Origin of the sequence: Halorubrum saccharovorum DSM 1137 (assembly GCF_000337915.1) — an archaeon.
Taxonomy (GTDB): Archaea; Halobacteriota; Halobacteria; order Halobacteriales; family Haloferacaceae; genus Halorubrum; species Halorubrum saccharovorum.
Window position 1 is genome coordinate 1 of sequence record NZ_AOJE01000026.1, and the last position, 53,967, is coordinate 53,967.

Consider the following 53,967-nt stretch of genomic DNA (forward strand, 5'->3'; position numbering starts at 1 on the left):
TCAGGTTGCTATCGCTCGTGGTTCGTGACGAGTATTGTCGGATTCCTCCCACGGCTGAAGCCGTGGGCTTCCTCCTTGTTCCTCTGTGACGGAGCGCCGGAGAAACGAAGAAGTGCGAGGGGGACGACATCGGCGGCGAGGAGTAACGCGTTACTCCCGGTCGTCCGGGTCGAACGCGTCGATCGCGGCGTGAACGCCCTCGACCCACTCGTCTAGGGCGTCGTGGAGACGCTCTTTCGCCTCCGGGACCGGGATCGCGGTGTACTGGTAGACGTACCCGCCCGAATCGAGCAGCCGACGGCGCCGCTCGACGAGCCCCTTCTCTCGCAGCGTCGACAGCGATCGATTCACGTTCGATCGGTCCCGGTCGAGGGTCTCGGCGAGTTCGGCGACGGTGCTCCCCGGATGATCGAGCAGCGTCAGGTACGTGCGGCTCTCGTGGTCCCGGACGCCGAACACGCAGGAGAGCACGTGATCGAAGGAGGGAGACACGTCGCCGACGAGGTCCTCGATCTCGGGATCGCTCATAGGTGCCGTTCGGCGGCGCTCGGGTTAAAAGTCGCCATCCGCCCCGCGTGACGGCGGTGTCGAGGTGTCGAGGTGTCGGTCACCGGGGCTCAGTCGTCGCTCGCGGCGTATCCCATCCGACGGATACATCCGCGCATCCCCGACTCGTCGCTGTGGCGGTGGAGGTTCGTCGGCGTGTCGCAGTGATAGGTCTCCCCGTCGTACCGGAGCACGACCTCGTGGTCGCCGCCGGCGACCTCGACGTCGACGAGGATCCGTCGTCCGTCGTTGAGGGCGTCGATTATCTCGTCGACCGACAGCTCGCCGGCCGCCACCCGGAGTACCTCGTTCATGGGCTCCCTTCGCGTGTGGCCGAATTAAAACCGTGCGTGTGCCGCCGGCGTCGGAGACCGGCGTGTCGGCCGAGTCGCGTGTGTGTCGGCGACGTCACGTCATCGTCGAGTCCGGGCCGCCCTCCTCCTCCGGCGGCTCGACTCCCTCGGCGGCGGCCACGTCGTCGGTCCGCTTCTCGGTCTCGACGTGCCAGCGGTCGATCTCGGACTCGTAGTCGGCGAGGATGTCGCTCACCTCGTCTTTCAGCTCGTCGTCGTTGACGTTCACCTCGAAGGCGAACGTCTCGCCGTCCTCGCCGCGCCCGACTTCCTGGATGTTGGCACTGACGAGCTCGTTGTCGAAGTAGTACGGCGCCATCTGGGTCATCACCTTCCGGTAGACCGTGTCCTCGACCTTCCGGAGGGCCTTGCGGCTCGCGGAGTCTGCCGCGCGGGCGACGTGGCCGATCGACTCGCCCCAGCTCTCCATCGCGCTCTCGGTGTCGTTCTCCTCGACCTTCTCGTAGGACTCGGTGAGCTTCTCGCCGGCCGTCTGGAGGTCTTCACCGGGCGATTTCCCGGCCTGTTCGCCCTCGCCCTGGTCGACGGACGCCTGCTCGGCGGTCTTCGCCGACACGTCCTCGTCGATGCGCTCGTGGGACTTCGGGCGCCAGTCGTCGAACTCGTAGAACGCGTCGCCGTCGGCGCCCGTCTCGCGGAGCGCCAAGGCGATCCGCTCGCCGTGCTCGACCACGTCACCCCAGTCTCCGCGCACCTTGAAGCCGGAGATGCTCTCTTCCATCGCTTGCCCCCCGTACGAAACGAACGCGTATAAGTCTCTCCGACTGACGGTGAAATAGTCCCGGCGCCGCGGCGTCGTCCCGCGTCCGGCCCGAATCCGGTTCGAGTCCAGCCCGAATCCGGTTCGGGTCCGGCCCGGGCGCGCCTCGACGACCTTTTTTTACCCGCTCCGTGGAATGAGTTCCCATGGGATATCGCGTCGTCGACACGGATTCCGTCGATCCGGAGCCCGACCGCCCCTGCGAGTGCCGGAAGCTCACCGAACCCGGCGGGCTCGACGAGGCGGCGATCAACCGGTTCCGCGCGGAGCCGGGCGAACAGCTTCCGCTGGCGTACCACTACCACGAGACCCAACAGGAGGCGTTCTACGTGCTCGACGGGACACTCGCGGTTGAGACGCCGAACGAGACCTACGAGGTGCCCGCAGACGGTCTGTTCGTCGTCGACCCGGGGAGTCCCCAGCGGGCGTACAACCCCGCCGACGCCGACGGTCCGGTGAGCGTGATCGCGATCGGCGCGCCGCCCGCCGACGGCGATGCAGTCGCCTACGACCCGACAGAAGAGTGAAAGCGCGAACCGGTCAGGCCGAGTTGCCGTCGGCTGCGAGCTCGCCCGTCGTCTCGTCCGCGTCGGCGCCTTCGTCGAGTTCGGGCTGGTCGCTGTCGTCGGGGCTGGGAGTGTGGACGCTGTTGCCGACTGAGCCCCAGACGAGATACAGCATCGCGATGACCATGAGGAGGGTCATGACGGTCGCGGCGATCCCCACTGCGGACACGTACTGGAACATGGTCCGCGGTCGGCGGGCGCGACGTATCAACGTATCGGCTTCCGCCGATCGCTCGGCGTCGAGCGCTCCAGCGGCCGCGCCGCCGCGGAGTGAGACGCCCGCGCCGACCGATCGGTCCGCCGAACCGCCTGGTTTCGTCATCTTTTAACTCGAACGCGGCGCTTCTTTCGACAATGACGATCGAAGACCGCGACGACGCTCACCTCATCACGCACGCGCTGGCGAAGGACACCCTCTCGCGGCTCCGCGACGTCGAGACCGAGCAGGTCGCGTTCCGGAAGGGCCTCGTGAAGCTCGGCCGGATCTGCGGCTACGAGATCATCGACGGCGCGATGGAGACGGAGTACGTCCCGGTGGAGACCCCCTTAGAGGAGACCACCGGCGAGCGCGTGAAGGGGCTCGACGACGTGGTCATCATCAACGTCCTCCGGGCGGCGACCCCGTTCGTCGAGGGGCTCCTCAAGGCGTTCCCGCGCGCGAAGCAGGGCGTCATCTCCGCCGGCCGCGACGAGGAGGCCGGGATGACCGCCGACGGCGAGTTCCCGATCACCATCGACTACGTGAAGCTCCCCGAGATCCGGCCCGAGGACACCGTTATCGTCGCCGACCCGATGCTCGCCACCGGCTCGACGATGTGCGCCGTCCTCGACCACGTCCTCGACGAGGCCGGCGACTTCGAGGACCTGTTCGTCCTCTCGGCGGTCTCCGCGCCCGACGGGCTCGTCCGCGTGAGCGAGTCGGTGCCCGAGGCCGACCTGCTGACGGTCGCCATCGACGACCGCCTCGACGACGACGGGTTCATCCTCCCCGGGCTCGGCGACGCCGGCGACCGCGCGTTCCGGACGGTCTGAGGTTGAGGCGACCGCGACGGCGACCGACCGCGACGGCGACCGACCGCGACGACGACCGACCGCCGACGTACTTTTAAGAGTCGCCCGCGCGACCGATGCGTATGAGCGACGCGCCGACGACCGAGCCCTGCGACGGCTGCGGCGACCCCACCACGGACGCGCTCGCGCGCACCGTCCGGCTGAGCGTCGACCGGGCGAACATCGACACCCAGCGGCTCTGTCCCGACTGCTTCGCCGACTGGATCCAGCGCTACCAGGACCGGCTCGGCTCCGGACCCGACGGCGACGACAGCGACAGCTCGGAGATCATCGTCGACTGAGCGACCGGGGTCGTCCGCTCTTCGGTACCCGCACGGCAACGTCCGTCCCGACCGCCCGTCTTAAGCCGCGGCGGCACGGACGGCGACGTAATGGATCTCGCCATCGACGCCCCGACCCCGGCGGCGCCCGACTGCGCCGACGACGGGACGTGGCTCGCCTGCATCGAGTGTGACGAGACGTTCGCCCCCTTCGAGGCGGTCCGCTACACCTGCGACGAGTGCGACGGCCTGCTCGAAGTCCGGTACGACGACCCGCCGACGTTCGACGAGTTCGGCGCGGGCGCTCCCTCCGAGGGCCCCGACCGCGGCGTCTGGCGCTACCGCGAGGCGCTCCCCTTCGATCTGGGCGTGACGCTCCCCGAGGGCGACACCCCGCTCCACCGCGTCCCCCGCATCGAGGAGGCGGTCGGCGTCGACGCGCTCCGGATCAAACACGAGGGGATGAACCCCACCGGCTCGTTCAAGGACCGCGGGATGACCGTCGGCGTCCGTGTCGCCGAGGAGCTGGGCGTCGGCGCGCTCGCCTGCGCCTCCACCGGCAACACCTCCGCCGCGCTCGCGGCGTACGGCGGTCGCGGGGGGATGGAGACGCTCGTGCTCCTCCCGGAGGGGAAGGTCGCGGCGGGGAAGATCGCGCAGGCGAGCCTCCACGGCGCACGCATCCTGGAGGTCGCCGGCAACTTCGACGCCTGCCTCGACATCGTGCAGGAGCTCGCCGCCCGCGGCGAGGCGTACCTGCTCAACTCCCTGAACCCGTTCCGCCTGGAGGGCCAGAAGACGATCGGCTTCGAGATCTTAGAGGAGTTCCGCGACGACTACGGCGACTTCCCGGACCGGATCGTCCTCCCCGTCGGCAACGCGGGCAACACCGCGGCGCTGTACAAGGCGTTCCGCGAACTGGTCCAGTCGGGCGCGCTCGCCGTCGACGAGGTCCCCAAGCTGACCGGCGTGCAGGCCGAAGGCGCCGCCCCGATGGTCGAGGCGATCGAGGAGGGGAACGACGAGGTCCGCCGCTGGGAGGAGGTCGAGACGCGAGCGACCGCGATCCGCATCGGCAACCCGGTCAACGCCCCGAAGGCGCTCCCCGGGATCCGGAACACGGGCGGCACGGCGGTCGCCGTGAGCGATTCGGCGATCACCGACGCGCAGCGCGACCTCGCCGAGGAGGGCGTCGGCGTCGAGCCCGCCTCCGCCGCGAGCCTCGCCGGGCTCCGGAAGCTCCGCCGCGAGGGCGTCGTCGACGACGACGAGCAGGTCGTCTGCCTGACGACGGGACACCTCTTAAAGGACCCCGACGCCGCCTACGCGGCCGGGAGCGACCCCGAGCCGGTGCCGAACGACGTGGACGCGGTCGTCGAGCACTTACGCGACTGATCGTGATCGGCCTGCGCGAGTAATCAGGGCGTCCCCGGACGCTTCTCTCCACCTTCCTCCCCCGCCCGCTACCTTTTACACACAAACACATACACAAACACAAGATGTCCACCAAGACCCTCGAAGCACACGAGGAAGACGAGTTCGCGACGACCGCGATGAACTACAAGGAAGTCGCGGTCGGCCAGCGTTTGAATGACACGTTCGATTCACAGGCCCTCTCGGCGGCGTTCGACTGGCTCGACGTGCTCCCGGTTAGGAGCGAACACGCAGTTTCGGCGAGCGGTTTCGGGGCGGAACTGTACCGCTCCGACGATCACACGAGGCGAGCCGTCGACGCTGCCACCGCAGACCTGCTCATCGCTGGAGTCGCCGAGGCCGAAGGAATGACCGTCGTTACCCGAAACGTCGACGACTTCGAGCGATTCGTCCCGGTCGCCGAATACTGATCGACGCCTACTCGGCCTGCCGCTCCTCGGCCTCGTCGAGCGTGATCTCGGTGACCTCGACGATCCGGTCGTCGGCGAGCAGGGCCTCGATGGCCTCGTCGGGCACGTCCTGGTCGAGGTTGTAGACGGTGAGCGCCTCGCCCCCCTGCGTCTCGCGGGCGTTGTACATCCCGGCGATGTTCACGTCGTGGTCGCCGAGCACGGTGCCGATGAGACCGATGACGCCCGGCTCGTCGGTGTTGCGCGCGACCAACATGTGGCCGTACGGGACCGCGTCGACGCGGAACCCGTCGATCCGGACGATCCGCGGGTCCTCGCCAGCGAACAGGGTACCCTCGACAGCGATCGAGTCCTCGCCGTTGTGGACGGTGACGCGCACCAGACTCTGGAAGTCCTCGGTCTGACGGGTCTTCGACTCGGTGACCTCGATGCCGCGCTCCTCGGCGAGCCGGGGCGCGTTCACCGCGTTCACCTGCCACTCCAGCGGCTCGAACACGCCCTTCAGCGCGCTCGCGGTGACCAGTTCCACGTCCTCCGCGGCGATGTCGCCCTCGTAGGTCGCCTCCACTTCCGTGATCCGGCCGTCGAGCAGCTGCGCGGCGACCTTCCCGGCGGTCTCGGCGACGGCGATGTACGGCTTGATCCGCGGGAACGCCGTCTCGTCGACCGAGGGCGCGTTGAGCGCGGTCAGGACGGGCTCGTCGTCGAACGCCGAGAGCACCGCCTCCGCGGTGTCGACCGCGACGTTCTCCTGTGCGGCCTCCGTCGAGGCGCCGAGGTGAGGCGTCACGACGATCTCCTCGACGTCGAGCAGCGGCGAGTCCTGCGAGAGGGGCTCCTCGGCGAACGAATCGAGCGCGGCGCCCGCGAGGACGCCGTCGTCGACGGCCTCCGCGAGCGCGTCCTCGTCGACGATGCCGCCGCGGGCGCAGTTGATGAGGTAGCCGCCCTCCAGCTGGGCCAGCTCGTCCTCGCCGATCATCCCCTCGGTCTCGGGGAGGAGCGGGGTGTGGACCGTCGCGAAGTCGCCGCGCGCGAGCGCCTCGTGGAGGTCCTCGACCAGTTCGGCGCCGAGGCGGTCGGCGCGCTCCTCGGAGATGTACGGGTCGTAGACGACCAGGTCCATCCCGAGCGAGTCGAGCCGCTTCGCGACCTCCTGGCCGACGCGGCCGAGGCCGACGATGGTGAGCGTCTTGTTGTTCACCTCGGTGCCGAGGAACTCGCCTTTCGCCCACTCGCCGCCGAGGAGGCGACCGTGCGCCTGCGGGATCGAGCGCGCGACGGCGAACGTCATCGCGACCGTGTGCTCGGCGGCGGCCCGGACGTTCCCCTCGGGCGCGTTGGCGACGATGACGCCGTGGTCGGTGGCGGCCTCGATGTCGATGTTGTCGACGCCGATGCCGGCGCGGCCGACGATGACGAGCTCGGAGGCGGCCTCGAAGACCGCCTCGTTCACGTCGGTCCCGGAGCGGACGATGAGCGCGTTGGCGTCGCTCACGGCGTCGAGCAGCCCGTCGCCCTCGACCTCGTAGTCAGTTACGACCTCGTGGCCGGCGTCTCGGAGTCGGTCCAACCCCGCGTCTGCGATGGGGTCGGTCACGAGTACCTTCATGCGCGTTTTCACCGGCGGCGCGAGGTTAACCCTTTCCTCATCGCTTCGTTTTGCCGGGGAGACGATCCTCGATCGTGTGTATTCAACCCCTTTATTTCGGGTGGAACCCTCTCGTTTGTGGGTACGTATCGTCGAGGTTCGGTTCCGGCGTCAGTCCGGACCGAGAGCGGTCGGCGGGTCCGCCACCCGGCGGTACTGCCTTTTATATCCGGACGCTTGGTCGGGTATGGACATCACGATCGCGTTCGCCGGCGTGGCCGCCATCCTCGTGTTGACGGGGATCAGCGCCTTCTTCTCCAGCTCCGAGCTGGCCGTCTTCTCGGTTCCGATCCACCGCGTCGACTCGCTGCTCGCCGCCGACGTGCCCGGTGCGCGGGCGCTGTCGGCGCTGCGGGCCGATTCGCACCGCTTCCTCGTCACCGCGTTAGTGAGCAACAACGTCGCGAACATCGCGGCCGCCTCGGTCGCGACCGCGGTGTTCGTCCGGTTCGGCTTCTCTGGCGGCGAGGCGGCCACGGGATCGACGCTCGTCACGAGCGTCTTCGTCATCGTCTTCGGCGAGATCGCGCCGAAGTCCTACGCGGTGGCGAACGCCGAGAAGCACGCGCTCCGCGTCTCCCGTCCAGTGGTCGCGATTCAGCGCGTCATCCGTCCCGTGCTGTACGTCTTCGAGGCGCTCTCCGGAGTCGTCAACCGCTTTACCGGCGGCGAGTCCGACATCGAGTCGTACCTCACGCGCGAGGAGATCGAGACGCTCGTGCTCTCGGGCGAGGCGGCGGGCGCGCTCGACGCGGACGAGGGCGCGATGATCCGCGGCGTCCTCGAGCTGGAGTCGCTCCGGGTGTCGGCGGTGATGGTCCCCCGCACCGACATGGTCGCGCTGCCCGACACCGCCACGCCGGCCGAAGCGGTCTCGACCGCCGCCGCGGAGGGCGTCACGCGGATGCCGGTGTACGGCGAGAACCGCGACGACGTGGTCGGCGTCGTCGACCTGCGCGACGCGGTCGCCGCCGACGAGCGCGGGGAGTCCCTCGCGAGCGCGCTCCGCGAGCCGATCTTCGTCCCGGAGACGCAGCCGGTCGACGAGCTGTTCGCGACGATGCGGACGAGCGACCTCCGGATGGCGGTCGTCGTCGACGAGTTCGGCGCAGTGGTGGGGATCGTGACCCTGGAAGACGTGGTCGAGGAGGTCGTCGGCGAGCTGGTCGGGCGGTGGGAGACCGACCACGTCGACGTGGTCGCGTCCGACGCCGCGGTCGCGCGAGGGTGGACGACCGTCGCGCACCTCAACGAGACGCTCGGGCTGACCCTCCCGATCGACGGGGGGGCAGAGACCGTCGCGGGGCTGATCACGCAGCGCCTCGGGCGGATCCCGGCCGAGGGCGACCGCGTCGAGATCGGCGACGTGACGCTCGCGGTCGCGGGCGCGACCGCGACGCGGGTGACCCGAGTCCGGATCGAGCACCCGGAGATCGAGAGCAAAGTCGACGGCGGATCGGGGACCGAGTCCACCGACGGCGACGGCGCCGAGTCGGGCTCGTCCGCCGATTTCTCGTAACACAACATACATATTCGTCGCCGGAATCTGACGAGGTACGTTCTCGATCATGATGTCTCGATGGGGGTGCGACCGGTGCGGGTTCGTCGCGTGGACGCCGGACCGGGCGTCGATGCGCGAAGTCATCGGCTCGCACCTGCTCGCGCACCACTCAGAGGCCGTCAGCCGGTCGGACTTTCGGACGACGTGGGACTGCCCGTACTGCGCGACGACGAAGACGGCCTACGACACCGACGGCGCGGTCGAGGAGTTCAAAACGCACCTCCACGAGCACGTCGCCGACCGGATCGAGGAGGGCGTTCACATCGCCGACGGCGTCTCGCGGGACGGGACCGTGCAGGTCGCCGCGCCCGTCGACAGCGCGGACGCGGACGCGCTCCGCGCCCACTTCCACGCCGCCGGCGACCTGGTGATCGCGGTCACGGCGAACCCGGAGCGGACCGTTCGCCTGCTCCACGAGGAGCTGAACGGCTGGCCGCGCCGGACCGTCGTCGTCAGCACGGAGGCGTACCCGTTCGAGGAGGCCCCCGACCTCGACTTCTCCGAGATCCCCATCGAGGTCGTCGAGCTCGACCCCCGGCTCGGCCCGGACGAACTCGGCGAGACGGTGTCGCGGATCATCGACGCCAACCGGGAGGCGGGGGACGCGATCTCCGTAGAGGTGAGCGTGTTCCACGAGATCGTGCGCTCGTTCGACCTCCGGACCGCCTGCGACTTCGTCCGGATGCTCTCGACCCGACTCGACGACGACGGCGGCGTCCTCCAGCTGTACGTCGACGCCGACGCGGACCCGAACGTCTCCACGGTACTGAACTTCCTCGACGACGAGATCGATCTGAAGGTCGCGGCGGAGGACGGGCGGTTCGTGCGGCGGGGATGAGGGGCGCGTACCGTCGCCCGCCAGCGCGGCCGTCTACTCCGCGTGCTTCTCCGTGTAGTCCGCCGGCCGCCGCACGTAGGTGTACTCGATCGACCGGTCAGCGGCCGACGCCGCCGTCTGTCGCTTGAGTCGCCGGAGGACCGACCGCGCACGCTCCCTCGCGTCCGGGTCGGCCTCGGCGTCGGCGGCGAGCGCGCGCGCCTCGCGTTCGAGTTCGGTCGCGTCGAGCCGCGGCAGGTAGGCGGCCGCGATGTCGGCGACGTAGGGGTCGTCGTGCGCGAGCGCGTCGATCAGCCGCGAGACGGCGGTCCGACCCGACTCCGAACCTCCCTCGTCGTGCTCGATGAGTTCGCAGCACAGCCACATCGCGTGCCGCGCGGTCGCCGAGGTGACGCCGTCGACCCCCTCGTCGGACGCGACCTCGTAGAGCAGTCGCGCGAGCGCGCCGTCGTCCGCGTCGCTCCGGAGGGGTCGGTCGGTCACCAGCCGCTCGCGGACCTCTCGGCCCCGAACCGCGTCGCCCGCCGCGACGAGCCGCGACAGCGACGCCGCCGCGGCGCGCCGCACCGCGGGCGAGGGGTCCCGCAGCGCGTCGAGCAGAACCGCCGCCGACTCGGGGCGGTCCAAGTCTCGAAGCCGCTCGACGACGGTCTCCCGGAGGCGGTCGCTCCCGTTGTCGGCCGCGGTCGCCAGCAGGTCCGTCGCGTCGGGCGTCCCGATCGACACCAGCGCGTCGACGGCGGCGGGCCGGACGAGCGCGTTCGGCGCCCGCAACAGCGGCCGAATCGGGGCGATGCGATCGCCGCCGAGAGCGGCGTACGACCGCACCGCCCGGGCCCGCACCCGCGCGTCGCCGTCGTCGAACGCCTCTCGGAGCCGGGCGGTCGCGTCCGGATATCCCGCCGCGCTCGGGGGGCCCGCCGCGTTCGGAGGCGACGCCGCCTCCGGCGCGCCCCGCAGATCCTCGGATCCCGCCGCGCCCAGCCCGGTCGCGCCGACCATCCGATACGCGGCGTGGTCGCTCGTGAGCCACCGGGCGAACACGGCAGCGGGGTCGTCGCCGCTGTCGCGGCGCCGGACAGCGGCCGCGACGCGCGAGACGAGTTCGTCGACGTACCGGTCGCCGTGGAAGTACAGCGCGTCGATCGCCGCCGCGCGGACCGCCGCGTCCTCGTCGGTGAGCACGACTCGCAGCAGCCGGTCGGCGATCCGGCGTTCGCTGCCCGCCATCGAACTCGACGGCGTCCCGAGCGCCTCGACGCCCTCCAGCCGGGTCGCCGCGTCGTTGCCCTCGTCGAGGAGGGCGAACGCTTGCGGGCGCTCGCCGCCGGTTCGGTCCGGTCGAGAGTCGTCAGCCATCTGTCTACTCTCGGGATCCCCCCGCGATTAAACGTGCCCCCGTGAGTATCACAGCCGAGAACGTCGCCGCCGATCGCTCTCGCCCCGCGGGCGTCGGCCTCGCGAGCGTCGGGGGCGGCCGCTAGAGCTCGAACGACGCGACGGTTTCGTACTCCGGGCCCTCGCTCGTCAGCGTCGACTTCACCAGCCGGACGTTGTCGACCTCGAACCGGCCGATCTCTGGGCGGCGCTCGCGGACGGCCTCCCGCACCAACCCCTTCCCCCGGGCGTCGTTCATCCGGGCGAGCGTAACGTGCGGGCTGAACTCGTGGTCCTCGGGATCGACCCCGAGCGCGGTCGTCTCCGCTTCGAGGGCCTCGTGGAGCGCGGTCAGCTCCGCGCTCCCCGCGGCGACGCCGGCCCAGACGACCGAGATGTAGTCGAGGCTCGGGAAGACGCCGAAACCCCTGACTGCACACTCGAAGGAGTCGACTTCGGCGGCCTCGACCGCGCGCTCGCCGGCCGCGATCACGTCGTCGAGCACGGGAGCGGGCTCGTCGGCGGCGGGCGTCTCGTCGGCGGGCATCTCGTCGGCGGGCTCGTCGGCGGCGGGCGTCTCGTCGCCCCCGCCGATTTCTCCCAAGAACTTCAGCGTGACGTGCGCCTGCCGAGGGTCGACGGCGGTCAGTCCCGCCGCGTCCGCGAACGCGGCCTGCGCCTCCGCGACGGCGGGGGCGAGACGGTCGGGGAGGTCGACGGCGAAGAACGCGCGCATGGACGGCCGGAGATTGCGAGAGGTCGTTGATAAGTGTGCGGTGGAGACCGGATCGTCGGCTCGGCCGTGGGCACGGGGGCCGAGGAGCGGGGAGCGCCCGCCGGCGCCGGCCCTCAGAATCCCCCGTTGAACACCCAGAAGGCGACGGCCGGCGACAGCGCGACGGAGGCTCCGAGGGCCACCGTCCCGACGACCGTGCGCGCGGGGAGCTCGCCGACGGGCGCCTCGTACCGCCACAGCTGCAGCGAGACGAAGACCGCGGCGACGAGCACGCCGCCGAGATGCAGGAATGACGGCCGGAACGCCGCCGGTATCGCCGAGAGATCGCTCGTCAGTCCGATCTGAGTCCCGATCCCGATGGCGCCGACCGCGGCCGACCCCGAGACGTACGCGAACCCGGCGACGGCGTGCCGGAGGGCCGCGACGGCCGAGAAGGGATGCGGCTCGTCGGCCGCCGGCCGCGGTGCCGCGAAGCTCGCGACGCCGGCGTAACAGAGCGGGAGCGTTCCCAGCGCGACGACCACCGCGTACGGGAACGCGGAGCCGACGGCGAGGATGAGGATCGCCGCGGTCAGGGCGTACGTCCGCGAAGTCGCCTCGGCCATGACGATCGGGGGCACGAGGAGGGCGGCGACCGCCACCATGGCGAACACGGCCAGCGGGACCGAATAGCGCTTGAGCGGTCGAGTAGAGGAGGGCGAAGACATGCGGCGAACTTCTCGACACACCAATAAGTAACTTCGGTGAAAGAACGCCCCGCACGCGTCGAGCGGACCGCCTTCGGGAGGCTCGGTGATCGGTGTTCGTCAGGGGCTCGGTGCGCCCCTCACCCCGCTACAGGCGCTCCCGGAGCGTCTCGGCGGTCGCCTCGCCGACGCCGTCGACGTCGGTGAGGTCGTCGTACGAGGCCTCGCGCACGTTCTCGACGGAGCCGAACCGGCGCAGGAGCCGGCGGCGGGTCTGGGGGCCGACGCCGGGCACGTCGTCGAGGACCGTCGCGACCTCGTCGCGGACGGTCTGGTGGTAAGAGACGGCGAAGCGGTGCGCCTCGTCGCGGACGCGCTGGAGCAGGTGCAGTTCGGGCGCGTCGTCGGGCCATTTTCGGGTTCCGGTCGGGGTCACCACCAGCTCCTCGGCCTTCGCCAGGGCGACGACGGGAACGTCCCAGCCGGTCTCCGCGAGCGCGTCGCGGGCGGCTCCGAGCTGTCCCTCGCCCCCGTCGATCAGGAGGAGGTCGGGGTCCGGGCGGTCGTCCTCGCCGGCGACCGCGCGCTCGGCGCGCCACCGGACCAGCTCGCGCATGTTCGCGTAGTCGTCGTTGCGGTCGGTGAGCTTCTTCCGGCGGTAGTCGCTCGTCTCCGCGCTCCCGTCGACGAAGCACACGTCGGAGCCGACCACGGCGGTCCCCTGCGCGTGGCTCACGTCGAACCCCTCGATCCGGGCGGGGCGGTCGATCCCGAGCCGGTCGCCGAGCGCGCCGACCGGATCGTCGCGTCCGCCGCGCTTGCGGGCGTTCTTCAGGGCGAGTTCGACGAGCTTCGCCTCGCGGCCGGCGCCGGGGACGCGGACCGAGACACCCTCCGCCTCCAGCCAGGCGACCACGTCCGGGTCCGAGGGACGCTCGGCGAGGAGGACCGCGTCCGGGAACTCCCGCTCGGCGTAGTACTGCGCGAGGAACGCCGAGAGGACGGCGGCGGGCGTGTTGGCGTCCGGGTCGGCGGGGGTATTCTCATCCGCTTCGCCGTCCGCCGCCTCGTCGTCCGCCGCCTCGTCGTCCGCCGCCTCGCCGTCCGCCGCTTCGCCGTCCACCACCCCGTCGTCGTCCCCCACCGCCGCCGCGTCCAACTGGTGTCGACTGCGGTCGACCAGCTGGCCGCGCTCGCTGTGGAGCCGGGCGACGCGGGCGGTGTCGCCCTCGACGGCGGCCGCGAGCACGTCGACGGTGCGGTCGTCGGTGCGATCGCTCACGGCCTCGCCGCCCTCGCCGTGGAACGCCTCGACCGCTTCGAGGCGGTCCCGGAGGTTCGCGGCGCGCTCGAACTCCGCGTTCTCGGCGGCGGCCTCCATCCGCCGCCGGAGGGGGTCGGCGAGGACGCCCGTCTCGCCCTCGAAGAACCGGCGGGCGGCCGCCACGTCCTCGGCGTAGCTCTCGGGGTCGATCTCGCCGGTGCAGGGCGCCGAGCAGATCCCCATCTCGTAGTCGAGGCAGGGGCGGTCGCGGTTCGCGTACTTGTGGTCGGAGCAGCCGCGGAGGCGGTACTCGTCGCGGATCGCCTTCACGACCGCGTCCACGCGGCCCTTGTCGGTGAACGGGCCGTACGCGACCGCGCCCTCCTCGGGGTCGCGAGTCACCTCGATCCGCGGGACGGGGTGGTCCGTGATCGCGACCAGCGGGTACGACTTGTCGTCTTTCAGCCGGACGTTGTACCGCGGTCGGAGCCGCTTTATCAGGTTCGCCTCTAGGAGGAGCGCCTGCGTCTCCGTGTCGGTGACCGCGAACTCGATCCGGTCGGCGCGCCCGACCATCCCCCGGATCCGCCCCGATCGCGGGTCGGCGTACGACCTGACGCGGTCGCGGAGGTCGACCGCCTTGCCGACGTACAGCGTCGTCTCCCCGGTCCGGAACTGGTACACGCCGGGGTCGGTCGGGAGGTCCGCGGCCCGCTCGCGCACGGCGTCGGCGTCCATCGGATCCCAGTAGCCGCCGCGCGCGTTTGAACGCTACGGGCGTGTCTCGGGGACGTTCGGTCGTCCCTACGGGCGTGTCTTGGGGGACGTTCGGTCGTCCGACGACCGAATAATTATCAATCGTGAATAACGGGGGAAACGGTTTATCTAGGTGCTTGGGAGAGCCCCACGTAGAAATGACGGGACTTCGAGGGCTGCTCCGACGCGCGTTCGGTCGGGATCGGGACTCGCGGTCGGTCCCGGACGGCGGGGTCGTCGTGGACGATGCCGCCGGCGGCGCGGCTGGGACGAGCGAGAGCGGGGGGGACGGGTACAACATCACGGAAGAAGGCGGGAACGACCGCGCCGGGACGCTCGCCGTTGCCGGTCTCGAGCAGGTGTTCAACTCGACCGGCGTTCCGACGTTCATTCTCGATCGGGAGGGGAACGTCGCCGAGTGGAACGAGTCCATCGCGTCGCTCACCGGGAACGAGCGCGAGGACGCGGTCGGTCACGGCCACGTCTCGGAGCTGTTCTACCCCGACGGACGGCGCGCCGACACCCTCGCCGACAAGGTTCTCGACGCGCCGGAGACCGCCGACGATGTGTACGGCGTCGAGCGCTGCGACTCGTCGCAGACCCGCTACCGCGACACCAGCACGATGATCGACCGCCACGGCGACGAGAAACACATCGAGTTCACGGCGACGCCCCTCTACGAGGGCGACGAGCTCGTCGGCGTGACGGAGGTCGTCATCGATCGCACGGAGAACATCAACCAGCGCGACGCGACGGAGACGCTGGTGACCGAGGTCCGAGAGACCGCCGAGACGATCGGCGAGGGGAACCTCGAGGCGCGGGCCGTCCGCCACGAGGAGTGCGAGATCCTCGACGAGGAGCTGTTGAGCGTCATCGACGTCGTCAACCGGATGGCGGAGAACCTCCAGGACCTCTCCGAGAGCGTCCACGAGCAGGCCCGCCAGATCGACCAGACGGTCCAGGAGGCGAGCGGGGCCGCCGCCGACATCGCCCAGAACGTCGACGAGCAGAACGAGCTGTTGGAGGAGAGCGTCTCCGAGATGCAGTCCTTCTCCGCCGGCATGGAGGAGGTCGCCGCGACGGCGGACCAGGTCGACTCCGCCGCGGTCGCGGCCAGCGAGGCCGCCGACGAGGGGCTCGACGCCAGCGAGGACGCCCGCGAGGCGACCGAGGACGTGGTGGAGATCGGCGACGAGCTCGTCGAGAGCGTCGGCGCGCTCTCCGAGCGCATGGACGACATCGAGGAGGTCATCGAGGTCATCTCCGACGTGGCCGAGCAGACGAACCTGCTCGCGCTCAACGCCAACATCGAGGCCGCCCGCGCCGGGGAGGGCGGCGACGGCTTCGCGGTCGTCGCCGAGGAGGTGAAGAAGCTCGCCGACGAGACCCGCGGCTACACCGAGGAGATCACGGAGAGCCTCGCGGAGCTACAGGCGCAGTCCGACGAGACGAGCACCGCGGTCGAGCGCTCGCACGACCGCATCGAGGACGCAGGCACGGAGATCGAGACGGTGCTCGACTCCCTCGAGGAGATCGCCGACGCGGTCGACGAGGCCGCCGCTGGCGTCGCCGAGGTCGCCCGAACCACGGACGATCAGGCCGCCACCGTCGAGGAGCTCACCTCGTCGCTGGAGGCGGTCCGCGAGCGCTCCGACCGCACCGAGGAGGCGACCGACCGCATCGTCGACGCCACCGACGACCAGGAGGTCGCCGTCGACGAGCTGATCACCCGCGTCGAGCGACTCGACGCGAAACAGACGGGACGGCAGTAGCCCCCGCCGGAACCGCGCGGCGCTGCGCGGTTCTCTCCGGCGGGGTCAGAACGGAGCGTCCGTCGATCCGCGACTCGGACCCTCGGTCCCCATCGCCCGTTCCGTGGGGTTCGATCCGGTCTCGGTACCGCCCTCCGGGTCGGCGGTCACGTCTCCCGTTTCGAGATAGCCCTCCTCGAGTTCGACGAGCCGTTCGTTGATCGCCTCGCTCTGTTGGTGCATGGGCGCCGCTCGGACGCGAACGAGGTCGTACTCGTGGCGGTCAGTGAGACCGTTCCACGCCCGAAACGACCCGATCGTCAGCGTGTGTGTCTGCGGGCAGAACGGGGTCGTCGGCGTGAACTCCGCGCGGAGCACGCGGTCGACGTCCGCCGCCTCGACGGCGTCGCCACCGTCGTCACGCTCGACGGCGTAGCGGTAGCCGGCACTCGTGTGGCGGGTGTCGAGGTTGAGCCGAGCGAGGTTGTAGTTGAACGTCATATCGTACACCTTCCGGTCCTCGAAGCAGTCGCGAGTGAGCCGGTGGAACGCGACGTGGTCGGCCCCGGTGAGCAGGTCGTGAGGCTCGAGGAACTCGCCCGGTCTCGGGACGTGGTCCGGAACGAACTCGTCGTACCCGTCGAAGAGGTCGCCGTCATCGGACCCGAACGGAGACGGAAAGCTGGGCATACGCGCACGTTCGAGACCGAGATGGGTGCTTCTACTCCCGTACATGTTCGGGGCAGTGACCCGGTCAATTCGGAACCGGGCGGCCCCGTCGGCCGGCCGGCGAGCGCGTAGACCTCGCTCGACCCTCTCATTCTTCGGGCGCCTCACGCACTCCTCGTGCGCCTCACTCATTCTTCGGGCGCCTCACGCACTCCTCGTGCGCCTCACTCATTCCTCGGGCGCCTCACTCATTCCTCGGGCGCCTCACTCATTCCTCGGGCGCCTCATCGGGGTCGCGCACGCGGCGCGGCGAGAACGACCCCAGGACGATCCGATCGATCGAGTGAGGGCTGTGACGGAGTAACACGAAGACCATGTTGAACACGAACACTGCGACGCCGGCACAAACGAGTAGCCCGCCGAGGAGCGCCGGGGTTCCGGCGACCCCCAGCAGGTTCGATCCGACGATCAGCGCGCTTCCGCCGCCGAGTAGGACCCCGTCGATCGCGGCGAGCCGGTCGTCGTAGAGGTCGTCGATCATGGGCACGTCCTCCAGTCCCAACAGATCGCTGTACCGGTTGACCCAGATGACGAAGGGAATGATGTGATACAGCGTCCCAACGACGACGAACCCGATCGCTCCCAACAGCAGCAGGTGGCCGGCGTTCGCCGCGCCGAGCAGCTGGTCCCGAGTCAACGGGTCGGATATCCAGGCGGGCACCGAGACGGCGACCCACAGCGCGAGTGCGCCCACCGCCACGACGTACCGCGTGTGCATCGGGGTCCGCTCGACTCGCATCTCGTACAGTTTGCGTGCCAGAACGAGACAGATCGCCGTCGCGGCGGACAGGATCAACAGGCCGCCGATCCGCGCAACGGGGTCGTGAGCCGCGAGGCGACCGAGCGCGAGTGCGATCACGCCGATGGGATGCGCGATCTCCTCGACGGATCGAAGGCGGTGGTCGATCCCGTGGAGTTCCGTCTGCGTGAACATCGTTCCGAGCTGGTACAGCGCCCCGTACACCGTCGTGAGAACGGCACCGAAGACCGCGAGGGTCGCGTGGGCACCCACCACCCCCGACCGGCCGACGCCGACCCGCGAGAGCGTCGGAATCGTGAAGTCAACCGCGAGGAGGACGCCGAGAACGGTCAACGCGAGGAAGAACCCGAGTGCGCCGAGGAAGTGGCGTTCGGTGACGTCGTACTCCTCGACAGTGCCGAGCGTTCGGACGATGTTGTACGCGAAGACCCAGAAGCCGACGAGCATGAGGACCGCGAACGGGATCAGCCACGTCGTCTCGACCAGGAGAAACGCGCCGACGAACCCGGAGAGACCGGCGACGACGAGCCCCAGCTGCAGATTCGCGAGACGCCGCGAGTAGAGGGTCGCTCCCGACCAGACGGGCACGAACTGCGTCATCGCCCCCATGATCGTGATACAGATCCATCCGGCCAACAGGAGATGGACGTGAGCGAGCCGTCCCAGTCCCGGAACGGCGTTCAGGTGTAAGCCGATCCCCAGTCCGATTCCCGCGACGAGAAAGGCGAGCCCGACGACGAAATGTCGTAACGGGACCGTCATCGGAGGCTGTTGGTCCGTCTCGATGTCACCCGGGATGGCGCCCATGGGTCCGGGTACGTTCTCCGCACACCTGACGATACCACCGAAGATGTTCCCCTTCCGCCGGCCGCGGACCGACCCTCACCGGGGCGGAACCGAACGCGACCGGAGACGGGAACACGTTCGGAGGTACCCTCGTGTCCGGTGCGCGTCGAGCGGAAGGGAATGGCTGTCGACCGCTCACGGCGAGTCTCCCCGAATACGTTCGGGGGAACACGCACCTCGTCGGTGACCCTTGAACGAATATGGTCACCGAGCGAAACGAGGCGGATCGATGCCTGGACGTCCGAGAGATCGACGGTGAGCCGTTCGGAGAGATCACGGCCGAACTCGAAGCGTTCCCCGACGACGAGACGCTGCTGTTGATCAACAGTTTCGAGCCGGAGCCGTTGTATCAAGTCCTCGAAGAACGCGGCTTCCGACACGAGACGACCTCGGACGGCTCCGAGGCGTGGTACGTCGAGATCCGACACGAGTGATCGGACACCTTTGAGGCCGGTGGACCCCCACGGCGTCCGCTTCCGGACGGTTCCGAAACCGAGTCGGGTGCGTTCGGGGACGGCCGGAAGGATGACCGGGTGAGCGGAGGGACGGTCGGGAGGGAGTCACCGATCGACTTCGCCCATGATCGTGTCGAGACTTCCTAACGAGGCGATCAGGTCCGGAATCCGCTCGCCGGTCGCCATCTCCGGAAGCGCCTGCAGGTTCGAGAAGGAGGGGCCGCGGATCTTGAATCGGGCGGGTTTGTCGGTCCCGTCCGCGCGGATGTAGATGCCGAGCTCGCCCTTGGCGGCCTCGACGGCGCGGTAGATCTCGGTGTCGTCGTCGGGCCGCAGCGTGCGCGGCACGTTCGCCTGGATGTTCCGCTCGTCCTCGGGCCACCCTTCCAGCAGGTCGACGCACTGCTCGATGATCTTCGCGGACTCCTCGACCTCCTGCATCCGGACGAGCAGGCGGCTGAAGTTGTCGCAGCCGTCCTCGGTGACCACGTCCCAGTCGAGCTCGTCGTAGTACCCGTACGGGTCGNTTGTCGCAGCCGTCCTCGGTGACCACGTCCCAGTCGAGCTCGTCGTAGTACCCGTACGGGTCGTCGCGGCGCAGGTCGTAGTCGACCCCCGACCCGCGAAGGACCGGACCGGTCGTCCCGTACTCCTTCGCGACCTCCGGCGGCAACACACCGGTGTCGACGGTCCGCATCTGGAGGATCTCGTTCCGAGTCAGGAGGTCGTGGTACTCCTCGAGGCGACGCGGGAGCCCGTCGAGATACGCGCGGATCGTCGAGAAGAACTCCTCGCGAGGCTCGGGGAGGTCCCAGACGACGCCGCCGAGCCGGAAGTAGTTGAACATCAGCCGCTGTCCCGTCAGATCCTCTAGGATCTCCTGTACGCGCTCGCGCTCCTGGATGGCGTACATGAACGTCGCCGTGAAGTCGCCGATCACGTCGAGCGCGTACGCCCCCAGCGCCAGCATGTGCGAGAGGATCCGACTGAACTCCGCGCCCATGGTGCGGACGATCTGCGCGTACTCGGGGACTTCGATGTCGGCGAGGTCCTCGGCCGCCCGCGCGTACGCCCACTCGTTGAGCAGGCCGCCGCCGCCCCAGTCCCAGCGGTCCGGATACGGCATGATCTGGTGACGGTACGTCCCCGACTGAGCCATCTGCTCCTCGCAGCGGTGGATGTAGCCGATGTCGGGCTCGACGCCGACGACGTCCTCCCCGTCGAGCGTGACCTGGAGGTGGAGCACGCCGTGGGTCGCCGGGTGGTGCGGCCCGACGTTGAGGAGCATCGTGTCGCTCCCGGTCGACGCCGACGAACCCGGCTCGATCGGCTCGTTCTCCGAGAGCGTGACGATCTGCGGCCCGTTCCCGTCGTAGTCCATCGAGAGCGGGTGGCCCTGCCACGTCTCGGGCAGGAGGATCCGACGGAGGTCCGGGTGGTCGTCGTACTCGATACCGATCAGGTCGTACGCCTCGCGCTCGTGCCAGTCGGCGGTTCGGAACACGGGCTCGGCCGACTCCGAGACCGGGGCGTCCTTGTCGGCGGGGACGACGACGCTGACCTCGCGGGTCGGATCGTCGAACGAGCGGAGGTGATAGATCGACTCGTACCGGTTCTCGTACTCCTGAGCGGTGACGCAGGCCAGGTGATCGTAGCCGGCCTCCCGTTTCAGCGTCGAGAGCGCCTCCTGCGTCGCGTCCGGGGGGATCCGGGCGGCGGGGGCGTTCAGGTGCGTCTCGCGTGCCGTGATCAGCTCCGCGATCGACGAGAACGGGTCCGTCTCCGCGTCGGGGTCCGTCTCCGCGTCGGGGTCCGTCTGTTCGATCCGCGCGTCGGTCGACATGCGTAGACGAACGCGACCGGGGGACCCGACGCTTCTGCCGGATCAAGACGGGTTTTTATAAGCTCTGAATCCGGATCTGGTCGACGTGAAGTACCTCCGGATCGAGCTTCGGTTTCCGCCGGATCTGATCCACCCGGTACACCGGCTCATCGACGAATCCGACGCGGTGGATCGGGACGTGCTCCTCCACGGAACGGTCCTCAGCGAACCGGACGACACGTTCCTGTTCTACGTGGAGGGGGACATCGACGTGTACGCCGACGCGCTCCGATCGGTCGACCGGATCCGGGAGTTCGAGGTTACCCGGATCGACGAGACGGGACACTACGTCTTCCTCACGCAGCGACGCGACGCGGTCGACGAGGCGATGTTCGCCCCGCTCCAGCGGCCCGGTATCGTCGTCGTCCCGCCGATCGATTTCCGCCCGAACGGAATCGCTCAGTTGACCGTGATCGGCACCGGCGAGACCCTGGGTGACGCGCTCGCGGAGTTCCCGGACCGGATCGAGACCACCGTGCTCCGGATCGGCGAGTACGACTGGCGACAGGACCTCTTCGATCCGGGGCTGACCGACCGGCAGTTCGACGCGCTCGCGGCCGCCGTCGAGAGCGGGTACTACGAGTCCCCGCGGGCGGCGACCGTCGAGGAGGTCGCCGACCGGATCGACGCCTCGCCGAGCACCGCGTCGGAGCACCTCCGCAAGGCCGAGTCGGCCATGATGACCGCGTTCATGGAGCTACGCGACCTGCCGTGAGAGCGCGGTGACTGACGCCGCCGAAACGCCCTCGAACGGGAGGCGTCCCTTTCCGCCGAACGTTTAAGCGCGCTGAGCCCTCCGATCTCCCCATGTCCGCCACGCCGCCCGGACCGCACGGCGACCCCCTCGTCGGGAGCGGTCGCCGGTTCGCAGACGACCCGTTCTCGTTCATGCACGCCTGCGCCGACAGCTACGGCGACGTGACTCGGTTCGATCTCGGTCCCCGCGAGACGTATCTGCTCGCGAACCCCGCCGACATCGAGCGGGTGCTCGTCTCCGACGCCGAGCGGTACCGCAAGCCGAAGTTCGGCGACGGCGCGATGGACCGCCTGCTCGGCGACGGGCTCCTCATGAGCGAGGGGGAGACGTGGCAGCGCCAGCGCAGGCTCGCGAACCCCTCCTTCCACAGCCGCCGGATCGGGGCGCTCGCGGGGACGATGGTCGGCCACACCGAGTCGCAGCTCGCCGACTGGGAGGACAGCGAGGTCGTCGACGTGCAGCTGGAGGTCGCCCGACTCACCGTCAGGATCATCGTCTCCGCGATGTTCGGCGCCGACATCACCGACGAGGAGGTCCGGACGGTCCAGGAGAAACTGGAGCCGCTCGGGGCCCGGTTCGAGCCGGACCCGCGCCGCTTCCTGATCCCGGACTGGGCGCCGACCCGCGAGAACCGCGAGTTCGCTGCCGCGGTCGACACCCTCGAATCCGTGATCGACGGGATCGTCGACCGGCGTCGCGGGACCGAGCGCGACCCCGCCGTCGACCCGGCGGGTCCGGAGGGCGTCGCGGTACGCGGCCCGGCGGGAGATGGCCCCGACGGAGACGGCTCCGGCGACCTCCCCATGGACCTCCTCTCGGTCCTGTTGCGCGCCCGCGACCGCGGCGAGCAGACCGACGAGAACCTCCGCGACGAGCTGGTGACGATGTTACTAGCCGGTCACGACACCACCGCGCTCGCGCTCACCTACACCTTCTACCTGCTCTCGAACCACCCGGAGGCCCGGGAGCGCGTCGCGCGGGAGGCCGAGGCGGCGACAGACGGCGGTCGCGCAGCGAACGACGCGACCGCCGCCGCCCTCACCGCCGCCGACGCCCGCGAGATGGCGTTCACCGAGCGCGTGCTCAACGAGTCGATGCGCCTGTACCCGCCCGTCTACACCCTCTTCCGCGAGCCGAAGCTCGACGTGAAACTGGGGGGGTATCGGGTTCCGGAGGGGACCACGCTGATGTGCCCGCAGTGGGTGGTCCACCGCTCCCCGCGCTGGTACGACGACCCCGACGCGTTCGATCCGAGCCGGTGGAAACCGGAACGCCGGAGTCAACGCCCGCGGTTCGCCTTCTTCCCGTTCGGCGGCGGGCCCCGCCACTGCATCGGGAAGGCGTTCTCGCTTCTGGAGGCCAAACTGATCCTCGCGAAGGTCTGTTCGCAGTACGACTTGGAGTACGAGGGCCCCGACCTCTCGCTGCGCGGCTCGCTGACGATGCACCCGGACCACCCGGTGCCGATGCGGATCCGCGAGCGCTGATCGGGATGGCGAGCGACGAACCGGGGTCGTACTGCCGGCGCTGCGGCGAGCGCCTCACTCAAGGAGTCATCGCGAGCCAGCAGCGCGCCTGCTGTCTCAACGCGACTCCGATCGCCGGGGTCTGTCCGACGCACGGTCCGGTCGGGCCGCACCACGCGGTCGACGACCGGAGGGAGAGCGACGATTCGGGTCGTAAACACGCCGAGCGAGAGTGACCGCGATGGCGACGTGGTATTTATAAACCGGTTGCGGTGGCGTGCGCCTGCGAGCGGGCCATCGGCCCGCGAGCAGCCCGCGCGAGGGATGCCGCGAGCGCTTTTAAGCGCGAGCGGCGAGGTTGGGGAGGTATGAGGTGCGGGGCGGTGCTGATCGGGGTGGGACTCAAAGGGGCAGCCGTGAGGCGGGCGCAGGGGACGCAAGGACCGCAAGGAGGGAGCGGTAGCGACCGACTGAGGACCGCAGCGAGCGTGCGCCCGCCTCACGGCTGGGGCTTTGGAGGTGTTCGTCGTCGATCCGTCATCAACCGTTTATACGCGAGCGGCTGGGAGCTTTGGAGATGGTCACTGTCGATCCGTTGACGATCCGTGTTCACCGGAAATCGAGCACATACGCTTATTAAATTCGGATAGTGTGTTTGAGATATGAACTCCCGCGTGATACTGCCGCTCTCGATCTTCGGGGCCTTCCTCCTCGGATTCGGCCTTTCCTTCGTGATCTTCCCGGATCCGACAGGCGTCCTCCCACTAGCCGGCGGAGTCGTGCTGACCGGTGTGTTGAGTCCCGTGTTCTACGTCGGACTCCAGCGAATAGCCGCTTCGAACGAGAGATCGACCTAAGCAACGCGTTCCCGATGTCGAATACGTGACGATCGTCTCACTCCGACGACGATAACGAGGGGAGGTGTCTACAACTCGATCGACGCGGCGACCTCGCGAAACTCGGGATCGTACAGGTCGAGCGCGTGGACGCGCCACCGGATGGGCTCGAACTCGACGCCGACGAGATCGGCCACGATTCCGGGCTCGGGATCCCCGCCGCGAGCCACGGTAACGTGCGGCACGTACTCGTCGCCCTCGATCCCCTCGACCGCGCCGTACGCGGCGCAGAGCCGCCGGTGGACCCGGACGAGCGCGTCGCTCTCGACGGTCAGATAGAGCACCGGTCCCGACCCCGACACGGGCGCGTCGAAGACGTCGATTCCGGTCACCGCGACGTCAAAGGGGTCGGTCCCCGCGAGCAGCGGGCGGAGGTCCTCGCGCAGGGCGTCGAGCGCGTCGGGTTTGGGGGGAGCGGGCCCGTCGGCGGGAGAGCCGGGGGACGCGCTCGCGCCGCCCCCGGCCCGGTCGTCGCGCGCGACGCGATCGGGCACGTCGTCGACGCCGAACCGCTTGCAGACGAGCGTGCGGCGGTCGCGAATCCGATCGAACCCCGATCGTTTCGACTGGAGATCCGCCGCGAGCCGATCGACGGCGGGCGGGAGCGGGACGTTCAGGCTAAACATGTCTCAGATCCGATCGGTGAGCCGTAAGGCGATCAACACGACGATCGCGATAGCGAGGAGCGTCGGGATCGCGTCCAAGAGCGCGAACGTCAGATCGAGCACCGTGTCAACGATCTCCAAGAGAAGCCACGCGATCGCGAGCAGGAGGATCACCTTCAGGAGGTCGTCGACGTCGACGTCGGCGCGGTCGGCGTCTGTTCGGTCCATGGTGAGGTCGACGGCCCCCACGGGCAAAAAGACCACTGGGGAGGCGCCACCGTTGCGCGATCAGGTGCTTCAAAACCCCTCCGCGACGAACGAGTCCCATGAGTCTCATCGCGTTCGACTTCGACGGCACGCTCTCCGACTCCGAGATGACGGTCCTGCTCGCGGGCCGCGCGGGCGTCGCCGACGAGGTGGCCGAGATCACGGAGCGGGCGATGAACGACGAGCTCAGCTACGCCGAGAGCCTCTATCAGCGCGCGGAACTGCTCGGCGGGCTCGGCGAGGAGGAGGTCGACGCCGCGTTCGACGAGGTGGCGCTCCGTCCGGGCGCCGGGGAGCTCATCGAGCGCCTGCAGGCCGAGGGGCATCACGTCGCCGTGCTCACGGGTGGGTTCGAGCGCGGGGTGGAGCGCGCCCTCTCGAAACAGGGCGTCGAGGCCGACACGATCGTCGCCAACCGCCTCCCGATGGCCGGCGGGAGGCTCACGGGCGAGGCCGAGGGGCCGCTCATCGAGGGAACGAAGGACGACGCGCTCGCCGCGCTCGCGGACGACCTCGGGGTCCCGATGGCCTCGACGGTCGCGGTCGGCGACGGCGCGAACGACCTCCCGATGCTGGAAGTCGCGGGTATCTCGATCGGGTTCGTCCCCAAGGACGCGGTCCGACCGGTGTGCGACGCGGTCGTCGCCTCGATGTTCCGGCTCGGGAAGGTGTTGGAAGGGTACGACGTGCTCACCGTGGCCGAGTGAGCCGGGGGAGCGGGGAAGTCGAACGGCCCCGGCGGATCCGGTCGCGATAATTTGGACGGTCCCTTCATGGCGACCGAGTCGAACCGTCCCCGTATGGCCGTCTCCGACCGGGTGGGCCGATGATCCCCGCGCCGACGTACCTGCAGTTCCACCTCGTCTTCAGCCTCCCGGTGCTGGCGGCGCTGTGGTACCTCGCGCCGCGACACGTCGGGCGACGACGGCGACGCGCAGCGGCCGGGATCGCGGTCCTCGTCGCGATCGCGTACGCGTACACGACGCCGTGGATTAGTTACATGATCCGCCGGGGCGCGTGGTCGTACGCCGACGGCGCGGTGGTGGTCCGCGCCCTGTCGGTCCCGCTCGGCGAGTACCTCTACTTCGCGATCCAGACGCTCGTCGTCGCGTTCGCGCTCCACCGACTCGGGTTCGATCCGACGTTCCGCGACAGCGACTTCGACCGCCTCCCGCGCGCCGCCGGCGTGCTCGCGGGAGTCGCGATGCTCGGCGGCGGACTCTGGCTCGCCAGCCGCGACGCCTCCCTGCTCTACCTCGGGGGGGTGATCGCGTGGGTCGGTCCCGTGCTGGCGCTCCAGTGGGCCGTCGGCGGCGGCTATCTCGCCCGCACGCCCCGAACGTGGCTCGCCGCGACGCTCCTACCGGCGGGGTACTTCTGGATCGTCGACCGGATCGCGATCGGTATGGGGACGTGGCGCATCGCTGAGGAGTTCACCACCGGAATCGCCATCCTCGGCCTCCCGATCGAGGAGATGATTTTCTTCTTCGCCGCCGGCCTGATGGCCGTCAACGGGCTCGTGCTGTTCGAATGGGTCCTCGACTGGAACGACCGCGGGACCGCGGCCGGTTCGCCCGCGGAGGAGGCCGACGCCGACACCCGTCTCGTCCCCGAACCCGGCGATGACTGAGGCGACGGCGCAAGCGGATCGGCTCTTCGCGCTGTACCCGGCGCTGGCGCTCGCCGCGCTGCTGCCGATCGGCGCCGCGACCCCCCTGTTTCCGGTCGAACTCGGCGTCGCGACGTTCGCGCTCGGCACGCTCCTCGTCGGGATGGCCCACGGCGCGGTCGATCACCTCGTCCCGCTGCGGGCGGCCCCGGGGGTGTCGCTCCGGCGGTCGATCGCGGTCGTCTCGGTCGTTTACGCGGTCCTCGGCGGGGCGGTCGTCGCCGCGTTCTTCTTCGCGCCGGTCGGTGCATTCGCCGGGTTCGTCGCGCTCACGTGGCTCCACTGGGGGCAGGGCGACGTGGCCGCGCTCGCGCTCGCAGGCGTCGAGCACCTCCCCACCTCGGCGGAGCGCTGGCTGAGCCTCGTCGTCCGCGGCGGGCTCCCGATGGGTGTCCCCCTGCTCTCGCACCCGGACGAGTACCGGCTGGTCGCGGAGTGGGTCGTGGGGCTGTTCCTCGTCGAGCCGGGCGCGGCGGCCGCCGCGGTCGACCCCCTCTTCGTCCCGGCCACGCGGCTGGCGGTCGGCGGAGTCGTGATCGCGGCGACGCTCTCGGCGGTCGGGGTGGGGTACGCGCGGGTCCGCCGCGGCGCCTCGCGACGCGGGTGGCTCCGCGATTCCGGCGAGGTCGCGGTGTTGTGGGCGTGGTTCCTGCTCGCGGCGCCGGTGTTCGCGATCGGGGTGTACTTCGCGCTCTGGCACGCGCTCCGACACGTGGGGCGACTGATGCTCATCGACCCAAACGCGGCTGCCGCGCTCGGGGAGGGCGGCGTTCGGCGGGCGCTCGCCCGGTTCGCCCGCGACGCGGCCCCGCTCACGCTCGGGGGGTTCGCCGGGCTCGCCGGGATCGGGCTCGCAGCCCCCGCGGGCGTCGCCGCGCCGGGCGGCCTGCTCGCGGCGTCGCTCGTCGGCATCGCGGCGCTGACGCTCCCGCACGTCGTCGTCACCGCGTGGCTCGACCGGCGGCAGGGGGTCTGGCGGCCGGGGATCGGCGGATAGCGCGAGAGCAGTGCAGACACCGCACCCCTCTTGCCCCCGGGAGCCGTACCGCGTGACGAATGGACGAGATCGCGATCCGCGACCCGCGACCGGGCGACGCCGACGAACTGGAGGCGCTCATCACCGCGCACTTCAGCGAGGGGAGTTCCTACGGCGTCGACCTCGGGCTCGACGACCCGACGTACCACGTCCTGGTCGCGGTGGAGGCCGACGGGGGCGGCGACGCGGACGCCGGAAACGGTAGCGACGGCCCGATCCTCGGCGTGATGGCGCTCCGCGAGTTCGAGGAGCCGGGCGCGGTCGCCGACGAGATGTACTTCTTCGACGACCCGGAGCTCGTCCCCGCCGCGGAGCGGTACGGGCACCTGGAGATGGGATACGTCCGGGACGGCGCCACGGGGCGGGGGATCGGGAGCCGGCTTCTCGACCGGCTTCACGAGGTCGGGGCGGACGCGGGCGTGGACCTGTTCCTCGCGGACTCGTGGTACCACGGCGGCGACGACTCACCGGAGCGGCTGTTCGACCGCCACGGCTACGAGACGGTTCACCGGGAGCCGATCGATCGGCCCGCGTCGGAGTGCCCAAAGTGCGAGACCGAGTGCACCTGCGAGGGCGCGCTCGCCGTGCGGCGGATCGACGGGTGAGAGCAGGGGCGTCTCGCTCACTCCCACCCCGGCGTTTTCGGTGCGCCGGGGTCGTCCTCCAGCTCTCGGACCAGCCGCTCGCGGTCGTCCGGGTCGAGTCCGACGAGGTCGCCGTCGCCCGCGGTCCGCTCGTTCCACCCCCTGATCGCTCGGCCCGCCCACGAGTCGGCGTCGCGGGCGCGAGCCCTGGCCTCGGCCATTCGGTCGCGGTCGACGGAGAGCGATCCGGGGCTGGAGCCGACCGCGGCTCCGACGAACCGGGCGCGGTCGTCGGAGGTGAGCCGCTCCGCCCGAAGCCGGTCGATCACGCCATCGAGGTCGTCGGGGTCGGGGTACGCGAAGACGGTCGCTCCGGCGGCTCGGGGCCCGAACGGGAGCGGCGGGGTGTCGTCGGGAATCGCGTAGTCGAGGAGGCGGTCGCCGCCGCCGGCGGCCTCGACGCGCTCGCACTCTGTCTCGGCGTCCAGTTCGAGGCTGTGGGCGGGGTACGTCGAGCAGGTTCGCGGATAGCGGTCGTCGCCGTGGATCCGGCACTGGAGCGTGGTCGGATCCAGGAAGACGCAGGCGTCGAGCCACCGGTGCTCGTCGGTGCCGATCGGCGCGACCGGCTTCGGGGGTTTCCGCAGGCCGACCGCGAAGACGGGGCGGCCGCCGGCGGCGGCGACCGCGACGCCGTCGATCCGGACCGCGTCGTCGCCCTCCGCTGGCTCGAACAGACGAGGCACCAACACGTCGCCGAGACCGTCGTCGAGGAACCCGGCGATCTCGTCGCGCGCGAGCGGCACGAGGTCGTAGGCATCGTCGAGCGGCGGGCGGCTCCCGGTTCGGTCGGAACCCGCAGCCTCGGGCGCGAGCGGTCGCCAGTCGACGCAGCAGCCGGCGCAGCCCTCGCAACGGAGTTCCATGGTGATCGTGTGTGAGAAGAGTCCGCATGCGTAAAAGGGATCGCCGGACGCGAGGAGAGAGGTGAAAAGTCAACTGCGGTCGGCGCGCGCCTGCGAGCGGCCGCCTCTGGCGGCCGCGAGTCAGCGCGTGCGAGGGAGTCGGGCGCGACGAGGGCGACCGAAGGGAGCCCGCAGGACGCGCCCGACGAGGCTGGGGAGGCGTGAGGTGCAGTGCGGTCGCGGACGGGTGGGACTCAAAGGAGCAGCCTCGCGGGCTGGGGCTTTGGAGGTGTTCACCGCCGATCTGCTATCAGCAATTCACAGAGGGGTATCTAGAGAGTCGAACGCGTCTACCGCCGATCCGCCGACAGCGACGACGATCAATAACGAAACGACGGATTCAGGGCGAGACGCCGACGGTCAACAGCGTTCCCCACGTCCGGTACCGGTCGACCATCGCCTCGCGGGAGTCCCAGTCGTCGGTCGGGAACTCGGCGGCGTCCGGGATCTCGATCTCGCGGTCGGGGATCGCGTCCTGTGCGGCGACGTACAGCCCCGCCTCGCGGAACGCCTCGCGGTACTCCGCGCGGCTCCACAGCGTCATGTCGACCGAGATGTTCTCCTGCCACGCGTGGGTCTCCTCGCTCTCCGCGAAGTAGTTGACCGCGCAGTAGAAGGTGCCGCCGGGCTTCAGCACCCGGCGGATCTCTTCGAGCGTGTTGTGCGGGTCGGCCGCGTAGTAGAACGCCTCCATCGAGAAGACGTGATCGAGCGAGTCGGCGGCGAAGGGGAGCGCGTCGAAGTCGCCGACGAGGAACCCGACCGCGTCGTCGTCGGTGTAGCCACGGGCGTTGCGCGCCATCTCGGGCGCGCCGTCGAGCCCGTACGCCCGACCGATCCCCCGCTCGCGGAGCGCGCGGAGGGCGTATCCGGAGCCGGTGCCCAGGTCGAGGACGGCGTCGCCGTCTTCGACCGGCATCCGCGCGAGGACGTGTTTGGCGGTGTGCCAGTGCCGGTCCTCCATGCCGCGGTCCTTCCCCGCCGCCGCCCACTCGTCGAACTCCTCGCGAACGCTCATACGCGGGCGAACGTCCGGACGGGTGAAAAGCGTCGTCGTTTGGGCGGTGAAAAGCGTCGTCGTTTTATCGATCGGTACCGCTTCAGGGAGTATGAAACGCCCGCGGAGCCTCCGTCGACCGAAGTACCGGATCGCGGACTCGGCACAGCAGGCGGTCGGCGGATTCCTCCTCGCGGGCCCGTTCGTCGTCACCGCTGAGGTGTGGGAGCTGGCCGCGGGGATGAACTGGCTGCAGGCGGTGCTGACCGCCGGCGTCGTCGGCCTGATCGGCTACGCGGCGCTCTACCGCGCCGACACCGACCGCGACCCGGACGACGAGCGAGAGGTCGCCGGGATCCCGGTTCGGTTCGTCTCGCTGATGATCGTCGCGTTCGGCTCCGTCGCCGTGCTCGCGCTGCTGTTCGACGCGCCCGCGACTTTCCTCGTCGACCAGGGCGTGGCCGGCGCCGAGCTCTGGGCGACGACGCTCAAGGCGATCACGGTCGGGGCGGTGTTCAGCGTGGTCGGCGCCGCGACCGCCGACAGCGTGTTCTGAGACGGGCGAGATCGGTTCGGATCGGGATCGACCCTCGCCGGTTAGACGACCACCGAGACGACCGCGAAGAGGATGAGCACGCCGGCGACGTCACAGAGGTTGGTGACGACGGGGATGGTGGTGTCGTCGGGGTTGAGCCCGACGCGGTAGGAAATCTCGACCGCGGCGACGCTGGCGACGACGACGAGGACGGCGAGGAGCATCCCCGAGACGAGCGAGACGAGCAGCACGCGTCCGAGCCCGAGGGTCCCGCCGAGCGCGACGCCGATCCCCCACGCGGCGACGCCGACCGCGCCGAAGACGGTGCCCGCGAGTGCGAACACGGCGCCGACGTTGGCGCGGAGGTCCGGGTTCGACGGACTCAGCTCGTAGGTGCCGAGGTAGAGCTGGGTGGTGAGCCGCGAGCAGGTGATCGACGCGAGGTTGCCCGCGGTCCCGATCTGGACCGGCACCAACACGAGGAGCGCGGGGTTCGTCACGAGCGTCTCCTCGAACGTCTCCAGAACCGTGCCGGAGACCAGCTGGAGCACCGAGAGCGCGGCCAACAGCGGGATCATCGTCCGAACGATCCGGCGGATCGACCACTCGTCGACGTACTCGCGGTCCCCGTCGCCTCCGGAGTCGGTCGAGCTCACGGCACCGCCCCCACGACGTTCATAGGACCGCCCCCACGACGTAGATCCCGACGAGGAGGAAGAATATCCCGAACACGTCGCCGAGGGTGGTGACCACGGGGCCGATCACGTTGTCGGGGTCGAGCCCGCGCCGGTAGCCGACGAAGATGACGGCGATCAGCACCGAGATCATGAGCACCGCCGAGAGGAAGCCGGCGACGACCATGATCCCGACCAGTTCGAGGAGGTTCCCGGCGTTCCCGAAGAGCCGCAGCCAGAGGAACGTGATCACCGCGATGAACACGGAGACGGTCATCCCGTTGATGAAGGAAGCGAGGATCGCGTTCGTGAGCCGGCGGTCCAGCCGGAAGCGCGGCTCGATGAGCCCCTGGTGGAGCCCGGTCGAGAGCCGCGCGCCGAGCGAGCCGTAGACCCCGCCCCGGGTGGCGAGGAACGCCGGAAGCAGCAGGAGGAGGCCCGGAACCTCAGAGATGCCGGCCCGCATCGTCTCCGACCCGAGGATCGTCCCGGAGAACAGCCCCGCGACGAGGCTGACGAGGATCACCGGAAGCGCCTGTCGGTAGACGTCGCGGGCGGTGTCGTGACCGGGCATCGACCGTGCCGACGGAGGGGACGGTGAAAAAACCGGCCGGGAGCGGGTGGTCACGAAACGTGAGCGATGGGCGGAGCCGCGACGCGGACAACCGCCGACCACCGCCGACCGCCGTGCCCCGCATCGTTAAGTCGGTCGGGCGGTTTCCCGATCCCATGGACTACTCGCTCGCCATCGAAAACGGGCCGGAAACGATCCCGGGCGGAACCGGGCTGCTCCTCGTTCACCCGAGCATCGGCGAGACCGACCGGATCGACACGGACTTCCTGAAGACCGACACCGACGCCTTCCTCGTCGTCTCCACGCGGACCACCGCGCGCGAGGTCGAACAGAAGCTGGAGTACTACGACGTCGACGAGACGAAGGCGACGATCCTCGACACGCTCTCCGTCGAACGGGGATACTCCCGCCGCTCCTCGGACGACGTGTATTACGTCTCCGCGCCGGACGACCTCGACGGGGTCGTCGATCGGGTAGAGCGGTTCCTCACCGAACACGAGGGGAAGCGACGCGTCTCCGTCGACTCGCTCACGGAGATGGCGTACTACGCCGACGACAACGCGGTGTACGAGGCGGCCGCGGACATCCTCGACCTCCTCGACGAACACGACGCGGTCGGCATCTTCCACCTCTCCGAAGAGGTCCACGAGGTCGCGACGCTGGACCGGTTCCGGGAGCTGTTCGAGGGCGTCATCGAGCTCGACGGCGACGGGAACGTGACCGTCGACCTGAAGTAGGGATTTCCGACTCCCCGGCTACTCCGACGCCTCGACCATCGACGCCACCGTCTTCTCCGCCCACGCCACCGCGTAGGGAGCGCCGCGGTCGCGGTACGCCGCGGTGTCGAGCGCCGCGAACGGCGCGGGCAGATCGAGGCCGTGACGGACCGCCGAGCAGGCGTACTCGCTCGCGCTCGCGAAGTCGGTCTCCCCCCGAGCGACCTCGCTCGCAAGTTCGCCGAGCCGCCCTTCGAGGCTGTCGCCGGCGTCGATCCACGCGTCGAACAACCGGGGACGGGTGCCCTCCCACGACGCGAAGACGTCGCGGGTGTACAACCCGACCCACGCGTCGAACAGCGCCGCCGCGATCTGAAAGACGTCGCTGGGGCCCAACCCGGTCGTGGAGGCGCCCGTTTCGGGATCGGGGCGCCGGATCGCGGCGTCGAGGTCGCAGTAGCGTTCGCCGAAGAACGGGAGGAAACTCTCAGGGAGCCGAGAGCCGGGGGCCCCCTCGGGCAACGAGTCGGGTACCGGCTCGACGCCGACTTGGACCAACCGGTCCGCGATCAGGAACGCGAGGAAGTCGTCTGGCGTCCCTTCGGCTCGGTGCTTGACGAGTACGGTCTGCGGGTCGGTCTGGGTGGTTCGAACGACGGTTCCGTCTCCCGGAAGCCCCACCGTGAAAGCCGGTCCGGCGTACTTCCGGAGCAGGTCGGGCGACTCGTCGGGGAGCCATTCGACCGGAAACGACGCGGGCGAGAGCCCGTCGACGAACAGTCCGAGATCCTCCGCCGAGGCCGGGGGGAGCGTCTCGAAGTCCGCGTCGACGTCGAGCACCGGCGAGCCCGGAGCGTGGGCCTCGCGAACCGCGTCGAGGTCGTCGTCGAGCGGACGGGTCGAGAACATCAGGCGAAGACGTACGAGAGAATGATGAGGACCGACAGGGCGGCCGAAACGCCGATCGTACCGACGACGATCTTGGTGGATTTGCTCATGGAGGTTCCTGCGTCCGCCGGTCGTTTAAAGCTATATTCTTCGGCGAGACCGCGGACGAGCCTCGTCGGTGAACTGTGATCGAGGCGCGCCGCGACACCCCGGCGTCGACACCGGTTTTATGTCTGAACGCCGGATACGCGTAGTATGCGAATCCGTGACGCGCTTGAGTCGGACGTCGAAGAGCTGGCGACGGCGACGGATCGGCCCCGAGGAGTCGTTAAGAACATGATCCACGACCGCTCGGTCCGCGTCGCGGTGGCGGGGAGCGGAGAGAGTAGTGTGGATAGCGAAGAGACCGCCGGCGACGATTCGACCGTCACGGGGTTCGTCGCCTTCGACGTACGCGGCGAGACCGTACACGTGACCGACTTCGAGGGAGACGAAGCGGTGATCCGCCGGCTGTTCGAGGAGCCGCGTCGGTTCGCGCGACGCGAAGAGATGGGCGTCGAGGTCGTCGTTCCGAACGACGAGCGAACCGGAGACGTCCTCGAAAACGCCGGGTTCTCGTCGGCCGGGCCGGGACCGCGGTTCGAAGGGCGACGGACGACCCGGTACGCGATCGATCCGTCCGAACTGGATCGATAGAGGAACCGAGACCTGAGCGAGTGGAAAAGCGATCAGTCGAGCCGATACCGAACGGCGATCAGTCGAATCGACCCTGCACGATTTCGAGTGCGTCCTCGCGGTCGTCCCAGTCGACAAACACCGCGACGGAAGTCGCGCTCGTGATCAGGTCGATGATGTTGATCCCGGCGTCGGCGAGCGGCGCGATGATCTCCTGGATGACGCCGGACTGGTTCGGGAGCTCGCCGCCGGTCACCCGAATGACCGCGATCGGGTCGGCAACGGTCACCGAGGAGAGCGTCTCGTCGTCGACGACCGCCTCGTGGAGCAGCGCCTCGGCCGTCTCGGCCCTATCGACATCGACGTAGAACGTGACCGAGTCCATCCCGGAGGCGACCGCGTCGATGTTGATGTCCTCCTCGCGGAGGGCGTTCGCGAGCTGTGAGAGGATACCCGAGCGGTTCCGGATCGCGCGGCCGGCGATGGTGAGACACGCGAGCGGCTCCTCGCGCATGTCGATCAGGCTCTCGAACTCCCCTTCGATCCGAGTGCCGCCCCTGAGTAAGTCGCCGTGTTGGTAGTGGACGACCCTGACCGCGAGCTCCTCGTCCTTGTACGAGAGCGCGGACGGCGCGACGACCTCCGCACCGCGGAAAGACAGGTTTCGGAGCTCGTCGACGGTGATTCGCCCGACGTTGCGCGCGCCTTCGACCACGCGCGGATCGCCGGTCATCACGCCCTCGACGTCGGTGACGATCACGACCTCGTCGGCGTCCATGTAGTTGCCGAGCATGACGGCGGTGGTGTCGGAGCCGCCGCGTCCGAGCGTCGTGACGTTCCCGTCGTGATCCTCGGCGAGGAAGCCGGTGATGATGGGGACCACGCCGTCCATCTCGGCGGCGATCTTTCGCGCGCGCTTCTTCGTCTCCTCGACGTCGACCTCGCCGAGCTCGTTCGTGACCACGGGCCAGTCGGGGTGACCGGGTTCGAGGAAGACGGCCTCGACGTCGCGGACCGAGAGCGCGGCCTTCAGCATTCGGACGCTGGTGCGCTCGCCCATCGAGACGATCTCTGCGCGGTCGGCGTCGTCCGTCTCGAAGGTGATGTCGTCGAGGAGGTCGTCGGTCGTCGACCCCATCGCGCTCGCGACGACCGCGATCTCGTGGCCCGCCGCGACCGCGTTCGCGACCGAGTCCGCCGCGCGTTCGATCCGATCGCCGCTCCCGAGGCTCGTTCCGCCGAACTTGGCGACTACGCGCATACGAGCACCCCGCTACCGGCCGGTCGACTCGTCCGACTCGGTCGGGTCAGTCGCGTCCGTCGGCCCGGTCGACTCGTCCGACTCGGGAGAGAGAGCGAACGAGACACTGCACTGAGAGTGTGATCGATAGACATGGGCGCCCGTAACGGAGGAAGCCGCATAACTGTGTCTTCTTCGACAAGGGTCGCCAGAGAATTCGGATCGATCGCGAACTGGGTCGATGGGCGACCGAGATCGATCGACTGATCGCTGAACGGAGGGTCGAACGAGAACAGAACGGAGGGTCGAACGAGAACAGAACGGAGGGTCGAACGAGAACAGAACGGAGGGTCGAACGAGAACAGAACGGAGGGCCGAACGGGAACAGAACGGAGGGTCGAACGGGAACAGAACAGAGGGTCGAACGGGAACAGAACGGAGAGAGTCGTCAGTGGTACGGGAGGTTGCGGGAGCGGATGCGGGTGGGGTTACTCGTCGGAGATGCCCCAGGCGTCGGGCATCTCGATGACGTACCGACCGTCTTCCTGGAGCGAGATGATGTACTCCTGGCGATCGTACAGCTCCATCAAGTTGAGCTCGTACTTCCCGGGGCTCACGATACGGATACTCTCGAACTGCTCGTTGAGCTCGTCGCGGAGGTCGTCGATATCGGGGCGGGGGCCCTCCGGATCGTCCGATGCGTCCGGACCGGATCCGGTCGAGGACGAATCGCCCTCGACGTCCCGACTCGCCCGGTCGAGCTCGTCGGGCGAGACGACATCCGAGCGCGCGCTCGCCTGGGCCACGTCCTCTTCGCTCCGGTCGCGGACGTGTTCCGAGTCCGCGTTTCGGGCGTCTGGCGTCTGATTCCCGGACGATTTCGGGTCGGGTCGGCGGGAATCGGGATCGCGAGTGTCAGCGGCGGAGGCGTCGCCCTCGTCGGGGGCGCCATCATCGATGGGAGCAGGCTGGCGGTCAGCGTCGGGTGACTGGCGGTCAGCGTCGGGCGACTGGCGGTCAGCGTCGGGCGACTGGCGGTCGGTGTCCGACGGCTTCTCGCCGACGGGTGAGGGTTGTCCGTCGCTCGTCTCACCGGCGGGCTTGAACTGGAACTTGTTCCCCCCGCAGTCCGGACAGCCGGAGAGCATCTCCTTGGACCCGTCGGGAAACGTCCGACCGCAGGTGGTACACTGGTGTGGCATTTACTTACGGGAGACGAGCGTGCTGATGAGGTTCTCGTCTTTGTGCAGCGTTTCGATCTGATTGGCTGGGCCGATGACGGTGAGCTTCTGGGTCGAGTTGCGACCCATCAGTTTGTCGAGGAAGCTCTGATCGCCCGCCTCCGCCTTCGGATACGTCTCTATCTCGATGCCGGTGAAGTCGTCGGGGCTGATCTCGGTCATCGTCACCTCGATGAGCTTCGACTCCTCGTCCGGAGAGAGACCCTGCTCGAGGATGACGATGTTGCCGTCGCGGACGCCGTCGAGGATGAGCCGGATCTTCTCCATCCCGGTGAGCCCCTCCATCCGGGCTCCGCTTATCATGTCGATCCGGACCCCGTCGTCGGAGTCGTCAGAGGGGGCGTCGTCGCCGTCGACGTTAGGGGTTGGGCCCGGCATTAGCCGAAGTACTCCGCGATCTTCGTGTACACTTCGTCCATGTTCTCGCCCTCCAGCGCGGACAGCGGGATCGTCTCGTGTTGCGGGAAGGCGTTCGCGATCTGCTGGACGTCCGATCCGGGGAGGTCCGTCTTGTTCGCGAGGATGAGCGCCGGGAGGTCCTGCGACTCGATGATCCCGATGAGCATGGTGTTCACCTGTGTGAACGGGTCCGTCGTGGAGTCGAGCACGTAGATGACACCGTCGACGTCCTCGCGGAGCCAGTGCATCGCCTCCGCGACGCCCTCGGTCGCCTCCCGCGACCGACGGACCGCGTCGTCTTTGTCCATGTCGTGGTCGAGGAACTCCTTGTAGTCGACCTTCGTCGTCACGCCCGGCGTGTCGACGATGTCGATGGTGACCTTTCGCCCGTTGCGCTCGATCTCCACGTTCTCCTTCCGGCGCGCCCGGCGGGTTTCGTGTGGAATGTGGCTCTCCGGCCCGACGGCGTCACCCGTCCAGTCGCGTGCGATCCGATTCGCGAGGGTCGTCTTCCCGGCGTTCGGCGGTCCGTAGATCCCGATCCGCTTGGGTTCGTCGGCCGCGAACAGCCCGTCGGTGACCCGTGATATGCTGTCTTTAAGATTCGTGAGCAGTCCCATCCTGACCTCCAGTCCTGTGTTCTCTCCCAAACACTCTGTGCGGTGTGGTAACGCCCGATACCACATATCCAGGGTGTGTTCGGGGAATTAAGATAGAATCCACGCCCCTCTCACTTAAGAACTGCGTCAGACAGTCCCGATCCGGTGATATTCGGGCCGTGAAGTTGTGACACGCTCGATATCGAGTATACGTTTATCTGTACTTATTTATACATTCTTAATGATCGAAGGCTGGATACCATCAATTGACGGAAAACGGCGGCAGAGAGCGGACAGACGAGAAATAGACGGACGAGACAGGCGAACGGATCAGACGGACGAGCCACCCACGACAGAGAAGAGGTTACCGACGATCGAGAGCTGATTGGAAGGCAACCCAACGAGAAGTTCGGTTCTTCCCCTCCCCCACCCCTTCGTTTCGGGTGGAGACCGTTATCGGTGTAGGGGGTGGGGGCGGGCGGTAGTACCCCGAGTGTAAATACCAGAGGTAAATCTCTTTACTACATCAAACAATAATAATAAAATAACTTGGGGTGCTTTGTCGAGGGTACTGTTGTATTGCAACTATAATAAAACTACCGCTATACAATAGCCCCTCTCACCCCCTCCCCCCACCATTTTCGAGTTCCACACGAAACAAAGGGGTGGGGGGGTCATGGGATCGCTCGGAAGAACTCGCGAAAGAACGAACACTCAGGAGAGAACGACCAAGGTCAAACCAGAACGAACTCATTATCCGGTTAAATAACCGGGACGACTGAACGGCCTCAAGATCGAAGCAGGAACGGTCTCAAGACCGAAGCAGGACAGAGTATGAAGACAGAGTATGAGGACAGCTCTGGGACGGCTCCGAAACGATGAGCGGATCGCGTTACAGTTGTCCGAGTTCGAACCACGGCTGTCCGGACTTGAATCACGGCTGCCCGGACTCGAACCGAGTTGCACTACCTCTCTTTCCTGTCCGCCGATTTCTGCCTGTTAACGGCCAGATTGACGACGATATCTGGTCGTTGACCCTCAACTGGGACGGTTGGTTTCGGGTCCAGAGAGTAACACTTTTGTTCCCCCTCTTCATCTGGTTCGACTGCATCAACTGGACGTATTCGACTTCGGTCTCAGTCGAATATCGATGTTTCAGGCCGGTATACGACATCTGTCGTTGTTGTTCGGTCGACTTCCACCTGAAACAGGGGGGTTCCAATGGACGAAGGAGAGAACACACCGCAGACCGGTGAATCAGGAGACGACAGCGGGATCGCTGACGATCGATCCGGGACTGACGGGACCGGCGAAACCGGCGCATCTGACGAAACCATCGCTAACCTCGACGATCCGTCATCACCCGATTCATCGCGACCATCCGATCGCTCGACATCGCGAGCGGACGCGACGGACCCAGACTCGGATACTGACTCGGATACTGACTCGGGGTCCAATCAATTGAGTGACGCTTCGACGGACATCGATGTCGGGAGCGGCGGACGAGACCGCTCCTCTCCGGATGTCGATTTCGACGGCGTCGTCCTCGACGACGACGACGACAACCAGGGCTTGTTCGACGACCTACTCTCCGGAGAGCCGATATTCGAGAACAAGGAAGTCCTTCGTCCGTCTTACACCCCCCACGAGCTTCCTCACCGTAACGACCAGATCAACCGGATGGCGACGATTCTCGTCTCCGCGCTGCGCGGGGAAACACCCTCCAACATCCTCATCTACGGCAAGACGGGAACGGGGAAGACCGCCTCCGCGAAGTTCGTCTCTCAGGAGCTCGAGTCGACCTCACAGAAGTACGACGTGCCCTGCGAAGTCGAGTACATCAACTGCGAGGTGACGGACACGCAGTATCGCGTTCTCGCACAGCTCGCGAACACCTTTATCGAGGAAAATCAGGCGGTCATCGCGGACCGGCTCGACCGGTGTCGCGAGCTCCGATCCGACGCTGTCGACGATCCGACCGTGCTCGCCGACACCGAGTTCGGGACCCTCGACGACGTCGACGCGCGGATCGATGAACTCGAAACCGACGCCGACGAGATGGAAGAGGTACCGATGACCGGCTGGCCCACCGATCGGGTCTACTCGACGTTCTTCGAGGCGGTCGACTACCACGAGCGCGTGGTCGTGATCATGCTCGACGAGATCGACAAGCTCGTCGAGAAGAGCGGGGACGACACGCTCTATAACCTCTCTCGAATGAACTCGGAACTCAACAGGTCTCGGATCTCGATCATGGGCATCTCGAACGACCTGAAGTTCACCGACTTCCTCGATCCCCGCGTCAAGTCCAGCCTCGGTGAGGAGGAGATCGTCTTCCCGCCGTACGACGCGAACCAGCTCCGCGACATCCTCCAGCACCGCGCCGACATCGCGTTCAAACAAGACGCGCTCACCGACGACGTGATCCCCCTCTGTGCGGCGTTCGCCGCGCAGGAACACGGCGACGCCCGTCGCGCGCTCGATCTGCTTCGGACCGCGGGCGAGCTCGCCGAGCGATCGCAGGCCGAAATCGTCGGCGAGAAACACGTCCGCCAGGCGCAGGACAAGATCGAACTCGACCGCGTCGTCGAGGTCGTTCGCACGCTTCCGACCCAGAGCAAAATCGTGCTGTTCGCGGTCATCCTCTTGGAGAAGAACGGCGTCCACAACATCAACACCGGGGAGGTGTTCAACATCTACAAGCGCCTCTGTGAGGAGATCGACGCCGACGTCCTCACCCAGCGCCGCGTCACCGACCTCATCAGCGAGCTCGACATGCTCGGAATCGTCAACGCCGTCGTCGTCTCGAAGGGACGATACGGCCGCACGAAGGAGATGGGTCTGTCGGTCCCCGTCGAGGAGACCGAGGCCGTCCTCCTGTCCGACTCCCGGCTCGGTGACATCGAGAACGCGCAGCCGTTCGTTCAGGCTCGGTTCGACAACTGAGACGGCTTGATCGCGGAGTTTCCGCCTTCCGTCGGATCCCCCGATTTTCCGTCAGCCGACCACGTCAGCGGTCACGCCTCCACCCGAAACGCTGGCCTTCGCGTCGGCCGTGTCTCCACCGTTGACTTCGTCGATGCCGACGCTCCCCGTCTGCATCGCGACGCTCGTCGCCAGCACGTCACTCGGCTCCGCCTGTCCGGTCGCGATTAGCCGCACGTAGCCGAGGTACGGTATGCGGACCCGTGCAACCCCCGTCACCCAGTCGGATCTGACCGGCGCGGCGAGTCCGCTCGCTTGGTCGTAGTTCGCGTTGTCGTCGCCGAGCGTGATGAACCCGTCGTGGGGTGCGGGACAGTGGTTGAGTTCGCCGCAGCCGGCGGCGCTGTGGTACTGATCGTCCGCGCGATCGTACCAGTTCTCACCCTCCTCCACGTGAAACATTGCCCGGTGGATGATCGGCGAGGCTGTCCGTCCGGGCGGCCGGTAGATCACGACCGAGCCGTAGGACCCGAACGTCCGGTAATCGACGGTCTCGCCGACTTCGTGGGTCACGACGCCGATGTCGTTGCCGGCGGCATCGGGCGCGAGCCGCCCCGGCTCCGTGACGAACACGAGGTCGCCGACCTCCATGTTCGGCTCCATACTCCCGGACTCGACCGCGACCATCGGCGGCCACACGCCGCTGACTCCGAACAGGATCAGGCCGATCAAGAGCACAATGGCGACGCTGGTGAGCATCTCTCGAACCCACATCAGCGGCCCCACCCTGTCGTGACGGAACCGGTGCAACAATCCCTCGTCGGAAGCGGCTCGCTCCCGACTTGTTCCGGTCCCGGTTCGACCGGTTTCGCTCCGATCACCGGAAGCTCGGGCGCGTTTGTCACCCGATGTCTCCGCGACGGCCACTGGACCCGTTTCGGGGGGCGTCTCGTCGCTGGTGTCGCTGTCGCCCGCCCCGTCGCCGGTGGGGTCGTCGCCGCCGAAATTGTCTCCGGTAGGATCGCCAGTGCCTCCAGCAGGATCGCCAGTGTCTCCGGTAGGATCGCCAGTGCCTCCAGCAGGATCGCCAGTGTCTNGGATCGCCAGTGCCTCCAGCAGGATCGCCAGTGTCTCCGGTAGGATCGCCAGTGCCTCCAGCAGGATCGCCAGTGTCTCCGGTAGGATCGCCGTCGATGGGATCGTCGTTCCCAGTATCGTTGTCCGCCGACCCGGTCTCCCGGTCGGGTTTGTCGCCGCTGCCCGACCGATCCCGTTCGTCCATTACATCCGGGTTGACGGGTTTCGGACATAAGCTTCCGGGTCCCGGTCGCCGATGGTCGCGATCGATCTCGGGAGACCGACGGGCTCCGGAACCGTTTTGAGCCGTCCTCCCCTCTCGGATGTCGTGCCGCTGGAGTCGAACGCCCGGATCGCCAAGGAACTCGCCAGACACGGATACAACGCCGAACGGGAGGCGATCACCCTCTTGGCGAGCGCGCCCGACTCCGCCGACGCCGTCGAATCGGTCGTCGACCGCGCCCCGGACGACGCCCTCCGTATCACTTCGGACCACGTTCGCGCGGTCACGAACGGCCGGTCCGCTTCCGACGCCGATCCGACCCACGAATCACCTCCAGCACGAACCGGCGACGGATCGTCTCCTGGGGCCTCGACGACCCGATCTCCAGTCGAAACGGAGGGGTCTTCATCAGGCCCACATACTGAGTCTCACACCACCGCCGACAGCACCGCCGACAGTACTGCCGACAGCACCGCCGACAGCACCGCCGACAGCGCCCCCCATCACGACCCCGACCTACGCGACCTAGAGGTCGGCAACGACATGACCGGTCAGAGCACCGGGACCGGTGAGTACGGCGACTTCGTCCGGACGTTCCGCGACCGCTACGAGCGGCTCTCGAAGGTGCTCCGCGGTCGCGTCAACCACCGCCCCGCCGAGGCGATCGCGGAGATGCCCGGCGGGAGCGACGCCGCGATGATCGGTCTCGTCAACGACGTCCGGTCCACAAAGTCCGGCCACTGGCTCGTCGAACTGGAGGACACGACCGGGACCTTCCCCGCGCTGGTCATGAAGGACAAGGGGCTCGCTGACCTCGTCGACGAGATCATGATGGACGAGTGCCTCGCCGTCGAGGGCACCCTCGCCGACGACTCCGGAATCCTCTTCGCCGACTCCCTCCACTTCCCCGACGTTCCTCGGACCCACCGAACCGGTGCGGCCGACCGCCACGTGCAGGCCGCGCTGATCTCCGATATCCACGTCGGTAGCGACGAGTTCATGGCCGACGCGTGGAGCCGGTTTACCGACTGGCTCCACACGCCGGAGGCCGAGCCGGTCGAGTACATCCTCCTCGCCGGCGACATGGTCGAGGGCGTCGGCGTCTACCCCGATCAGGACGAGGAGCTGGAGATCGTCGACATCTACGACCAGTACGAGGCCTTCGCGGAGCACCTCAAGGAGGTGCCGGCGGACACCGAGATCGTGATGATCCCGGGCAACCACGACGCGGTCCGGCTCGCGGAGCCCCAGCCCGGATTCAACGACGAGATCCGCTCCATCATGGACGTCCACGACGCGCGGATCGTCTCGAACCCGGCGACCGTCTCCGTCGAGGGCGTCGACGTGCTGATGTACCACGGCGTCTCGCTCGACGAGGTGATCGCGGAGCTCCCCGAGGAGAAGGCGAGCTACGACGAGCCCCACAAGGCGATGTACCAGCTGTTGAAGAAGCGCCACGTCGCCCCGCAGTTCGGCGGTCACACCCGCGTCGCGCCGGAGGAGCGCGACTACCTCGTCATCGAGGACGTGCCCGACGTGTTCCACACCGGCCACGTCCACAAGCTCGGCTGGGGGAAGTACCACAACGTGCTCGCCGTCAACTCCGGCTGCTGGCAGGCGCAGACCGACTTCCAAAAGTCCGTCAACATCGACCCCGACGCAGGGTACGCGCCTATCCTCGATCTGGACACCCTCGACATGACCGTCAGGAAGTTCGCGTAGCCGCCTCCCGATCCGTACTCGGTCGATCCCGACCGACGGTTCAACTCGGATACCGAGCCCATTCCCGCCGTGACCTGACGGTCGCCCGCGGCGCACTAGGCGGGAGCGCGACGCACCGCCGCGGTACTCCGTGCGTTTCGACTCCGTCGCCTGTTCGCCACCCCGGTGCTTCGACGACCGATCTCTCCGCTATCGATCGATCTCTACCCGCCCGCTGGTCGCGCTGTTGAGCCGCTCCACGAGCGATTCGACTTCGGCCATGGGGATCCGAAGCGCGAAGTGCACGCGCTCGTCGTAGTCGGCGTCGAACTCGACGCCCGCCGACTCGATCACCCCGCGGACCGTTCCCGAGTCGTTGTACGCGGTCTCCACGACCAGCCGGCGGTGCGGTCGCTCCTCGATCACCCCCGCCTTGTCGACTCCGTCCTTCACCGCCCGCGAGTAGGCGCGCGCGAGCCCGCCGACGCCGAGGTTCGTCCCGCCGTAGTACCGGGTCACCACCGCGACGACGTTCCGGATCTCGCGCTGTTGGAGCACGTTGAGCGCCGGCTTCCCCGCCGAGCCGGTCGGCTCCCCGTCGTCCGAGGAGTACTCCCGGAGCATGACGTCGCCGGCAGGCGTCCGTTCGGAGGCCTCGCCCGCGGGAACTCGGTACGCCGGCACGTTGTGCGTCGCGTCGTCGTACTCGGTCCGGACCCGCTCGACGAACGCCTCGGCCGCCGCCACCGTGTCGACCGGCGCGACGTGCCCGAGGAACTCCGACCCCTGCACCTCGAACGTCGCCGTCGCGGACGACTCGACCGTCAGGTACGTCTCGGTCATGGCCGTGCGCTCTCGTCGTCTCCGGTGGCTTCGCTTCCGTTCGCGTCGTCTCCGGTGGGCTCGCCGTCGCTTTCGGCCTCCTTCCGCCGTTCGAGCACGACGCTCGTCGGCGGTGCGAGCCGGTACAGCGCGAGGAACGCGACGACCCCGACGACCTCCGCGCCCTTGCCGACGATCGCCAGTGGATCGCTCGCGAGCGCCGCCGCGGTCCCGCTCCCGTGCCACCACGCGTAGCCGCCGAGGAACGCGGCGAGGGTCCCGGCGCCCAGCGCGTACAGCCGTCGGTACTCGTCCGCGCGCAGCGTCGCGGCCGCGACCGCGACGGTGAACGCCCCGCCGAGCAGGAACACGTAGGGCCGTGCGTCCGCTGGCTGGGCGAGCCGCGGCCACGCCCACAGGAAGTGGACGGCCGCGCTCAGCGCCGCGGTCTGCGCGGCCACCGCTCGAAGGAGGCGCTTCCGCGGCGCGTCGCGGCCGGCGTACCCTCGATCCGAACCGGTTTCCGTCGCGCTCATCGCGTCACTCCCACGGGTGATTCCCCGGCGCGTCGGGCCACAGCGGGTACCAGTAGGACTCGTCGTCCTCGAGTCCGAGTTCCCCGTCCAGGACCGACTGGAGTTTGAACTCCACTTGCTGGTTCCGGTCGCTCGTCCTCTTCGGCGAGAAGGGGTAGTACGCGCCGCGGCGGAACGAGTAGATCCAGTAGGCGTCCGTGTCGTCGCGTTCGAACCCGAAGACGGCCGCGAGCAGGCGGGAGCCGAACCCCTCCTCGATGAACTGGTCGGCGGCGAAGTGGATGCTCGTCACCAGATCTTCGGGATCGTCGTCCTCCAGTACGAACCACTGGTAGCCGTGGTCGTCCTCGTGCCGGTGGAACCCGGTTCCGGTGTCGATCTCGCCGGCCTCCAGGATGGCCTCGACCGTCTCGACGGCGTCGTCGAAGCGGGTGCTGTCGACGCCGGAGAAGCACAGCGCGGCCTCGCCGCAGTGGTCGTAGCCGAGGTCGGCCTCCATCGTCATGTACGCGGTCGACATCCCGAAGAGGTCTTCGGGGTCGGCCTCGCGGGTCGCGTCCGTCTCGGCGCTCGTCCCGAGCACGGCGCGGATCGTGTCGAAGATGCCCATCTATGGGCACGGCTAGGCGGCGCGGGGTTTAGGAGGTTTCCGTCGGGGGCGCGGATTCCCTCGTCGAGGGCTACTCCTCCGACTCCTCCTCGACGCGATCGAGGTACGTCAACACGCCGCGCGAGTTCAGGCTCGCGTCGGCCCTCGCGCGCTCCGGGTTCCAGAACTCCACGTCCTGGCTCGCCTCCACGAAGTGCTCGACCACGGCCTCGTCGTCGCCGAGCGCCTCCCGTTTCTCCCGGACGGCCTCGACCCACTCGACGTACGCCCGCTTCGCCTCTCCGATCAGCGACGGCTCGTACTCGCGCGGACCGAAGTGACCGAAACAGAGGTACTCCGGGTCGATCGCCTCGATGGCCGAGAGGTCCCTGAGACACTGGTCGAGATCGAACTGGGGCGGCGGCGACGTGGGTCGGACCGTGTCGACCTCCGGGACGTAGATCCCGGCGGCGTCGGCGGTGAAGACCACGTCGGCGTCGGGCTCGTGGTAGAACGCGTGGTGCGGGGCGTGCCCCGGAGCCTCGTGGACGACGAGCTCGCGGTCGCCCAGATCGATCCGGTCGCCGCCGACGAGTCCCGCGATCCGGTCTTCGGGGACGGGCGCGGGCTCGTCGTAGTGCTGCCACTGGTCCCGCACGGCGGACTTCGTGCCGGCGACGAGCGCGCCCGGATCCACGAGGTGGCGGACCCCCTTCTCCGGGACGCGGACCTCGGCGTTCGGGTAGCGCTCGGCGAGGTGCCCCGCGCCGCCCGCGTGGTCGAGGTGGGCGTGCGTGGGGAGGATCCACGACAACTCTTCGCGCCCGATCCCGATCTCGTCGAGCGTCTCGAACAACGACTCGCGGTTCGCCCCCGTACCGGTGTCGATCACGATCGGCCGCTCGGCGTCGTAGACGTACACGGCCCCGTACTCGTCGGTGTCGAACATCCCGGCGTCGTGGACGTACAGGTCCGCGACGCCTCGAACCGGCTCGAACTCGCCTGCGTGCATGTTCACCACCACTGCCCCGCGACGCCTTTTAACGATCGGTCGGGGCGAAGCGATTCGGGGCCCCGCCGCCCGACCGTGGCGGACCCTTATGGTCCTTCCACCCGAGGGATCCGTATGCGCGTGCTCGTCACCGGCGCCACCGGATTCGTCGGGAGCCGCCTCATTCCGGCGCTCCTCGATCGCGGTCACGAAGTGGTCGCGCTCGTCCGCGACGCCGACGGCTACGCCCCGCCCCCGGGCGTTCACGTCGTCGAGGGCGACCTCCTCGAACCCCACACCCTCCCGCCCGCGTTCGAGATCGACGGCGACCCCGTCGACGCCGCCTACTACCTCGTTCACTCGATGGACGGCGGTCCGGGGTACGAGGAGCGGGACCGCAACTGCGCCCGGAATTTCGTCGACTCGGCGTCTGCCGCGGGCGCCGATCGAGTCGTCTATCTCGGCGGGCTCGGCGAAGATCGCGAGGGCCTCTCCGAGCACCTCAAGTCCCGCCGCGAGGTCGAACGAATCCTCGGAACCGGCGACCCGGCGCTCACGACGCTGCGGGCGGCGATCATCGTCGGCGCCGGCAGCGCGAGCTTCGAGGTGATCCACGGGCTCGCGAGTCGACTCCCCGTGATGACCACGCCGAAGTGGGTCGACACCCTCTGTCAGCCGATCGCGATCGACGACGTGGTCGGCTATCTCGTCGGGGCGCTCGAAGAGCCGTCGACCGCCGGCGACACCTTCGAGATCGGCGGTCCGAACGTGTTGACGTACGCGGAGATCCTCCGACGGACCCGCCGCCAACTCGGCCACAAACTGCGGATAATCCGGGTCCCGGTGCTGAGCCCGGAGCTGTCGGCGAAGTGGCTCCGGCTCGTCACCGACGTGAACCCCTACCTCGCCCGGTCGCTCGTCGAGGGGCTCCGAAACACCGTGATCGTCGAGGACGACCGGATCCGCGACCTCGTGCCGATCGACCAGACGCCGTTCGAGGTCGCGGTCGCGCGAGCGATCGACGAGATGGATCGGGCTAGAGAGACGCGGTCGTCGGCGACCCGGCCGGAGGGGCCGCCGTCGTGAGCCGCAACTACGGCGAGACGTGGGTGTACGAGAGCCTCGTCGGCGGGATTCCCGGGCTGGGGCTCTCTCGGGCGCTCGCGGTCGCGATCCAGTTCGCCCTGTTCGAGGTCGGCGTCGTGGCCCTCGGCTGGTACTACGGCCTGTGGGACGCGGTCCTCGCCGGCACCGTCGCCGTCGCGGTGGCGGCCGTCGGCAGCGTCGAGATGCACCGGCTCGGGGCGATCAACCGCCGGCTCCCGACGCCGGCGGCGCACAAGCGGCTGCTGTTCGGGTCGAGCATCGAGATCGTCCTCGGCGTGCTCGCGTTCATCGCCCTCGTCACGTACCTGATCGCGTGGGACGGCACGCTGATCGGGCGGCTGTTCGGTTCGGACCCGCCGATCCCGGTGGTGTACCTCACGCTGTTGATCCTCTGGGACCTCACCTACCGGATCGGCACCTCGTGGTGGAGCGCGGTCGTCGCGCTGTGGCGAGCGGTCCACGTCGACCTCCCCCCGACGGCGACGGCGCGAGTCAGGCGGCTCGACGCGGAGAACATCGCGTTCTCGCTGATCCAACTGGCGCTCGTCCCGTTCCTGCTCACCGAACCCGTCCTACTCGGGGCCGTCGTCGGACACGTTCTCGCGGTCGCGATCGTCTGTTCCGCGGCGATCGCGCTCTCTTGAGAGCAGCGGCGTTGAGGCCCGCCGACGAGCGTCGGTGTGGACGGGAATCAGACGGACCGGAGAAGGAGGACGCGAACTGCCGCCTCACTCGCCCTGCAGCTCTTGGAACTTGTCGAGGAGTGCCTCCGTGGAGTCGCCGGAATCGTACGTGAGCGATCCGGAGTACTCCGGGCGCTCGGCGTCGAAATCGGCGTCGACTTCGCTGGTCTTCTTCTCGCGACGCTCGTGTTCGGCCTCGTCGTAATCTCCCAAGCTCATTGTCGATATACCTCGGTTTCCACATCATGTTCCGGATGCCCGGCACCGCAATAGGCACCACTTAACATGGTACACACTCACTTGGAAACTGTCAGTAATATATGTATCGGTGAAATGTCGGATCTTATATGAGTTCGGACAAACGATCGACGAATCGATCGACTCAGCCGGCGTGGAGTGGTCGGTCGCGACGATGAGCGGATCGGCGAGGTCGGTCGCGATGCCCGGCTTCGGACCACCGGAACCGATTAACCCCACCGTACGGTAGCACCGGCGTGGCACAACCGCTCCGATTCAGGCGCTCGCCCGGCCGCTGGAGCGCCGACCGCGTCCGCTCGCAGCTCGAGCTCCCCCTCGACGAGAACCTCGGAGCGACCGCGAGCGACCCGTGGTTCACCTCACCACCCGGATACGAGGCCCGGCGGTTCGACATGGACGACGGCTCGTTCGCGCTGTTCTGCTGGACGGACGGCGACGACGACCCGCCGGAGGGGACCGCCGGCGGGCCGGTCGGCTACTGGGTCGGCAACACGGAGACGCCGAGCGAACTCTGGCGAACGGACAAGTACGGGTTCGACGAGGTCCCCTACCCGGTCTCACGATGGGCCCAGCGGGAGCTGCTCGCAGCCCTCCACGACGACGAACCGTGGCTCGCGGCGTACCCGCACGTCTCGTGGTTTTTCCTCCCGGTGTTCTGCTCGAAGGACGGCGCCGAGACGACGCGAGCGTTCTTCCGCGACCACGCGGCCGGGTTCCCCGACGCGACCCGCGAGGAGGGGACGGGCTTCGTGGAGGAGACGCTCCGTCCGGGGACGCTCGACGACTACCGCGAGACGATGGCGGGCAAGCTCGGCACCTCGGCGTCGCTCGATCTGGTTCGGATGAGCGCCGCGATCGCGGAGTTCACCGCGGCCCGGATCCTGACCGAGGCCAGCTACGAGGCGACTCCGGAAATCGAGGTGACGACGGGCCACTCGCTCGATTACCGCGCGACGGATCCGAACACCGGAGCCGCCTCGCTGGTCGAGGTGACGCGCCCGCAACCCGTCTCCGGACGCTCCGCGAGCGACCCCGTCGCGGCGGTCCGCGACACGGCGGAGACGAAGACGAGCGGGCAACTGGAGGCGCACGGCGGCGGCGTCACCCTCTTCGTGGACTGCACCTCGTTCCCTGCGGACGACTGGGCGGCCGTGCGCGAGGCCCAACCGGCGGTCCGACACAAACCGGTGATCGTCCTGCGCGCACGCCCGAACGGGCACGTTGAGGGGTACCGGAAGGGAACGGTGCCGCTCGATCTGTCGGCCGCGATCGACTGGGTCTGATCGGCCTGTTACGGACCGTATGCGGTCTGTTACGGACTGTATGGATCTCCCCGACCAGACGCCGACCTCCGACAGAGCCGCCGCTCTCGGATCGGGTCTCTCGAAAAACGGAGGGTCGATTCCGCTATCCGTTCAGAACGAGACCGGCGACGGCCCGTCGTCGTCGTCGGTCGTCGGGTCGCGGTCCGAGTAGAACCGCCGACCGACTCCGCGGTGACAGACGCCCGCTCGAAGCGTGGTGAACACGTCGTCCGCGTCGTCGAACGTCTGGTCACCGAACCGCTCTAGCACGTCTCCGAGACGCTCGGTGCCGTCGGCGAGCTCTACGGTCGCGTTCCCGTGGGCCGCGATCAGTTCTTCCGAGGTCGTCGGATATTGGTGCCGTTCGAGTCGGTCGTCGACGCCGTTCAAGCGCATCAACTACTGCGAGTCGCCGATGGTTCTTAATGATTGTCCATGCACAACCTTAGTCCAGCGAATCAGATTATATTTCCTTATATTGGTGTGAGTTAGCATGGAAGATCGTCGTCGCTTAGTATGGGGGTCGCCGAACTCGCCCATGAACGCGGACCGGATCGTCGCCGACCTCCACGCGCACACCACGGTCTCGGACGGCACCATGACGGCCGCGGAGCTCGCCGCGGCCGCCGCCGACGCGGGGCTCGACTGGGTCGCCGTCACCGACCACGATCGGATCCACCCCGACCTCGACGCTCCCGTCGTCGAGCGCGGCGGGGTCCGGGTCGTCCGCGGGATCGAACTCCGCGTCGACGCCGGCTTCGAGCGGCTCGATCTCCTCGGCTACGCGGTCGAACACACCGACGCGCTCGACGACGAGATCGAGCGGCTCCAGACCGATCGGAAGCAACGGGGGGCCGCGATCCTCGACGCGGTCGAGGACCGACTCGGCGTCGACCTCGGCGTCGAGCCTCGGCCCGGACTCGGACGCCCGCACATCGCGCGTGCGATCGACCAGTCGCCGGCGCCCTACGACTACGCCGGCGCCTTCGACGAGCTGATCGGGAGCGACGGCCCCTGTTACGTCGCGCGCGACGTGACGGAGCTGGAGCGCGGCGTCGAACTCCTCGGGAACGCCTGCGCGGTCGTCGGCCTCGCACACCCCTTCCGGTACGACGACGTGGACGCCGCGCTCGACGTGGCCCGCGAGCTGGACGCGGTTGAGCGGTTCTACCCCTACGGGCGCGCGGTCGACGACGCCGCAGTCGAGCGGGTGGCCGCCGAGAGCGACCTCCTCCTGACGGGCGGCACCGACGCGCACGAACGCACCCTCGCCGAGGCGGGATTGACGGCGGAGGCGTTCGCACCGGTCCGCGAGCGGCTGCCGGAACCCGTCTCCGACCCGGCCTAACGGGCTCGGATTCCCGACTGTCCCGATCGACGAACAGGGTTAAGCCCGACGCCGACAGAGTGTGGCGTATGCGGTGTCACTACTGCGAACGGGAGGCCACCTACGAGGCCGAGCAGAGCGGCGTGGTCGTCGGGCTCTGCGAGGAGCACTTCAAGGCGCGCGTCGAGGAGCTCGCCGAATCCGACGAGCTCGCCGCGCTCCGCGACAAGATCGACATCGAATCGTCCGAGTAGGCGTCGATCGGATCGGCCCGTCGATCCCCCGTCCTCACTTCTTTCCCGTCCCCCTTCACCGGTCGGCTCGCCGCGGACGGATCATAAAAGGCGCCTCGGAGCCAACGCTCCCCTATGCACCCAACGGACCGGCCGCGGCGCCTCCGGACCGACGGCGTCCGCCCGCTCGTCAGCGAGACCTCGCTGTCGGCGTCGGACCTCGTCGCGCCCGTCTTCGTCGACGCGACGACCGACGAGCGCGTGCCGATCGAGACGATGCCCGGCCACGAGCGCGTCCCCGTCGATCAGGCGGTCGCCCGGGTCGAGGAGGTCCGCGAGACCGGCGTCGAGGCCGTCATCCTCTTCGGAATCCCCGAGTCGAAGGACCCGGAGGGAACCCGTGCGTACGCCGAGGACGGGGTCGTCCAGCGCACGATCCGCCGGATCTCAGCCGAGACCGACGCCTACGTGATCGGCGACGTCTGCCTCTGTGAGTACACCGACCACGGCCACTGCGGCGTGATCGAGGAGTCGGCGGAGACGGACCCGACGCTCACGGTGAAAAACGACGAGACGCTGGAGTTGCTCGCCGAGACCGCCGTCTCGCAGGCGGACGCGGGCGCGGACATGGTCGCGCCCTCGGCGATGACCGACGGGCAGGTCCGTGCGATCCGCGAGGCGCTCGACGCGGCGGGCCACGAGGAGGTGGCGCTGATGAGCTACGCCGTCAAGTACGAGTCCGCCTTCTACGGTCCCTTCCGCGACGCCGCCGACGGCGCGCCCGCGTTCGGCGACCGTCGGCACTACCAGATGGACCCCGCGAACCGCCGCGAGGCGCTCCGCGAGGCCCGGATCGACGCCGAGGAGGGCGCGGACGTGCTGATGGTGAAGCCCGGCCTCCCCTACCTCGACATCGTCGGTGACCTCCGGCGGGAGTTCGACCACCCGATCGCCGCGTACAACGTCTCCGGCGAGTACGCGATGATACACGCGGCCGCGGAGAAGGGCTGGCTCGACCTGGAGGCGACCGCCCACGAGTCGTTGCTGTCGCTCAAGCGCGCGGGCGCGAACCTGATCATCACGTACTTCGCCGAGGACCTGGCCGAGCGCTTATAACTCCTTCAGACAACCTGCTCGCCGTCGTCGTCGTACACCTCGATGGCGTCGACCGGGCAGACCCGCGCCGCGAACTTCGCGTCGAACTCCTCGCCGTCGGGCACGTCGACGACGAACAGGTCGTCTTCCTCCTCGGTGCTTCCCTCCAAGTCGGCCTTCCCGTCGTTCAGGTCCTTCTCGAAGGCGTCCCACTCGGCGACGCACTGGAACATCCCGACGCAGGTGTCGCGGTCGAACTTCACGTGCATGTCCCCCGGTTCGACGAGGCGGTACAAAGCGCTGGCGACGCATACACCATCTGGACATCCGGCACAGCCCGGCCGGATCCGATCGGAACACGCGGCGGCTCAGTCGCTCATTATTTCCGATCGATCTCGAGGTGAAGACCGGCAAATCCCCAGGCGTGAGGGCCTCCGAACGTCGTTCCTGCTCGCTTCGCTGCGCGGGCTGCGACGTTCGTGGTCCCGCTCGCGTTGCTCGCGGGACTCGCGCGGCTTGCTGCGGTCCTCACTCGGTCGCTCGTTTCACTCGCTCTCTCGTACCGGTCCTTGCTGCGCCGTGCTTCGCCCTCACGCCTGCCCCTTTGAGTCCCGCCCCGCACAGCACCCGCACCTCACACCTCCCCAGCCTCGTCGCTCGTTCGGGGCTCCCACTGGTCGCCCGCTCCCTCGCGACTCCCTCGCGCGTGCTGCTCACGGGTCGATGGCCCGCTCGCAGGCACGCGCCGACCGCATTGTTGGTCGGTCGCGGGACGTACCACCGACTTCCCTTCGCGTCGACCATCCTTTTAAGCGTCGCAGGCGCCCATCGGCGCGTATGACCACGGTCTGGCTCGTCGATCGGCAGTTCGACTCGAAGGGGCTCGTGCGGCTCACGTACTCCACCGAGGACGGCGAGCGCATGCACACGAAGGAGCTGGCAGAACAGCGCCTCGTCACGGGCGGCGGGATCACCGCCGGCCGCGAGGTCGACGAGAGCGCGCTCGGCGAGACCCCAACCGAGGAGGTCGAGCGGTTCGCGTCCGAGGCGTCGAAGATGGCCGCCGAACACGACCTCGACGACACGGTCTGATCGCGCTCGGCCGCCGTGAGCGCGACCGCCAACGCTCGATCGCGCGCCTGACCACGACTGACGCGCGATCTCTCCCTACACAACCGAGTCCGTTAAGGGGGAACCGGCGGAACGTGAGCGTGAAATGCCCAGTGGTGAGTACGACCCCGATACCGTCGAGCCGCGGTGGCAGCGGCGATGGGTCGACGAGGAGACGTACGCCTATCCTGACGACGACCCGGTCGATCCGAACACCGTCTTCTCAATCGACACGCCCCCGCCGACGGTATCGGGGAGCCTCCACATGGGCCACCTCTACGGCTTCACCCTCCAGGACTTCGTCGCGCGCTTCGAGCGCATGAACGGCGGCGCGACGTTCTTCCCGTTCGGCTACGACGACAACGGGATCGCCTCCGAGCGGCTCACCGAGGACGAGCTCGACATTCGCCACCAGGACTTCGAGCGCCGGGAGTTCCAGGCGAAGTGCCGCGAGGTCTGCGCGCAGTACGAGGAGCAGTTCACCGAGAAC

General features: G+C 68.5%; 61 protein-coding genes and 1 pseudogene (1 of these 62 only partly in view). 30 read left to right on the forward strand and 32 right to left on the reverse strand.

The genetic code is table 11. The features are described from left to right. Positions 1-150: 150 nt before the first annotated feature. From C471_RS07890 to C471_RS07900, 3 genes are all read right to left on the reverse strand, one after another. The gene (locus C471_RS07890; RefSeq protein ID WP_004047874.1) at positions 151-528 is read right to left on the reverse strand and encodes a helix-turn-helix domain-containing protein; all 378 of its coding nucleotides are present in this window, start codon (positions 526-528) and stop codon (positions 151-153) included. Positions 529-617: 89 nt separating this feature from the next. Beyond that, the gene (locus tag C471_RS07895) at positions 618-860 is read right to left on the reverse strand and encodes a hypothetical protein (RefSeq protein WP_004047875.1); all 243 of its coding nucleotides are present in this window, start codon (positions 858-860) and stop codon (positions 618-620) included. 94 nt (positions 861-954) lie between these two features. Next, on the reverse strand, positions 955-1,641 hold the full coding sequence (locus tag C471_RS07900; RefSeq protein ID WP_004047876.1) for a DUF5828 family protein: 687 nt from the start codon (positions 1,639-1,641) through the stop codon (positions 955-957). Positions 1,642-1,826: 185 nt separating this feature from the next. Here C471_RS07900 and C471_RS07905 point away from each other — a divergent pair, with 185 nt between their 5' ends. Continuing rightward, positions 1,827-2,207 (forward strand): cupin domain-containing protein, encoded by a 381-nt coding sequence (locus C471_RS07905; RefSeq protein ID WP_004047877.1) that lies wholly within the window; start codon positions 1,827-1,829, stop codon positions 2,205-2,207. Between the two features lie 13 nt (positions 2,208-2,220). Here the strand turns inward: C471_RS07905 and C471_RS07910 are convergent, their stop codons facing one another. Then, positions 2,221-2,427 carry a hypothetical protein gene (locus C471_RS07910; RefSeq protein WP_049909133.1) on the reverse strand — a complete coding sequence of 69 codons (207 nt, stop codon included), beginning with the start codon at positions 2,425-2,427 and terminating at the stop codon, positions 2,221-2,223. Positions 2,428-2,600: 173 nt separating this feature from the next. On the opposite strand from C471_RS07910, the gene upp reads away from it, so the two are divergent. From upp to C471_RS07930, 4 genes are all read left to right on the forward strand, one after another. Continuing rightward, entirely contained in the window at positions 2,601-3,278 is a 678-nt protein-coding gene (gene upp, locus C471_RS07915; RefSeq protein WP_004047879.1) for a uracil phosphoribosyltransferase, read from the forward strand. A gap of 101 nt (positions 3,279-3,379) precedes the next feature. Next, positions 3,380-3,598, forward strand: a complete 219-nt coding sequence (locus tag C471_RS07920) for a DUF7569 family protein (protein ID WP_004047880.1) — start codon at positions 3,380-3,382, stop codon at positions 3,596-3,598. Positions 3,599-3,688: 90 nt separating this feature from the next. Next, positions 3,689-4,972, forward strand: a complete 1,284-nt coding sequence (gene thrC / locus C471_RS07925; RefSeq protein ID WP_004047883.1) for a threonine synthase — start codon at positions 3,689-3,691, stop codon at positions 4,970-4,972. Between the two features lie 104 nt (positions 4,973-5,076). Then, positions 5,077-5,421 carry a type II toxin-antitoxin system VapC family toxin gene (locus C471_RS07930; protein ID WP_004047885.1) on the forward strand — a complete coding sequence of 115 codons (345 nt, stop codon included), beginning with the start codon at positions 5,077-5,079 and terminating at the stop codon, positions 5,419-5,421. A 7-nt stretch (positions 5,422-5,428) separates the two neighbouring features. On the opposite strand, the gene serA is transcribed toward C471_RS07930, so the two are convergent. Beyond that, entirely contained in the window at positions 5,429-7,033 is a 1,605-nt protein-coding gene (gene serA / locus C471_RS07935) for a phosphoglycerate dehydrogenase (protein WP_004047887.1), read from the reverse strand. A 226-nt stretch (positions 7,034-7,259) separates the two neighbouring features. Here serA and C471_RS07940 point away from each other — a divergent pair, with 226 nt between their 5' ends. Then, positions 7,260-8,591: a hemolysin family protein gene (locus C471_RS07940; protein ID WP_004047897.1), complete on the forward strand. Its 1,332-nt coding sequence runs from the start codon at positions 7,260-7,262 to the stop codon at positions 8,589-8,591. 49 nt (positions 8,592-8,640) lie between these two features. Next, on the forward strand, positions 8,641-9,471 hold the full coding sequence (locus tag C471_RS07945; protein WP_049909120.1) for a DUF7504 family protein: 831 nt from the start codon (positions 8,641-8,643) through the stop codon (positions 9,469-9,471). A 33-nt stretch (positions 9,472-9,504) separates the two neighbouring features. Here the strand turns inward: C471_RS07945 and C471_RS07950 are convergent, their stop codons facing one another. From C471_RS07950 to C471_RS07965, 4 genes are all read right to left on the reverse strand, one after another. Then, positions 9,505-10,830, reverse strand: coding sequence for a HEAT repeat domain-containing protein (locus C471_RS07950; protein WP_004047901.1), 1,326 nt, complete (start codon positions 10,828-10,830; stop codon positions 9,505-9,507). Positions 10,831-10,951: 121 nt separating this feature from the next. After that, positions 10,952-11,584: an RNA 2',3'-cyclic phosphodiesterase gene (gene thpR / locus C471_RS07955; RefSeq protein WP_004047903.1), complete on the reverse strand. Its 633-nt coding sequence runs from the start codon at positions 11,582-11,584 to the stop codon at positions 10,952-10,954. A gap of 113 nt (positions 11,585-11,697) precedes the next feature. Further along, a complete protein-coding gene (locus C471_RS07960) occupies positions 11,698-12,291 on the reverse strand; it encodes a hypothetical protein (protein WP_152421846.1) in 594 nt (197 codons plus the stop codon). Between the two features lie 127 nt (positions 12,292-12,418). Beyond that, positions 12,419-14,272, reverse strand: coding sequence for an excinuclease ABC subunit C (locus C471_RS07965; RefSeq protein ID WP_004047910.1), 1,854 nt, complete (start codon positions 14,270-14,272; stop codon positions 12,419-12,421). Positions 14,273-14,448: 176 nt separating this feature from the next. Between C471_RS07965 and C471_RS07970 the strand changes: the two genes are divergently transcribed. Continuing rightward, the gene (locus C471_RS07970) at positions 14,449-16,062 is read left to right on the forward strand and encodes a methyl-accepting chemotaxis protein (RefSeq protein ID WP_004047911.1); all 1,614 of its coding nucleotides are present in this window, start codon (positions 14,449-14,451) and stop codon (positions 16,060-16,062) included. A gap of 45 nt (positions 16,063-16,107) precedes the next feature. Here C471_RS07970 and C471_RS07975 read toward each other — a convergent pair whose 3' ends face one another. Both C471_RS07975 and C471_RS07980 read right to left on the reverse strand, forming a co-directional pair. Then, positions 16,108-16,731, reverse strand: coding sequence for a hypothetical protein (locus tag C471_RS07975; protein WP_004047913.1), 624 nt, complete (start codon positions 16,729-16,731; stop codon positions 16,108-16,110). A 247-nt stretch (positions 16,732-16,978) separates the two neighbouring features. Further along, entirely contained in the window at positions 16,979-18,337 is a 1,359-nt protein-coding gene (locus C471_RS07980; RefSeq protein ID WP_004047914.1) for a hypothetical protein, read from the reverse strand. A 239-nt stretch (positions 18,338-18,576) separates the two neighbouring features. On the opposite strand from C471_RS07980, the gene C471_RS07985 reads away from it, so the two are divergent. Beyond that, the gene (locus C471_RS07985; protein ID WP_004047916.1) at positions 18,577-18,810 is read left to right on the forward strand and encodes a DUF2249 domain-containing protein; all 234 of its coding nucleotides are present in this window, start codon (positions 18,577-18,579) and stop codon (positions 18,808-18,810) included. 126 nt (positions 18,811-18,936) lie between these two features. Here C471_RS07985 and C471_RS07990 read toward each other — a convergent pair. Then, positions 18,937-20,674 (reverse strand): annotated as a pseudogene (locus tag C471_RS07990) (NADH-quinone oxidoreductase subunit D-related protein). A gap of 85 nt (positions 20,675-20,759) precedes the next feature. Between C471_RS07990 and C471_RS07995 the strand changes: the two are divergent. The 4 genes from C471_RS07995 to C471_RS08010 all read left to right on the forward strand — a co-directional run bounded on the left by C471_RS07995 (position 20,760) and on the right by C471_RS08010 (position 23,793). Continuing rightward, the gene (locus tag C471_RS07995; RefSeq protein ID WP_004047920.1) at positions 20,760-21,428 is read left to right on the forward strand and encodes a helix-turn-helix domain-containing protein; all 669 of its coding nucleotides are present in this window, start codon (positions 20,760-20,762) and stop codon (positions 21,426-21,428) included. A 92-nt stretch (positions 21,429-21,520) separates the two neighbouring features. Next, complete coding sequence (locus C471_RS08000) at positions 21,521-22,957, forward strand: cytochrome P450 (RefSeq protein WP_004047921.1); 1,437 nt, start codon at positions 21,521-21,523, stop codon at positions 22,955-22,957. Positions 22,958-22,962: 5 nt separating this feature from the next. After that, positions 22,963-23,172, forward strand: coding sequence for a hypothetical protein (locus C471_RS08005; RefSeq protein WP_004047923.1), 210 nt, complete (start codon positions 22,963-22,965; stop codon positions 23,170-23,172). A gap of 426 nt (positions 23,173-23,598) precedes the next feature. Continuing rightward, complete coding sequence (locus C471_RS08010; RefSeq protein ID WP_004047925.1) at positions 23,599-23,793, forward strand: hypothetical protein; 195 nt, start codon at positions 23,599-23,601, stop codon at positions 23,791-23,793. 68 nt (positions 23,794-23,861) lie between these two features. On the opposite strand, the gene C471_RS08015 is transcribed toward C471_RS08010, so the two are convergent. Further along, on the reverse strand, positions 23,862-24,458 hold the full coding sequence (locus tag C471_RS08015) for a 2'-5' RNA ligase family protein (RefSeq protein WP_004047927.1): 597 nt from the start codon (positions 24,456-24,458) through the stop codon (positions 23,862-23,864). A gap of 3 nt (positions 24,459-24,461) precedes the next feature. Then, positions 24,462-24,665, reverse strand: coding sequence for a DUF7554 family protein (locus tag C471_RS08020; RefSeq protein ID WP_004047929.1), 204 nt, complete (start codon positions 24,663-24,665; stop codon positions 24,462-24,464). Between the two features lie 98 nt (positions 24,666-24,763). On the opposite strand from C471_RS08020, the gene serB reads away from it, so the two are divergent. From serB to C471_RS08040, 4 genes are all read left to right on the forward strand, one after another. Then, positions 24,764-25,411, forward strand: coding sequence for a phosphoserine phosphatase SerB (serB, locus tag C471_RS08025; RefSeq protein WP_004047931.1), 648 nt, complete (start codon positions 24,764-24,766; stop codon positions 25,409-25,411). Positions 25,412-25,530: 119 nt separating this feature from the next. Next, the gene (locus tag C471_RS08030; protein ID WP_004047934.1) at positions 25,531-26,334 is read left to right on the forward strand and encodes a lycopene cyclase domain-containing protein; all 804 of its coding nucleotides are present in this window, start codon (positions 25,531-25,533) and stop codon (positions 26,332-26,334) included. Then, complete coding sequence (locus C471_RS08035; protein WP_004047935.1) at positions 26,327-27,370, forward strand: Brp/Blh family beta-carotene 15,15'-dioxygenase; 1,044 nt, start codon at positions 26,327-26,329, stop codon at positions 27,368-27,370. Before C471_RS08030 ends, C471_RS08035 begins: the two co-directional genes overlap by 8 nt. A gap of 59 nt (positions 27,371-27,429) precedes the next feature. Beyond that, a complete protein-coding gene (locus tag C471_RS08040; protein WP_004047937.1) occupies positions 27,430-28,014 on the forward strand; it encodes a GNAT family N-acetyltransferase in 585 nt (194 codons plus the stop codon). A 17-nt stretch (positions 28,015-28,031) separates the two neighbouring features. Here C471_RS08040 and C471_RS08045 read toward each other — a convergent pair whose 3' ends face one another. After that, complete coding sequence (locus tag C471_RS08045) at positions 28,032-28,919, reverse strand: YkgJ family cysteine cluster protein (protein ID WP_004047938.1); 888 nt, start codon at positions 28,917-28,919, stop codon at positions 28,032-28,034. A 379-nt stretch (positions 28,920-29,298) separates the two neighbouring features. Continuing rightward, on the reverse strand, positions 29,299-29,976 hold the full coding sequence (locus C471_RS08050; RefSeq protein ID WP_004047949.1) for a class I SAM-dependent methyltransferase: 678 nt from the start codon (positions 29,974-29,976) through the stop codon (positions 29,299-29,301). Between the two features lie 91 nt (positions 29,977-30,067). Between C471_RS08050 and C471_RS08055 the strand changes: the two genes are divergently transcribed. Then, positions 30,068-30,511: a hypothetical protein gene (locus C471_RS08055; protein ID WP_004047951.1), complete on the forward strand. Its 444-nt coding sequence runs from the start codon at positions 30,068-30,070 to the stop codon at positions 30,509-30,511. Positions 30,512-30,552: 41 nt separating this feature from the next. On the opposite strand, the gene C471_RS08060 is transcribed toward C471_RS08055, so the two are convergent. Together C471_RS08060 and C471_RS08065 are read right to left on the reverse strand one after the other, a co-directional pair. Continuing rightward, a complete protein-coding gene (locus tag C471_RS08060; protein WP_049909134.1) occupies positions 30,553-31,068 on the reverse strand; it encodes a magnesium transporter in 516 nt (171 codons plus the stop codon). A 97-nt stretch (positions 31,069-31,165) separates the two neighbouring features. After that, complete coding sequence (locus tag C471_RS08065; protein WP_004047955.1) at positions 31,166-31,738, reverse strand: magnesium transporter; 573 nt, start codon at positions 31,736-31,738, stop codon at positions 31,166-31,168. Positions 31,739-31,893: 155 nt separating this feature from the next. Here C471_RS08065 and C471_RS08070 point away from each other — a divergent pair, with 155 nt between their 5' ends. Then, positions 31,894-32,475, forward strand: coding sequence for a DUF7090 family protein (locus C471_RS08070; RefSeq protein WP_004047957.1), 582 nt, complete (start codon positions 31,894-31,896; stop codon positions 32,473-32,475). 18 nt (positions 32,476-32,493) lie between these two features. Here the strand turns inward: C471_RS08070 and C471_RS08075 are convergent, their stop codons facing one another. Both C471_RS08075 and C471_RS18435 read right to left on the reverse strand, forming a co-directional pair. After that, the gene (locus C471_RS08075) at positions 32,494-33,363 is read right to left on the reverse strand and encodes a DUF7089 family protein (RefSeq protein WP_004047959.1); all 870 of its coding nucleotides are present in this window, start codon (positions 33,361-33,363) and stop codon (positions 32,494-32,496) included. Continuing rightward, positions 33,363-33,452 carry a hypothetical protein gene (locus C471_RS18435; protein WP_449272009.1) on the reverse strand — a complete coding sequence of 30 codons (90 nt, stop codon included), beginning with the start codon at positions 33,450-33,452 and terminating at the stop codon, positions 33,363-33,365. Before C471_RS18435 ends, C471_RS08075 begins: the two co-directional genes overlap by 1 nt. Positions 33,453-33,597: 145 nt before the next feature. On the opposite strand from C471_RS18435, the gene C471_RS08080 reads away from it, so the two are divergent. Further along, positions 33,598-34,038, forward strand: a complete 441-nt coding sequence (locus C471_RS08080; RefSeq protein ID WP_004047961.1) for a hypothetical protein — start codon at positions 33,598-33,600, stop codon at positions 34,036-34,038. A 58-nt stretch (positions 34,039-34,096) separates the two neighbouring features. Here the strand turns inward: C471_RS08080 and C471_RS08085 are convergent, their stop codons facing one another. From C471_RS08085 to C471_RS08100, 4 genes are all read right to left on the reverse strand, one after another. Continuing rightward, complete coding sequence (locus C471_RS08085) at positions 34,097-35,278, reverse strand: aspartate kinase (RefSeq protein ID WP_004047964.1); 1,182 nt, start codon at positions 35,276-35,278, stop codon at positions 34,097-34,099. 467 nt (positions 35,279-35,745) lie between these two features. Next, positions 35,746-36,459, reverse strand: coding sequence for an OapC/ArvC family zinc-ribbon domain-containing protein (locus C471_RS08090; protein WP_049909122.1), 714 nt, complete (start codon positions 36,457-36,459; stop codon positions 35,746-35,748). Further along, positions 36,460-36,876 carry a DUF2073 domain-containing protein gene (locus tag C471_RS08095; protein ID WP_004047969.1) on the reverse strand — a complete coding sequence of 139 codons (417 nt, stop codon included), beginning with the start codon at positions 36,874-36,876 and terminating at the stop codon, positions 36,460-36,462. Continuing rightward, the gene (locus tag C471_RS08100) at positions 36,876-37,517 is read right to left on the reverse strand and encodes an Era-like GTP-binding protein (protein ID WP_004047973.1); all 642 of its coding nucleotides are present in this window, start codon (positions 37,515-37,517) and stop codon (positions 36,876-36,878) included. The genes C471_RS08095 and C471_RS08100 overlap by 1 nt, the downstream gene beginning before the upstream one ends. A 1,200-nt stretch (positions 37,518-38,717) precedes the next feature. Here C471_RS08100 and C471_RS08105 point away from each other — a divergent pair. Then, complete coding sequence (locus C471_RS08105; RefSeq protein ID WP_049909123.1) at positions 38,718-40,442, forward strand: Cdc6/Cdc18 family protein; 1,725 nt, start codon at positions 38,718-38,720, stop codon at positions 40,440-40,442. A 51-nt stretch (positions 40,443-40,493) separates the two neighbouring features. Here C471_RS08105 and C471_RS08110 read toward each other — a convergent pair whose 3' ends face one another. Then, positions 40,494-41,195, reverse strand: coding sequence for a S26 family signal peptidase (locus C471_RS08110; protein ID WP_004047977.1), 702 nt, complete (start codon positions 41,193-41,195; stop codon positions 40,494-40,496). 631 nt (positions 41,196-41,826) lie between these two features. On the opposite strand from C471_RS08110, the gene C471_RS08115 reads away from it, so the two are divergent. Next, complete coding sequence (locus C471_RS08115) at positions 41,827-43,443, forward strand: DNA-directed DNA polymerase II small subunit (RefSeq protein ID WP_004047980.1); 1,617 nt, start codon at positions 41,827-41,829, stop codon at positions 43,441-43,443. A gap of 189 nt (positions 43,444-43,632) precedes the next feature. On the opposite strand, the gene C471_RS08120 is transcribed toward C471_RS08115, so the two are convergent. From C471_RS08120 to C471_RS08135, 4 genes are all read right to left on the reverse strand, one after another. Beyond that, a complete protein-coding gene (locus C471_RS08120) occupies positions 43,633-44,265 on the reverse strand; it encodes an IMPACT family protein (protein WP_004047982.1) in 633 nt (210 codons plus the stop codon). Further along, the gene (locus tag C471_RS08125) at positions 44,262-44,780 is read right to left on the reverse strand and encodes a hypothetical protein (protein WP_004047984.1); all 519 of its coding nucleotides are present in this window, start codon (positions 44,778-44,780) and stop codon (positions 44,262-44,264) included. Before C471_RS08125 ends, C471_RS08120 begins: the two co-directional genes overlap by 4 nt. Positions 44,781-44,784: 4 nt before the next feature. Beyond that, a complete protein-coding gene (gene pspAB, locus C471_RS08130; RefSeq protein ID WP_004047986.1) occupies positions 44,785-45,390 on the reverse strand; it encodes a PspA-associated protein PspAB in 606 nt (201 codons plus the stop codon). 70 nt (positions 45,391-45,460) lie between these two features. Next, positions 45,461-46,381 (reverse strand): MBL fold metallo-hydrolase, encoded by a 921-nt coding sequence (locus C471_RS08135; RefSeq protein ID WP_049909125.1) that lies wholly within the window; start codon positions 46,379-46,381, stop codon positions 45,461-45,463. 114 nt (positions 46,382-46,495) lie between these two features. Between C471_RS08135 and C471_RS08140 the strand changes: the two genes are divergently transcribed. Both C471_RS08140 and C471_RS08145 read left to right on the forward strand, forming a co-directional pair. Next, complete coding sequence (locus tag C471_RS08140) at positions 46,496-47,446, forward strand: NAD(P)H-binding protein (RefSeq protein WP_004047993.1); 951 nt, start codon at positions 46,496-46,498, stop codon at positions 47,444-47,446. Beyond that, positions 47,443-48,111 carry a DUF7530 family protein gene (locus C471_RS08145; RefSeq protein WP_004047995.1) on the forward strand — a complete coding sequence of 223 codons (669 nt, stop codon included), beginning with the start codon at positions 47,443-47,445 and terminating at the stop codon, positions 48,109-48,111. The genes C471_RS08140 and C471_RS08145 overlap by 4 nt, the downstream gene beginning before the upstream one ends. Positions 48,112-48,195: 84 nt before the next feature. On the opposite strand, the gene C471_RS17405 is transcribed toward C471_RS08145, so the two are convergent. Continuing rightward, entirely contained in the window at positions 48,196-48,363 is a 168-nt protein-coding gene (locus C471_RS17405; RefSeq protein WP_239638634.1) for a DUF5786 family protein, read from the reverse strand. Between the two features lie 281 nt (positions 48,364-48,644). Here C471_RS17405 and C471_RS08150 point away from each other — a divergent pair, with 281 nt between their 5' ends. Further along, the gene (locus tag C471_RS08150; protein ID WP_004047999.1) at positions 48,645-49,691 is read left to right on the forward strand and encodes a DUF5784 family protein; all 1,047 of its coding nucleotides are present in this window, start codon (positions 48,645-48,647) and stop codon (positions 49,689-49,691) included. Positions 49,692-49,823: 132 nt separating this feature from the next. Here the strand turns inward: C471_RS08150 and C471_RS08155 are convergent, their stop codons facing one another. Further along, positions 49,824-50,108, reverse strand: a complete 285-nt coding sequence (locus C471_RS08155) for a DUF5789 family protein (RefSeq protein WP_004048000.1) — start codon at positions 50,106-50,108, stop codon at positions 49,824-49,826. Between the two features lie 142 nt (positions 50,109-50,250). Here C471_RS08155 and C471_RS08160 point away from each other — a divergent pair, with 142 nt between their 5' ends. From C471_RS08160 to hemB, 3 genes are all read left to right on the forward strand, one after another. Next, positions 50,251-51,060, forward strand: a complete 810-nt coding sequence (locus tag C471_RS08160; protein WP_004048002.1) for a PHP domain-containing protein — start codon at positions 50,251-50,253, stop codon at positions 51,058-51,060. A 68-nt stretch (positions 51,061-51,128) separates the two neighbouring features. Beyond that, on the forward strand, positions 51,129-51,293 hold the full coding sequence (locus C471_RS17640; protein WP_004048004.1) for a DUF6757 family protein: 165 nt from the start codon (positions 51,129-51,131) through the stop codon (positions 51,291-51,293). Between the two features lie 114 nt (positions 51,294-51,407). Next, positions 51,408-52,388 (forward strand): porphobilinogen synthase, encoded by a 981-nt coding sequence (gene hemB, locus C471_RS08165; protein ID WP_004048006.1) that lies wholly within the window; start codon positions 51,408-51,410, stop codon positions 52,386-52,388. Positions 52,389-52,393: 5 nt separating this feature from the next. On the opposite strand, the gene C471_RS08170 is transcribed toward hemB, so the two are convergent. Then, the gene (locus C471_RS08170; RefSeq protein WP_004048015.1) at positions 52,394-52,636 is read right to left on the reverse strand and encodes a ferredoxin; all 243 of its coding nucleotides are present in this window, start codon (positions 52,634-52,636) and stop codon (positions 52,394-52,396) included. A 568-nt stretch (positions 52,637-53,204) separates the two neighbouring features. Here C471_RS08170 and C471_RS08175 point away from each other — a divergent pair. Continuing rightward, a complete protein-coding gene (locus C471_RS08175) occupies positions 53,205-53,459 on the forward strand; it encodes a hypothetical protein (protein ID WP_004048018.1) in 255 nt (84 codons plus the stop codon). Positions 53,460-53,583: 124 nt separating this feature from the next. After that, a protein-coding gene (locus C471_RS08180; RefSeq protein ID WP_004048020.1) for a valine--tRNA ligase crosses the window boundary here: on the forward strand, positions 53,584-53,967 show its 5' portion. Its footprint extends 2,298 nt past the window's final position; only the first 384 of its 2,682 coding nucleotides appear in the window; its start codon is at positions 53,584-53,586; the stop codon falls past the right edge of the window.

Excerpts from the sequence above, each read along its gene's own strand:
- C471_RS08015 (WP_004047927.1), bottom strand. The coding sequence starts at position 24,458 with ATGTTTAGCCTGAACGTCCCGCTCCCGCCCGCCGTCGATCGGCTCGCG.
- C471_RS07930 (WP_004047885.1), top strand. The coding sequence starts at position 5,077 with ATGTCCACCAAGACCCTCGAAGCACACGAGGAAGACGAGTTCGCGACG.
- C471_RS08160 (WP_004048002.1), top strand. The coding sequence starts at position 50,251 with ATGAACGCGGACCGGATCGTCGCCGACCTCCACGCGCACACCACGGTC.
- C471_RS08075 (WP_004047959.1), bottom strand. The coding sequence starts at position 33,363 with ATGTTCTCGACCCGTCCGCTCGACGACGACCTCGACGCGGTTCGCGAG.
- C471_RS08120 (WP_004047982.1), bottom strand. The coding sequence starts at position 44,265 with ATGACCGAGACGTACCTGACGGTCGAGTCGTCCGCGACGGCGACGTTC.
- C471_RS07895 (WP_004047875.1), bottom strand. The coding sequence starts at position 860 with ATGAACGAGGTACTCCGGGTGGCGGCCGGCGAGCTGTCGGTCGACGAG.
- C471_RS17640 (WP_004048004.1), top strand. The coding sequence starts at position 51,129 with ATGCGGTGTCACTACTGCGAACGGGAGGCCACCTACGAGGCCGAGCAG.
- C471_RS07905 (WP_004047877.1), top strand. The coding sequence starts at position 1,827 with ATGGGATATCGCGTCGTCGACACGGATTCCGTCGATCCGGAGCCCGAC.
- C471_RS08060 (WP_049909134.1), bottom strand. The coding sequence starts at position 31,068 with ATGATCCCGCTGTTGGCCGCGCTCTCGGTGCTCCAGCTGGTCTCCGGC.
- upp (WP_004047879.1), top strand. The coding sequence starts at position 2,601 with ATGACGATCGAAGACCGCGACGACGCTCACCTCATCACGCACGCGCTG.
- C471_RS08030 (WP_004047934.1), top strand. The coding sequence starts at position 25,531 with ATGATCCCCGCGCCGACGTACCTGCAGTTCCACCTCGTCTTCAGCCTC.
- hemB (WP_004048006.1), top strand. The coding sequence starts at position 51,408 with ATGCACCCAACGGACCGGCCGCGGCGCCTCCGGACCGACGGCGTCCGC.
- C471_RS07980 (WP_004047914.1), bottom strand. The coding sequence starts at position 18,337 with ATGGGCGCCATCCCGGGTGACATCGAGACGGACCAACAGCCTCCGATG.
- C471_RS07945 (WP_049909120.1), top strand. The coding sequence starts at position 8,641 with ATGATGTCTCGATGGGGGTGCGACCGGTGCGGGTTCGTCGCGTGGACG.
- C471_RS08050 (WP_004047949.1), bottom strand. The coding sequence starts at position 29,976 with ATGAGCGTTCGCGAGGAGTTCGACGAGTGGGCGGCGGCGGGGAAGGAC.
- thpR (WP_004047903.1), bottom strand. The coding sequence starts at position 11,584 with ATGCGCGCGTTCTTCGCCGTCGACCTCCCCGACCGTCTCGCCCCCGCC.
- C471_RS08010 (WP_004047925.1), top strand. The coding sequence starts at position 23,599 with ATGAACTCCCGCGTGATACTGCCGCTCTCGATCTTCGGGGCCTTCCTC.
- C471_RS07940 (WP_004047897.1), top strand. The coding sequence starts at position 7,260 with ATGGACATCACGATCGCGTTCGCCGGCGTGGCCGCCATCCTCGTGTTG.
- C471_RS08080 (WP_004047961.1), top strand. The coding sequence starts at position 33,598 with ATGCGAATCCGTGACGCGCTTGAGTCGGACGTCGAAGAGCTGGCGACG.
- C471_RS08135 (WP_049909125.1), bottom strand. The coding sequence starts at position 46,381 with ATGCACGCAGGCGAGTTCGAGCCGGTTCGAGGCGTCGCGGACCTGTAC.
- serA (WP_004047887.1), bottom strand. The coding sequence starts at position 7,033 with ATGAAGGTACTCGTGACCGACCCCATCGCAGACGCGGGGTTGGACCGA.
- C471_RS08170 (WP_004048015.1), bottom strand. The coding sequence starts at position 52,636 with ATGCACGTGAAGTTCGACCGCGACACCTGCGTCGGGATGTTCCAGTGC.
- C471_RS07890 (WP_004047874.1), bottom strand. The coding sequence starts at position 528 with ATGAGCGATCCCGAGATCGAGGACCTCGTCGGCGACGTGTCTCCCTCC.
- C471_RS08100 (WP_004047973.1), bottom strand. The coding sequence starts at position 37,517 with ATGGGACTGCTCACGAATCTTAAAGACAGCATATCACGGGTCACCGAC.
- C471_RS08005 (WP_004047923.1), top strand. The coding sequence starts at position 22,963 with ATGGCGAGCGACGAACCGGGGTCGTACTGCCGGCGCTGCGGCGAGCGC.
- C471_RS08035 (WP_004047935.1), top strand. The coding sequence starts at position 26,327 with ATGACTGAGGCGACGGCGCAAGCGGATCGGCTCTTCGCGCTGTACCCG.
- C471_RS08040 (WP_004047937.1), top strand. The coding sequence starts at position 27,430 with ATGGACGAGATCGCGATCCGCGACCCGCGACCGGGCGACGCCGACGAA.
- serB (WP_004047931.1), top strand. The coding sequence starts at position 24,764 with ATGAGTCTCATCGCGTTCGACTTCGACGGCACGCTCTCCGACTCCGAG.
- C471_RS08085 (WP_004047964.1), bottom strand. The coding sequence starts at position 35,278 with ATGCGCGTAGTCGCCAAGTTCGGCGGAACGAGCCTCGGGAGCGGCGAT.
- C471_RS08175 (WP_004048018.1), top strand. The coding sequence starts at position 53,205 with ATGACCACGGTCTGGCTCGTCGATCGGCAGTTCGACTCGAAGGGGCTC.
- C471_RS08065 (WP_004047955.1), bottom strand. The coding sequence starts at position 31,738 with ATGCCCGGTCACGACACCGCCCGCGACGTCTACCGACAGGCGCTTCCG.
- C471_RS07975 (WP_004047913.1), bottom strand. The coding sequence starts at position 16,731 with ATGCCCAGCTTTCCGTCTCCGTTCGGGTCCGATGACGGCGACCTCTTC.
- C471_RS08095 (WP_004047969.1), bottom strand. The coding sequence starts at position 36,876 with ATGCCGGGCCCAACCCCTAACGTCGACGGCGACGACGCCCCCTCTGAC.
- pspAB (WP_004047986.1), bottom strand. The coding sequence starts at position 45,390 with ATGGGCATCTTCGACACGATCCGCGCCGTGCTCGGGACGAGCGCCGAG.
- C471_RS07950 (WP_004047901.1), bottom strand. The coding sequence starts at position 10,830 with ATGGCTGACGACTCTCGACCGGACCGAACCGGCGGCGAGCGCCCGCAA.
- C471_RS08090 (WP_049909122.1), bottom strand. The coding sequence starts at position 36,459 with ATGCCACACCAGTGTACCACCTGCGGTCGGACGTTTCCCGACGGGTCC.
- C471_RS08140 (WP_004047993.1), top strand. The coding sequence starts at position 46,496 with ATGCGCGTGCTCGTCACCGGCGCCACCGGATTCGTCGGGAGCCGCCTC.
- C471_RS07960 (WP_152421846.1), bottom strand. The coding sequence starts at position 12,291 with ATGTCTTCGCCCTCCTCTACTCGACCGCTCAAGCGCTATTCGGTCCCG.
- C471_RS07900 (WP_004047876.1), bottom strand. The coding sequence starts at position 1,641 with ATGGAAGAGAGCATCTCCGGCTTCAAGGTGCGCGGAGACTGGGGTGAC.
- C471_RS08155 (WP_004048000.1), bottom strand. The coding sequence starts at position 50,108 with ATGCGCTTGAACGGCGTCGACGACCGACTCGAACGGCACCAATATCCG.
- C471_RS08000 (WP_004047921.1), top strand. The coding sequence starts at position 21,521 with ATGTCCGCCACGCCGCCCGGACCGCACGGCGACCCCCTCGTCGGGAGC.
- C471_RS08070 (WP_004047957.1), top strand. The coding sequence starts at position 31,894 with ATGGACTACTCGCTCGCCATCGAAAACGGGCCGGAAACGATCCCGGGC.
- C471_RS07965 (WP_004047910.1), bottom strand. The coding sequence starts at position 14,272 with ATGGACGCCGACGCCGTGCGCGAGCGGGCCGCGGACCTCCCGACCGAC.
- C471_RS07910 (WP_049909133.1), bottom strand. The coding sequence starts at position 2,427 with ATGTTCCAGTACGTGTCCGCAGTGGGGATCGCCGCGACCGTCATGACC.
- C471_RS08105 (WP_049909123.1), top strand. The coding sequence starts at position 38,718 with ATGGACGAAGGAGAGAACACACCGCAGACCGGTGAATCAGGAGACGAC.
- C471_RS08110 (WP_004047977.1), bottom strand. The coding sequence starts at position 41,195 with ATGTGGGTTCGAGAGATGCTCACCAGCGTCGCCATTGTGCTCTTGATC.
- C471_RS08045 (WP_004047938.1), bottom strand. The coding sequence starts at position 28,919 with ATGGAACTCCGTTGCGAGGGCTGCGCCGGCTGCTGCGTCGACTGGCGA.
- C471_RS18435 (WP_449272009.1), bottom strand. The coding sequence starts at position 33,452 with ATGAGCAAATCCACCAAGATCGTCGTCGGTACGATCGGCGTTTCGGCC.
- C471_RS07920 (WP_004047880.1), top strand. The coding sequence starts at position 3,380 with ATGAGCGACGCGCCGACGACCGAGCCCTGCGACGGCTGCGGCGACCCC.
- C471_RS08020 (WP_004047929.1), bottom strand. The coding sequence starts at position 24,665 with ATGGACCGAACAGACGCCGACCGCGCCGACGTCGACGTCGACGACCTC.
- thrC (WP_004047883.1), top strand. The coding sequence starts at position 3,689 with ATGGATCTCGCCATCGACGCCCCGACCCCGGCGGCGCCCGACTGCGCC.
- C471_RS08125 (WP_004047984.1), bottom strand. The coding sequence starts at position 44,780 with ATGAGCGCGACGGAAACCGGTTCGGATCGAGGGTACGCCGGCCGCGAC.
- C471_RS07985 (WP_004047916.1), top strand. The coding sequence starts at position 18,577 with ATGGTCACCGAGCGAAACGAGGCGGATCGATGCCTGGACGTCCGAGAG.
- C471_RS07970 (WP_004047911.1), top strand. The coding sequence starts at position 14,449 with ATGACGGGACTTCGAGGGCTGCTCCGACGCGCGTTCGGTCGGGATCGG.
- C471_RS08055 (WP_004047951.1), top strand. The coding sequence starts at position 30,068 with ATGAAACGCCCGCGGAGCCTCCGTCGACCGAAGTACCGGATCGCGGAC.